General features: G+C 70.6%; 37 protein-coding genes and 1 tRNA gene. 20 read left to right on the plus strand and 18 right to left on the minus strand.

Annotated features, from left to right (window positions below; genetic code table 11):
* The first annotated feature begins 213 nt into the window (after window positions 1-213).
* Together ABFJ78_RS48745 and ABFJ78_RS48750 are read left to right on the plus strand one after the other, a co-directional pair.
* Window positions 214-717 (plus strand): DUF3145 domain-containing protein, encoded by a 504-nt coding sequence (locus tag ABFJ78_RS48745; RefSeq protein ID WP_143168778.1) that lies wholly within the window; start codon window positions 214-216, stop codon window positions 715-717.
* A 31-nt stretch (window positions 718-748) separates the two neighbouring features.
* Entirely contained in the window at window positions 749-1,342 is a 594-nt protein-coding gene (locus ABFJ78_RS48750) for a hypothetical protein (RefSeq protein WP_436394443.1), read from the plus strand.
* Between the two features lie 48 nt (window positions 1,343-1,390).
* On the opposite strand, the gene ABFJ78_RS48755 is transcribed toward ABFJ78_RS48750, so the two are convergent.
* The 6 genes from ABFJ78_RS48755 to ABFJ78_RS48780 all read right to left on the minus strand — a co-directional run bounded on the left by ABFJ78_RS48755 (window position 1,391) and on the right by ABFJ78_RS48780 (window position 6,815).
* The gene (locus ABFJ78_RS48755) at window positions 1,391-2,641 is read right to left on the minus strand and encodes a beta-ketoacyl-[acyl-carrier-protein] synthase family protein (protein WP_436394444.1); all 1,251 of its coding nucleotides are present in this window, start codon (window positions 2,639-2,641) and stop codon (window positions 1,391-1,393) included.
* 28 nt (window positions 2,642-2,669) lie between these two features.
* Window positions 2,670-2,915, minus strand: coding sequence for an acyl carrier protein (locus ABFJ78_RS48760; protein ID WP_004559006.1), 246 nt, complete (start codon window positions 2,913-2,915; stop codon window positions 2,670-2,672).
* A 74-nt stretch (window positions 2,916-2,989) separates the two neighbouring features.
* Window positions 2,990-3,973 carry a beta-ketoacyl-ACP synthase III gene (locus ABFJ78_RS48765; protein WP_436394445.1) on the minus strand — a complete coding sequence of 328 codons (984 nt, stop codon included), beginning with the start codon at window positions 3,971-3,973 and terminating at the stop codon, window positions 2,990-2,992.
* The gene (locus tag ABFJ78_RS48770) at window positions 3,970-4,893 is read right to left on the minus strand and encodes an ACP S-malonyltransferase (RefSeq protein ID WP_436394446.1); all 924 of its coding nucleotides are present in this window, start codon (window positions 4,891-4,893) and stop codon (window positions 3,970-3,972) included. The genes ABFJ78_RS48765 and ABFJ78_RS48770 overlap by 4 nt, the downstream gene beginning before the upstream one ends.
* Before the next feature lie 186 nt (window positions 4,894-5,079).
* Window positions 5,080-5,517, minus strand: coding sequence for a VOC family protein (locus ABFJ78_RS48775; protein ID WP_436394447.1), 438 nt, complete (start codon window positions 5,515-5,517; stop codon window positions 5,080-5,082).
* A gap of 83 nt (window positions 5,518-5,600) precedes the next feature.
* The gene (locus ABFJ78_RS48780; RefSeq protein ID WP_436394448.1) at window positions 5,601-6,815 is read right to left on the minus strand and encodes a PucR family transcriptional regulator; all 1,215 of its coding nucleotides are present in this window, start codon (window positions 6,813-6,815) and stop codon (window positions 5,601-5,603) included.
* Between the two features lie 130 nt (window positions 6,816-6,945).
* Between ABFJ78_RS48780 and ABFJ78_RS48785 the strand changes: the two genes are divergently transcribed.
* From ABFJ78_RS48785 to ABFJ78_RS48805, 5 genes are all read left to right on the plus strand, one after another.
* Complete coding sequence (locus ABFJ78_RS48785) at window positions 6,946-7,854, plus strand: ABC transporter ATP-binding protein (protein ID WP_436394449.1); 909 nt, start codon at window positions 6,946-6,948, stop codon at window positions 7,852-7,854.
* Window positions 7,851-9,071, plus strand: a complete 1,221-nt coding sequence (locus ABFJ78_RS48790; protein WP_436394450.1) for an ABC transporter permease — start codon at window positions 7,851-7,853, stop codon at window positions 9,069-9,071. Before ABFJ78_RS48785 ends, ABFJ78_RS48790 begins: the two co-directional genes overlap by 4 nt.
* Window positions 9,072-9,324: 253 nt before the next feature.
* Window positions 9,325-10,098 carry a mechanosensitive ion channel family protein gene (locus ABFJ78_RS48795; RefSeq protein ID WP_372670849.1) on the plus strand — a complete coding sequence of 258 codons (774 nt, stop codon included), beginning with the start codon at window positions 9,325-9,327 and terminating at the stop codon, window positions 10,096-10,098.
* Between the two features lie 63 nt (window positions 10,099-10,161).
* Entirely contained in the window at window positions 10,162-10,875 is a 714-nt protein-coding gene (locus ABFJ78_RS48800) for an MOSC domain-containing protein (protein WP_436394451.1), read from the plus strand.
* Between the two features lie 54 nt (window positions 10,876-10,929).
* Window positions 10,930-11,565 carry a nicotinamide mononucleotide transporter family protein gene (locus tag ABFJ78_RS48805; protein ID WP_436394452.1) on the plus strand — a complete coding sequence of 212 codons (636 nt, stop codon included), beginning with the start codon at window positions 10,930-10,932 and terminating at the stop codon, window positions 11,563-11,565.
* Here ABFJ78_RS48805 and ABFJ78_RS48810 read toward each other — a convergent pair.
* Both ABFJ78_RS48810 and ABFJ78_RS48815 read right to left on the minus strand, forming a co-directional pair.
* Window positions 11,546-13,162, minus strand: coding sequence for an L-lactate permease (locus ABFJ78_RS48810; RefSeq protein WP_436394453.1), 1,617 nt, complete (start codon window positions 13,160-13,162; stop codon window positions 11,546-11,548). The two genes, ABFJ78_RS48805 and ABFJ78_RS48810, sit on opposite strands and share 20 nt — an antisense overlap.
* Window positions 13,163-13,280: 118 nt before the next feature.
* The gene (locus tag ABFJ78_RS48815) at window positions 13,281-13,871 is read right to left on the minus strand and encodes a TetR/AcrR family transcriptional regulator (RefSeq protein WP_436394454.1); all 591 of its coding nucleotides are present in this window, start codon (window positions 13,869-13,871) and stop codon (window positions 13,281-13,283) included.
* A gap of 79 nt (window positions 13,872-13,950) precedes the next feature.
* Here ABFJ78_RS48815 and ABFJ78_RS48820 point away from each other — a divergent pair, with 79 nt between their 5' ends.
* Window positions 13,951-14,697 (plus strand): SDR family oxidoreductase, encoded by a 747-nt coding sequence (locus ABFJ78_RS48820; protein ID WP_436394475.1) that lies wholly within the window; start codon window positions 13,951-13,953, stop codon window positions 14,695-14,697.
* 4 nt (window positions 14,698-14,701) lie between these two features.
* On the opposite strand, the gene ABFJ78_RS48825 is transcribed toward ABFJ78_RS48820, so the two are convergent.
* Window positions 14,702-15,913 carry an alpha-hydroxy acid oxidase gene (locus ABFJ78_RS48825; RefSeq protein WP_436394476.1) on the minus strand — a complete coding sequence of 404 codons (1,212 nt, stop codon included), beginning with the start codon at window positions 15,911-15,913 and terminating at the stop codon, window positions 14,702-14,704.
* Between the two features lie 84 nt (window positions 15,914-15,997).
* Window positions 15,998-18,793, minus strand: a complete 2,796-nt coding sequence (aceE, locus tag ABFJ78_RS48830; RefSeq protein WP_436394455.1) for a pyruvate dehydrogenase (acetyl-transferring), homodimeric type — start codon at window positions 18,791-18,793, stop codon at window positions 15,998-16,000.
* 417 nt (window positions 18,794-19,210) lie between these two features.
* On the opposite strand from aceE, the gene ABFJ78_RS48835 reads away from it, so the two are divergent.
* From ABFJ78_RS48835 to ABFJ78_RS48850, 4 genes are all read left to right on the plus strand, one after another.
* Window positions 19,211-19,642 (plus strand): DUF3052 domain-containing protein, encoded by a 432-nt coding sequence (locus ABFJ78_RS48835; protein ID WP_086672523.1) that lies wholly within the window; start codon window positions 19,211-19,213, stop codon window positions 19,640-19,642.
* Between the two features lie 72 nt (window positions 19,643-19,714).
* Window positions 19,715-20,176, plus strand: a complete 462-nt coding sequence (locus tag ABFJ78_RS48840) for a peroxiredoxin (RefSeq protein WP_436394456.1) — start codon at window positions 19,715-19,717, stop codon at window positions 20,174-20,176.
* Window positions 20,177-20,216: 40 nt separating this feature from the next.
* Window positions 20,217-20,291, plus strand: a tRNA-Val gene (locus ABFJ78_RS48845).
* A 164-nt stretch (window positions 20,292-20,455) separates the two neighbouring features.
* Window positions 20,456-20,950, plus strand: coding sequence for a hypothetical protein (locus tag ABFJ78_RS48850; RefSeq protein ID WP_436394457.1), 495 nt, complete (start codon window positions 20,456-20,458; stop codon window positions 20,948-20,950).
* Window positions 20,951-21,458: 508 nt separating this feature from the next.
* Here ABFJ78_RS48850 and ABFJ78_RS48855 read toward each other — a convergent pair.
* A complete protein-coding gene (locus tag ABFJ78_RS48855) occupies window positions 21,459-21,959 on the minus strand; it encodes a carboxymuconolactone decarboxylase family protein (protein ID WP_436394477.1) in 501 nt (166 codons plus the stop codon).
* A 125-nt stretch (window positions 21,960-22,084) separates the two neighbouring features.
* On the opposite strand from ABFJ78_RS48855, the gene ABFJ78_RS48860 reads away from it, so the two are divergent.
* A complete protein-coding gene (locus tag ABFJ78_RS48860) occupies window positions 22,085-22,549 on the plus strand; it encodes a MarR family winged helix-turn-helix transcriptional regulator (protein WP_436394458.1) in 465 nt (154 codons plus the stop codon).
* Here the strand turns inward: ABFJ78_RS48860 and ABFJ78_RS48865 are convergent.
* Window positions 22,546-22,962: a cupin domain-containing protein gene (locus tag ABFJ78_RS48865; RefSeq protein ID WP_436394459.1), complete on the minus strand. Its 417-nt coding sequence runs from the start codon at window positions 22,960-22,962 to the stop codon at window positions 22,546-22,548. The two genes, ABFJ78_RS48860 and ABFJ78_RS48865, sit on opposite strands and share 4 nt — an antisense overlap.
* A 61-nt stretch (window positions 22,963-23,023) precedes the next feature.
* Here ABFJ78_RS48865 and ABFJ78_RS48870 point away from each other — a divergent pair, with 61 nt between their 5' ends.
* Window positions 23,024-24,160, plus strand: coding sequence for an acyl-CoA dehydrogenase family protein (locus ABFJ78_RS48870; RefSeq protein ID WP_436394460.1), 1,137 nt, complete (start codon window positions 23,024-23,026; stop codon window positions 24,158-24,160).
* 40 nt (window positions 24,161-24,200) lie between these two features.
* The gene (locus ABFJ78_RS48875) at window positions 24,201-25,148 is read left to right on the plus strand and encodes an SDR family NAD(P)-dependent oxidoreductase (RefSeq protein WP_436394461.1); all 948 of its coding nucleotides are present in this window, start codon (window positions 24,201-24,203) and stop codon (window positions 25,146-25,148) included.
* On the opposite strand, the gene ABFJ78_RS48880 is transcribed toward ABFJ78_RS48875, so the two are convergent.
* Complete coding sequence (locus ABFJ78_RS48880; RefSeq protein WP_436394462.1) at window positions 25,145-26,305, minus strand: aminotransferase class V-fold PLP-dependent enzyme; 1,161 nt, start codon at window positions 26,303-26,305, stop codon at window positions 25,145-25,147. The genes ABFJ78_RS48875 and ABFJ78_RS48880 overlap by 4 nt on opposite strands.
* A gap of 46 nt (window positions 26,306-26,351) precedes the next feature.
* On the opposite strand from ABFJ78_RS48880, the gene ABFJ78_RS48885 reads away from it, so the two are divergent.
* Window positions 26,352-26,984: a GntR family transcriptional regulator gene (locus ABFJ78_RS48885; RefSeq protein WP_372670874.1), complete on the plus strand. Its 633-nt coding sequence runs from the start codon at window positions 26,352-26,354 to the stop codon at window positions 26,982-26,984.
* The gene (locus ABFJ78_RS48890; RefSeq protein ID WP_436394463.1) at window positions 26,981-27,739 is read left to right on the plus strand and encodes a metallophosphoesterase; all 759 of its coding nucleotides are present in this window, start codon (window positions 26,981-26,983) and stop codon (window positions 27,737-27,739) included. The genes ABFJ78_RS48885 and ABFJ78_RS48890 overlap by 4 nt, the downstream gene beginning before the upstream one ends.
* Here the strand turns inward: ABFJ78_RS48890 and ABFJ78_RS48895 are convergent.
* The 5 genes from ABFJ78_RS48895 to ABFJ78_RS48915 are packed head-to-tail and all read right to left on the minus strand — an operon-like array spanning window position 27,729 to window position 33,769.
* Entirely contained in the window at window positions 27,729-29,354 is a 1,626-nt protein-coding gene (locus ABFJ78_RS48895; protein WP_436394464.1) for a CocE/NonD family hydrolase, read from the minus strand. The genes ABFJ78_RS48890 and ABFJ78_RS48895 overlap by 11 nt on opposite strands.
* Window positions 29,355-29,404: 50 nt before the next feature.
* A complete protein-coding gene (aspA, locus tag ABFJ78_RS48900) occupies window positions 29,405-30,796 on the minus strand; it encodes an aspartate ammonia-lyase (RefSeq protein ID WP_436394465.1) in 1,392 nt (463 codons plus the stop codon).
* Window positions 30,793-31,710 carry an asparaginase gene (locus ABFJ78_RS48905; protein ID WP_436394466.1) on the minus strand — a complete coding sequence of 306 codons (918 nt, stop codon included), beginning with the start codon at window positions 31,708-31,710 and terminating at the stop codon, window positions 30,793-30,795. Before ABFJ78_RS48905 ends, aspA begins: the two co-directional genes overlap by 4 nt.
* Window positions 31,707-33,125, minus strand: a complete 1,419-nt coding sequence (locus ABFJ78_RS48910) for an amino acid permease (protein ID WP_436394467.1) — start codon at window positions 33,123-33,125, stop codon at window positions 31,707-31,709. Before ABFJ78_RS48910 ends, ABFJ78_RS48905 begins: the two co-directional genes overlap by 4 nt.
* Window positions 33,122-33,769, minus strand: coding sequence for a FadR/GntR family transcriptional regulator (locus ABFJ78_RS48915; protein ID WP_436394468.1), 648 nt, complete (start codon window positions 33,767-33,769; stop codon window positions 33,122-33,124). The genes ABFJ78_RS48910 and ABFJ78_RS48915 overlap by 4 nt, the downstream gene beginning before the upstream one ends.
* A 622-nt stretch (window positions 33,770-34,391) precedes the next feature.
* On the opposite strand from ABFJ78_RS48915, the gene dnaE reads away from it, so the two are divergent.
* The 3 genes from dnaE (at window position 34,392) to ABFJ78_RS48930 (ending at window position 41,146) form a co-directional block, all read left to right on the plus strand.
* Window positions 34,392-37,976 (plus strand): DNA polymerase III subunit alpha, encoded by a 3,585-nt coding sequence (gene dnaE, locus ABFJ78_RS48920; RefSeq protein ID WP_436394469.1) that lies wholly within the window; start codon window positions 34,392-34,394, stop codon window positions 37,974-37,976.
* A 72-nt stretch (window positions 37,977-38,048) separates the two neighbouring features.
* Window positions 38,049-39,530 (plus strand): MFS transporter, encoded by a 1,482-nt coding sequence (locus ABFJ78_RS48925; protein ID WP_436394470.1) that lies wholly within the window; start codon window positions 38,049-38,051, stop codon window positions 39,528-39,530.
* Between the two features lie 419 nt (window positions 39,531-39,949).
* Window positions 39,950-41,146 (plus strand): low temperature requirement protein A, encoded by a 1,197-nt coding sequence (locus ABFJ78_RS48930; protein ID WP_436394471.1) that lies wholly within the window; start codon window positions 39,950-39,952, stop codon window positions 41,144-41,146.
* Window positions 41,147-41,464 lie beyond the last annotated feature (318 nt).

Consider the following 41,464-nt stretch of genomic DNA (forward strand, 5'->3'; position numbering starts at 1 on the left):
CCGTGCGACACGGGGAAGACGCGGCCGCGTGCCCTCCGAAAGTGGTGCCCCGGGTGACTTGTGGTGTTCATGTGGCCAAACAGCACGGTTGGGGTGCAGAATGTGCTACAACGCATCGGAGGCGGCATTCGGGAGCCGCGCTGAGGCCGCACCGCAGCTCGAGTCAGGGCGTAGGGGAAGACGTCCCTCGTCGAGCAACAAGCGGAGGTAGCAGTGAGCACCCGTGGCAGCACCCGAGGTGTGGTGTACGTCCACTCGTCGCCGTCTGCGGTGTGTCCGCACGTCGAGTGGGCTATTTCGGGCACCCTGGGTGCCCGCGTTGACCTGAAGTGGACGGCGCAGCCGGCCAGTCCGGGTCAGCTTCGCGCCGAATGCGGTTGGCGCGCGCCCGCGGGCACCGGCGCCAAACTGGCGGCCGCGCTCAAGGCGTGGCCGATGATTCGGTTCGAGGTGACCGAAGAGCCCAGCGCGGGCGTCGACGGCGAACGGTTCTGCTTCGCGCCCGGCCTCGGCCTGTGGCACGGGCGGACCAGCGCCAACGGCGACATCGTGGTGGGCGAAGACCAGCTGCGCGCCCTCGTCGCCATGACCCGCGGGGGTGAGTCCCTCGCGCACAAGCTCGACGAACTCCTCGCCGCGAGCTGGGACGAGGCGCTCGAGCCCTACCGCCACGCCGGCGACGGCGCGCCGGTGACCTGGCTGCACCAGGTCGGCTAGCCGCGGGACGGGGGCCGGTACGCTCGTCGGCGTGACCACCCCCGCCCCCAGCTCCCGCCAGCGCTGGCTGGTGCCCGTCGTGGTCGTGGTGCTTTCCGTGACCGTCGGTGCGGGCCTGCTCGCGCGCGAGCTCTACCGCCGGCCCGACCAGGCCGCCGGCGAATCCACCGCCGCCACGACCACGCGTTCGTCGGCGGGCAACGGCGCGCCGGCCGTGACGGGCGTCGTCGGGATGACCGACGACGCGAAGAACCACCCGCAGGCCGACGCCGTGCGCAAGACGCTGGAGACGTACTTCTCGGCCATCAACGACCTCGACTACGCCCAATGGCAAACAGTGGTCAGCGAAGCGCGCAGGCGCAGCAAGACCTTGGCGGACTGGAAGAAGGACTTCCAGTCCACAAAAGACAGCGAGATCGTCGTCTACCGCATCGAGCGCGGTGCGGGACAGTCGCTGCGGGTGCTGGTCGCCTTCACCAGCACGCAGGACCTCCAGCACGCTCCGGACGACATGCGTGCGACGTGCCTGCACTGGCGGCTGGTCCTGCCCATGGTCGTGCAGGAACAAGCGCTCCGGATCGACACCGTGGACCCCGGACCTTCACCCGAGCTCGAAAAGTGCTGAAAAAGGGGCCCGGCCGAAGCCGGGCCCCTTTTTTCACAGCTGCGGAACTCAGGCCGCCGGGGTGAACAGCAGCGCGGTGTTGTGCCCGCCGAAGCCGAACGAGTTGCTGATCGCCGCGGTCAGCTCCACCTTGCGCGCCTCGCCCGACACGACGTCCAGCTGCACTCGCGGGTCCTGGTCGGTCAGGTTGAGCGTGGCCGGCACGATGCCGTGGTACAGCGAGAGGATCGTGATGATCGCCTCGACCGCGCCGGCGCCGCCGACGAGGTGACCGAGCGCGCCCTTCGGGGCCGTCACGACCGGGTGGTCCCCGATCGCGTTGCGGATCGCCGCGGCCTCGCCGATGTCACCGACCACAGTGGACGTCGCGTGGGCGTTCACGTGCCCGACGTCCGCAGCGGTGACGCCGGCCATCTTCATCGCCGCGCGCATCGCGGCGATCTGGCCGAGACCCTCGGGGTGGTTGCCGGTGATGTGGTAGGCGTCCGAGGTGATGCCGTGCCCGGCGATCGTCGCGTAGACGCGCGCCCCGCGGGCCTTCGCCTGGTCGGCGCGCTCCAGGATGACCACGCCGGAGCCCTCGCCGAGGACGAAGCCGTCCCGGCTCGCGTCGAACGGCCGCGACGCGCTCGCCGGGTCGTCGTTGCGGGTGGACACGGTGCGGGCCTGGGCGAAGCCGGCCAGCGTGATCGGGTGGATGCACGCTTCGGCGCCCCCCGCGATCACGACGTCGGCGCGGCCGGAGCGGATCATCTCCACCCCGCTCGCGATGCCCTCGGCACCCGAAGCGCAGGCCGAGGCCGGGGAGTGCACCCCGGCCCGCGCCTTCAGGTCGATGCCCACGTGCGCGGCCGGGCCGTTCGGCATCAGCATCGGCACGGTCAGCGGCGACACCTTGCGGAGACCCTGCTGGTGCAACAGATCGTTCTGGGTGAGCAGGGTGACCGGACCGCCGACGCCCGTCCCGATCGACACGCCGAGGCGGTCGGGGTCCACGTCGGTGTGCTCGTCGGTCGGCTCGGAGTACCCGGCGTCGGCCCACGCCTGGCGGGCGGCGATCAGCGCGACCTGCTCGCAGCGGTCCATCCGGCGGGCCTGGACCCGCGGCAGGACCTCGGCCGGGTCGACGGCCAGCTGACCGCCGATCTTGACCGGCAGCTGCAGCTCCTCGACCCAGTCGGCCTCGATCGTCCGGATCCCGCTCCGACCGGCCAACAGACCGTCCCAGGTGGACGTGACGTCCCCGCCGAGCGGTGTGGTGGCGCCGAGACCGGTGATCACGACGTCGATGTTGCTCATGGGAGTCTCCTCAAGGAGGGAAGAGGACTTACTTCGAGTTGGCGGACACGTAGTTCACCGCGTCGCCCACGGTCTTGAGGTTGGCGAGCTCGTCGTCCGGGATCTTGACGCCGAACTTGTCCTCGGCCTGCACGGCGATCTCGACCATCGACAGCGAGTCGATGTCCAGGTCGTCCACGAACGACTTCTCGGCGGTGACGTCGTCCTGAGCCACACCGGCCACCTCTTCGACGATCTCGGCGAGGCCGGCGAGGATCTCAGCGTTGTCAGCCATGGGGTTGTTCCCTTCTCGGTCTTTCTGGGGGTCTGTTGCCCTCGGGCGAATGCCCGCGGGGAGCGTAACGGTGATCAGGGGCAGACGAACGCCTGCCCGGCGTAGGACAGGCCCGCGCCGAACCCGACCGCCAGCACCACGTCGCCCGGCTTCGCCGTCCCGGCCTTGCGCATGTGGTCCAGCGCGAGGGGGATGGACGCCGACGAGGTGTTGCCGGAGTACTTGATGTCGTCGGCGACGACCATGTCGTCACGGGCGCCGTTGGCCCGCAGCTTCTTCGCGATCGCCTCGACGATGCGCAGGTTCGCCTGGTGCGGGATCAGCACGTCCACATCGGACGGCTTGAGCCCGGCCACCTCCAGCGCGCGCATGGCGATCGGCGCGATCTGGGTCGTCGCCCACCGGAAGACCGACTGGCCCTCCTGGTAGATGAACTTCTCCTCGGTCATGCCGATCAGGTCGACCAGGTCGCCGGCGCTGCCCCAGGAGACCGGGCCGATCTGCGGCTCGTCGGACGCGCCGACGACCGCGGCACCCGCGCCGTCGGCGAAGATGATCGCGTTCGCCCGGTCGGTCGGGTCGACCGAGTCGGTGAGCTTCTCCGCGCCGATCACGAGGACCTTCTTCGCCGAGCCGGCCCGGATCAGGTCGGAGGCGAGGCCGAGGCCGTAGCAGAACCCGGCGCACGCGGCGTTGAGGTCGAACGCGCCGGGGCCCGGGATGCCGATCCGCGCGGCGACCTGGGCGGCGGCGTTCGGGATCAGCGTCGGCATGGTGCAGTTCGGCAGGATCACCGTGTCCACTTCGGACGGGTCGACACCCGCGTCGGCGAGCGCGGCGGTGCCGGCGGCGACGGCGAAGTCGGTGAGCGACTCGTCCTTCTCCGCGAACCGGCGCTCGATGATCCCGACGCGCGTCCGGATCCACTCGTCGTTGGTGTCCATGATCTTCGAGAGGTCGTCGTTGGTGACGATCTTCTCGGGCTGCGCGCTGCCGATGCCCAGCACGCGGCTGCCGCGGGAGCCGGGGTTGAGGCTCAGGGCGGGTCGGTCGGTCACGAGGCGTCCTCCTGGCGCAGCGCGGCCAGCTCGGCCGGCGTCTTCAGCGCGGTGGTAGTGGTGACGACACCCTTGAGCTGCCGCTTGACCAGGCCGGTCAGCGTGCCCGCGGGCGCGAGTTCGACGGTGCGGGTGACGCCGAGGGACACCAGGCCGTCCATCGTCAGGTCCCAGCGGACCGACCGGGTGACCTGCTTGACCAGGCGGTCCAGGTACTCGGCCCCGCTGGTGACGACGGCGCCGTCCGCGTTGGACAGCAGCGGGCGCGTCGGGTCGGCCGGGGTCAGCCCGGCGGCGTGGGCGCGCAGCGCCTCTTCGGCGGGCGCCATGTACTGCGTGTGGAACGCGCCGGCGACCTTGAGGGCGCGGATCTTCGTGCCTTCCAGGGGCTCGGCGACGATCTTCGCGATGGCGTCGGCGGCACCGGAGGCGACGATCTGCCCCGCTCCGTTGCGGTTCGCCGCGGTCAGGCCCTGCTCTTCCAGCCACGCGACGACCTGCTCGGGGTCACCGAGCATGACCGCCGCCATCGACGTCGGCTCCAGCGCGCACGCCTTCGCCATCTCGGCACCCCGGACGGCGGCCAGCGCGACGGCGTCTTCGGGCCGCAGTACCCCCGCGATCGCGGCGGCGGCGAGCTCGCCGACGGAGTGCCCGGCGACCGGCGCGTCCGCGGGGACCGGCGCGGTGGCCTGGAGGTGCTCGAAGGTGAGCAGCGACAGCGCGACGATCAGCGGCTGCGCGACGGCGGTGTCCTGGATCTCGTCGGCGTCCGCCTCGGTGCCGAGGCGGAGCAGGTCGAGGCCCGCGCGCTCGGACCAGTTGGCGACGCGCTCGCGCGCGCCGTCGAGGTCGAGCCAGGGCGTGAACATACCGGGGGCCTGGGACCCCTGACCGGGAGCGAGGACTGCTGCTGTCACCCTTCAAGACAACACGGGTGCGGCGCCGTTTGGGGATGCCGACGTTCACAGTGTCTGTCCGGCGTCTTTGTCGGAACCCTCCAAAGACGCGCCGGAGAAGCTCGCGCGTAACCCGGATGCCTTGTCGGGTTCAATCACCTTTCGCTGTTAAGTCCATCACGTGACGCCCGTCTCGGGAAGGGCCGTTCAGCCCAGCTTCTCCGCGAGCGCGACGATGAGGCCCTCGGGGCCGCGGACGTAGGCGAGGCGGTGGCTCTCGCCGTACCGGACCACTTCGCCCAGGAGCTCCGCGCCGTGCGGGCGCAGCCGGGCGAGGACGTCGTCGAGGTCGTCCACGGCGAACATGATGCGGCGAATCCCGAAGGCGTTGACCGGCCGGCCCGGCCCGGCGGCGGGGGAGGCCGGGCTGTGGAACTTCATCAGCTCGAGCCGGCCGTGGCCGTCCGGGGTGCGCACCACGGTCAGGTCGCACCGGCCGCCGTCGAGGGCGACGAGGCTGTCCACCGACGGCCCGCCCACCGTGGCCTCGCCCTCGAGCTCCAGGCCGAGCTCGACGAAGAAGGCGACGACGGCCGCCAGGTCGTCGACCACGATGCCGACGTTGTCCATCCGCTGGATCGCCATGGTTCACTCCCGTCCCGGGCGGCCCTCGTGGCCGCTTCCGCGCCGGGGACGGAGCCGGTGCCCCGTTCTCGACACGCGCCGGGTCACCAGATCCCGCGGGCCCTCGCGAGCCGCCCGACCGTCAACGCGATCCGCAGCACCAGCACGTCCCGCGGGTCGGTCGGCTGGCAGCCGGTCAGGTCCGCCGCCTTCCGCAGCCGGTACCGGACGGTGTTCGGGTGGACGAACAGCGTCTTCGCGCACGTCTCCAGCACGCCGCCGCTCTCGAGGTAGGCCTCGACCGTGCGCTGCAGCGTCGGGCCCGCCTCCTCCAGCGGCCGTGCGATCTTGTCCACCAGCAGGCGCTCCGCCTCCGCGTCGCCGGACAACGCCCGCTCCGGCAGCAGGTCCGCCGACCGGACCGGCCGGGGCGCGCCCGGCCAGCCGACCACCGCGCGCAGCCCCGACAACGCCTCGATCGCGCTGTGGTGCGCTTCGGCCAGCGTCGGCACCGTCGGGCCGGCCACCACCGGGCCCTCGGCGAACGCCACCGACATCCGGGCGAGGATCTCGCGTTCCTTCACGCCGCCGTCGGTCGGGCCGCCGACCACGACCACCAGCCGGGAGCCCTGGACCGACAGCAGCACCGGGCGGCCGACGCGGGCCGCGCGGCTGCGGACCTCGAACACCACCGTCGGCGGGTCCTCCGACGGCGGGTTGCCCACCAGGACCGTCGCGTTCGCCGACGGCTCCCAGCCCAGGGCCGTCGCCCGCGAAAGGACGGACTCCTCGGCGTCGCCACGGACGATCCCGTCGACGACGAGCGCCTCCAGGCGGGCGTCCCACGCGCCACGCGCTTCGGCCGCCGCCGCGTAGGAGTTGGCCGCCGCGAACGCGATTTCCCGGCCGTAGCGCAGGATTCCCTCGATCAGCGCCGCGCGTTCGGCCTCGTTCGCGGCGAAGTCGGGGAGCTGCTCTTCGAAGACCTCGATGGCCAGGCGCACCATGCCGACCGCCTGGCGCAGGCTGACCCACCGCGACAGCTCGGCCGGCGCGTCGCGGAACGCCTCGGTCGTCAGCTTGAGGGCCTCCTTCGAGTCCCGCAGCCAGTCGACGAAGCCCGCGGCGCCCGCCTGGGTGATCAGCAGCACGCTCGCGCGCTGGTCGGCGGGCAGCCGGGCGAACCACGGCAGCCGCCGCTCCATCACCGCGATGCTCGCGCTCGCCAGGCGGCCGGACGCGTGCTCCAGCCGCCGAAGCGTCTTCGCGGAGAGTCCGTGGTGCTTCGGCACCCGGCGCGGGGAGGTGGTTCCATCCATGGCGGACGCGATCCTACGTCTCCGCAACTTTCGCAGCCGTCGGTGGCAACGTCTGCCGGTAGGCGGGGCGTGTACGGGGTGCCTAGGATCACGGGCGGGGGAAATCAGGGATGGAAACGGGGGAACCGGCATGACCGGTTTAGAGATCGACAGGGTCTCCAAACGCTACGGCGACGTGGTCGCTTTGCGGGAAATGACGTTCGATGTCCGGCCCGGGGAGCTTTTCGGCTTCGTCGGCAGCAACGGCGCCGGAAAGACCACGACCATGCGCATCGCGCTGGGCGTGCTGTCCGCAGACGGCGGCGAAGTCCGCTACGACGGCGAGCCGGTGACGCACGAAACGCGCCGCCACATCGGGTACATGCCCGAAGAACGCGGCCTCTACCCGCGAATGAAGGTCGCCGAGCAGCTGACCTACCTCGCGCGGCTGCACGGCATGCCGGCCGCGGACGCGCGGAAGTCGGCGGAGAAGTGGACCGAACGGCTCGGCGTGGCCGGCCGCCGCGACGACGAGGTGCAGAAGCTGTCGCTCGGCAACCAGCAGCGCGTCCAGCTGGCCGCGGCGCTGGTGCACGAGCCGCGGATCCTGGTGCTCGACGAGCCGTTCTCGGGCCTCGACCCGGTCGCGGTCGACGTGATGAGCCAGGTGCTCAAGGAAAAGGCCGCCGAGGGCGTGCCGGTCGTGTTCTCCAGCCACCAGCTCGACCTGGTGGAGCGGCTGTGCGACCGGGTCGGGATCGTCCGGAGTGGACAGATGGTCGCCAAGGGGACGGTGGACGAGCTGCGGGCCGGCGGCGCGGTGCGGTTGCGCGTCGACGCGCCCGAGGCCGCCGACGGCTGGGCCGACGGCCTGGCCGGGGTGAAGGTGCTCGGCCGGACGGGCCCGGTCACCGAGCTCGAACTGGGTGACCGCGCCGACGACCAGGCGGTCCTCAAGGCCGCGCTGGCCACCGGGCCGGTCCGCGAGTTCGCGCGCGAGCAGCCGTCGCTGACCGAGCTGTTCCGTTCCGTCGTCACGACCGAGGAGGTCCCGGCATGAGCACCCCGGTCCCGGACGTCCGGATGAGCCCCACGGCCGCCGTCGGTCTGGTCGCTTCGCGCGAGATCAGCACCCGCGTCCAGTCGAAGGCGTTCCGCGTCGCCACCGTCGTCATGCTGCTGCTGATCGTGGTCGGCATCGTGCTGCTCAAGCTGATCTCCGGCGGGAGCGACGCCGACGCGAAGGTCGGCTACACCGCGGCCACCGCCGGGTTCTCGGCGCCGCTGAAGGCGTCCGGGCAGGCCGTCGACGAGAACATCGAAACCACGCAGGTCGCCGACGAGGCCGCCGGGCGCGCGAAGCTGGCCGACGGCTCGCTCGACGCGCTGCTCACCGGCGACGGCAAGAGCGTGCACGTCCAGGTCAAGAAGGACCTCGACGGCAAGCTCGCGAACGTCCTGCAGCTGGTGGCCCGCCAGGTCGCGCTCGACCAGCAGATCACGGCGCTGGGCGGCAACCCGGCGCAGTTCGAAAGCGCCGTCGCGAGCGCGAAGTTCGTCCAGGACCCGCCGCTGGAGCAGCCGTACGACTACAACGGCCAGCAGCTCGTGCTGGGCATCATCGCGGGCATCCTGATCTACCTGTCGCTGATGATCAACGGCCAGAGCGTCGCGCAGGGGGTCGTCGAGGAGAAGACGTCCCGGGTGGTGGAGCTGCTGCTCTCGACGATCAAGCCGTGGCAGCTGATGGCCGGGAAGGTGCTCGGCATCGGAGTGGTCGGGCTGATCCAGATGCTGGTGATCGGGGTCGGCGGCGTCGTCACCGGCCTGGCGACCGGCACGCTGACCATCTCCGTTTCGGCGGCCGTGGGCACGGTCGTCTGGCTGGTCGTGTGGTACCTGCTCGGGTTCTTCATGTACTCGATCGTGTTCGCGGCGCTCGGAGCGCTGGTTTCGCGTCAGGAGGACGTCGGCGGGGCGACGATGCCCGCGTTGATGTTCGTGATCGCCGGGTACGTGATCGGCATTTCCGTGCTGCCGTCGGATCCGGGAAACACGTTCGTCGAAGTGCTTTCCGTGATCCCGGTCTTTTCGCCGACGCTGATGCCGATGCGGCTGGCGATGGGCGGGGTGCCGGTGTGGGAGGCCGTGGTGTCGGTGGGGCTCGTGGTGCTGATGATTCCGGGACTGATCTGGCTGGCCGCGCGGATCTACCGGAATGCGGTGATGCGCACCGGCGCGAAGGTGAAACTGCGGGACGCGCTGCGCGCCGCCTGAAGTTCGCCGATCGTTCACCGGCCCCCGGACACCCGGGGGCCGGTTTCTTTGTCCGGACAATGCTCGAGGCCGCCCGGCGCTCGCGGTTTTCGCTGCGCCGGACGGCCTCGTCTCCCCGGTCCCCACCGGTGAAACCAGTATGGCCGCGGGTGATCTTCGCGCGCCAGTCGTCTCACTCGATCGTGGGGCGCACGAGTTGCCGCCCGTGGGTACTTGATCGACGATCCGGTGCAAATCCGTGGAGGGAGTCGGTATGGGCGAGCAACTGAAAGACGGGCTCGGGCAGGCGTGGAACATGGTGGCCACGTTCGTCCCGAAACTCGTGGGATTCCTGATCATCCTGCTGATCGGCTGGTTGATCGCGAAAGCCGTCTCGAAAGGGCTGGCGCTCGTGCTCGGGAAAGCCGGATTCGGGAAACTGGTCGAGCGGACGGGGCTGAGCGGGAAGATCGGGCAGCAGAAGATCGACGCGACGGGGATCCTCGTCAAATTGGTCTACTACTTCATCCTGCTGATCGCGCTGCAGCTGGCGTTCGGGGTGTTCGGGCCGACCAACCCGGTGAGCCAGTTGCTCAACGACATCATCGCGTTCCTGCCGCGGATCGTGGTCGCGCTGGTGCTCGTCGTGGTCGCCGCGGCCATCGCGAAGGTCGTGCGTGACGTCGTCGCGTCGGCGCTGTCCGGCCGGGGTGCGGCGCGGCCGCTGTCGCTGGGTGCCTACTGGCTGATCATGGCGTTCGGCATCATCGCGGCGCTCGGCCAGGTCAACATCGCGACGGCGATCACCGGCCCGGTGCTGATCGCGGTGCTCGCGACGATCGGCGGCGTGATCGTGGTCGGTTTCGGCGGCGGTCTGATCAAGCCGGCCCAGGACCGCTGGCGCGGCTGGATGGCGAACATGGAGCACCAGCTGGAGACGCCGAAGCAGCGCACCGGCGAGATGGGCACCGCCGAGCGGCCCCGGACGCCGGTGGGCGCGGACAACACGCCGACTCCGCCGGCGGGCACCCCGCGTCCCCAGATCTGAGCCGGCGGAAGGGCCCGGCGGACGAGGAAGCCGCCGGGCCCTTCCGCGGTCTACCCTGGGGCGATGGGGGTCGTGGCGGCGCTCTGGCGCTATCCGGTGAAGTCGATGGCGGGCGAACGGCTGGCCGAGGTGGTGGTCGGCGAGCGCGGGCTCGACGGCGACCGCCTGTACGCCGTCCGCGACGCCGACGGCAAGTTCGGCAGCGGCAAGAACTCCCGCCGGTTCCGGCGGATGCCCGGCCTGCACGCGTTCGCCGCGCGGTACGACGGCGACGTCCCGGTGGTGACCCTCCCGGACGGCCGCGAGGTCCGCGGCGCCACCGCGAGCGGGGAGATCGCCGCCGCGCTGGGCCTCCCGGGGGTCGAGCTGGCGAAGGAAGCCGACGTCCCGCACCACGACGAAGCGCCGCTGCACCTGGTCACGACGTCGTCGCTGGCGTGGCTGGCCGAGCGCGCCCCCGGCGTCGCGCTCGACGAGCGGCGGTTCCGGGCCAACGTCCTGCTCGACACCGGTTCGGCGCCGGAGCGCACCGAAGAGGCCTGGGTGGGGGAGCGGATCCGGCTCGGCGAGGTCGAGCTGGAGGTCCTCCGCAAGGCTTTCCGCTGCGTGATGGTCGGGCTGCCGGCCGACGGCCTGCCGGCCGCGCCCGGGTTGCTCAAGACGATCTCCGACGTCAACGACGTCACCTTCGGCGTCCAGACCCGCGTCGTCCGCGGCGGGACGCTCCGCCTCGGCGACGTCCACGAGGTGGGATGTTCCGCGGCTCACAGTCTCTAGGGAATTCACCCCCCGCGGAGCATGTTTGATGCCGTAGGACGAAAGGGGCGTCAGGTGGATTTCCTGCTGCACCACGGAATCACGGTGCTCGGTCAGTGGATCTCGATCGCGGAGCTCGCCGGGCAGGTGTTCGCGCTCGCCGTCGTGTTCCTCGCGCAGCGTCGCACCTTGTGGACGTGGCCCGTGCAGGTCGGGGCCACCGTGCTGCTCTTCGCCGTCTACGCCTCCGCGCACCTCGGCGGGCTCGCCGCCCGCCAGGTCGCCATCCTCGCCATCTCCGTCTACGGCTGGTGGGCCTGGACCCGCCGCCAGGACCCCGTCTTCGGCGTCGTCGTCCGGCAGGGCAGGCTCGTCGAACGGCTGGCCATGCTCGGCGCCTTCGTCGCCGGGACCACCGTGATGGCCCTGGTCCTCGACGCGCTGAACGCCTCCTGGGCGCCCTGGCCGGACGCCGCCATCTTCGTCGGCACGCTCGTCGCCTTCGGGGCGCAGGGTGCCGGGCTGGTCGAGTTCTGGCTGGTCTGGCTGGTCGTCGACGCGATCGGCGTGCCGCTGCAGATCTCGTCCGGGCTGTACTTCTCGGCCGCGATCTACATCGTCTTCGCCGGGCTCGTCGTCCACGGCTGGTGGAGCTGGAACCGCTCCGCCAAGCGCGTGGCCGGCCAGCGGGTCATGGCAGCATCCAGCTGAGCACCGCCGTGCTCTGCCCGAGCACGATGAGGCACATCACCAGCAGCAGCCCCACGCTCCACGGCAGCACCTTCCGCAGCAGCTTGCCCTCTTCGCCGGGCAGGTTCGCCGCCACGCAGGCGATCGTGAGGTTCTGCGGGGAGACCATCTTGCCGAGGACGCCGCCGGAGCTGTTGGCCGCGGCCAGCAGGTCCGCGGCCAGGCCCGTCTTGTTCGCCGCCGTCACCTGCAGCGCGCCGAAGAGCGCGTTCGCCGAGGTGTCCGAGCCCGAGACGGCGACGCCGAACCAGCCCAGCACCGGCGACAGGAACGCCAAACCGGCGCCGGCGGCCGCGATGAACGTGCCGATCGTCGTGGTCTGGCCGGACAGGTTCATCACGTAGGCCAGCGCGAGCACCCCGGTCACGGTGAGGATCGCGTACCGCAGCTCCTTGACCGTGGCGAGCCATTCCTGCACCGTGCCGCTCGCCGAGACGGCCAGGATCGCGGCCGTGATGATCCCGGCCAGCAGCACGAGCGTGCCGCCGGTGTTGAGGAACGGCAGCGAGAACGTGTTGCCGGACACCGGTTTCCCGTTCGGCCCGGCGACGTTCAGGCCCGGCCAGTGGAACTTCCAGGTCGCCTTGTCCAGCAGCTTCTTGATCGGCGGCAGCACGGCGAGGGAAAAGATCACGATGATCAGCGCGTAGGGCAGGTAGGCCTTGACGACGTCGTTGCGGGAGTCTTCCGGCGGCGCTTCTTCGGTCGCCGTCCCGCCGCTGCCGATGCTGATCCGGACGGCTTCGGGCACCGGGCGGCGGCTCTGGGGGAGCGCGACCAGCGCGGCGGCGCCGGCGAGCGCGGCCCCGATGTCGGCCAGCTGCGGCGCCACGTAGTTGGACGCGAGGAACTGCACGAGCCCGAACGCGACGCCGCAGACCAGCGCGGGCAGCCAGGTGTCCTTCAGGCCGCGCTTGCCGTCGACGATGATCACCAGCAGCAGCGGGACGACCAGCGCGAGCAGCGGCGTCTGGCGGCCGACGATCGAGGAGACGTCCTGCAGCGGCAGGCCGGTGACCTGCGCGAGCGTGACGACTGGCGTGCCCATCGCGCCGAACGCGACCGGCGCGGTGTTCGCGACGAGCGCGACGACGGCGGCCTTCACCGGGTGGAAGCCGACGGCGACCAGCATGACGGCGCTGATCGCGACCGGCGCCCCGAAGCCGGCGAGGGCCTCCATGAGGGCGCCGAAGCAGAAGGCGATGATCAGCGCCTGGATCCGCGGGTCGTCGGAGACCCGGCCGAACGAGCGGCGCAGGACGTCGAAGTGCCCGGTCCGCACGGTGAGCCGGTAGATCCACAGCGCGTTGACGACGATCCACATGATCGGCCACAGCCCGAACGCGGCGCCCTGCAGCGCGCCGGAGACGGCTTGGACGATCGGCATGCCGTAGGCGGCGATCCCGACGACGAGCGCGACGAGCAGCCCGATGAGGGCCGCGTGGTGCGCCCGCATCCGGACGGCGCCGAGGAGCACGAGGACGGTGGCCAGCGGCAGCACGGCGACGAGCGCCGACAGGCCGAGCGAACCGAGGGGAGTCAGATCCTGCACGAACACGGGCGACCTCCGTTTTCCACGATGCGAAAACGGCCTTTCGGCGGGTGCCCGAGATCTTCGTCACAAACCGGTCGGTCCGTCAAGAACTTGAGACCGGTTGGCCCAACGGGTCAGCGCTTCACGGCTTCGGCAGCACGGCGAGGGCGGTCTCGGCGATCGCGCGGATGTCGTCCGGTTCGACGCCTCCCTTGCCCAGTGCTTCCAGGCCGCGCAGGACCGCCAGGACGAGGCCGGCCAGGTGGGCGGGGTCGGCGTCGGCGGCGATGTCGCCCGCGCGCTGCGCGCCCGCGATGCACGCCGTCAGGTATTCCTGCAGGTCGCCGAATGCCCGCCGGGTCCGCGTGGCGACGGCCTCGTCGTGTTCGGAGCACTCGGCCGCACCCTTGGCCATCAGGCAGCCGCGGCGCTCCCGGTCGGCGACGACCGACTCGGCGATGGCTCGCACGTGGTCGGCGAGCCGCCGGTGGGCCGTTTCGTCGGGGCCTTCGAGCCGGCGCCGGACGCCGTCGGTCGATTCGGTGCAGTAGTAATCGTAGACCCGCAGGTAGAGCGCGTGCTTGTCGCCGAAGGCGCCGTAGAGGCTGCCCTTGCCGAGGCCGGTCGCGGCGGCGAGGTCGTCGACCTTCGTGCCGGCGTAACCGTGTTCCCAGAACTGGTCCCGCGCCGTGCGCAGGACCGCTGCCTCGTCGAAGCTCCGGGGTCTCGCCATGGGTCCAGGATAAGCGTTCTTGACTATCTCGTCCAGAACGGCGTACGTTCTGGACGAGATAGTCAAGAATTCGGGAGGCATCGTGCAGCTGGAGAACAAGACGGCCGTCGTCACCGGTGGCGGCACCGGCATCGGGCTCGCCGTCGCGAAGCGGTTCGCGGCCGAAGGAGCGCACGTCTTCATCACCGGGCGCCGCAAGGAGGTGCTCGACGACGCCGTGGCGGAGATCGGCGGCAGCGTGACGGCGATCCGGGCGGACTCGGCGAACCTCGCCGACCTCGACGCGGTCTACCGTGCCGTCGCCGAGCGCGGCCGCGGGCTGGACGTCCTGGTCGCCAATTCGGGTGGCGGCAGCTTCGCGCCGCTCGGCGAGATCACCGAGGAGCAGTTCGACGCCACGTTCGGCACGAACGTCAAGGGCGTCCTCTTCGCCGTCCAGAAGGCGTTGCCGCTGCTGAACGAGAACGCGTCGATCATCCTCACCGGCTCGACGACGTCGACGCGGGTCAGCCCGGCCTTCAGCGTCTACGCGGCGACCAAGGCGGCGGTGCGCAACTTCGCCCGCAGCTGGGCGCTCGACCTGAAGGGAACCGGGACGCGGGTCAACGTCCTGAGCCCGGGACCGACGCGCACCCCGGGGCTGCTCGGCCTCGTCCCCGACGAGGGACAGCAGGCGCTGGTCGACGGGCTGGTGGCGGAGGTCCCGCTGGGCCGGCTCGGCGACCCGGCGGAGATCGCGGCCGCCGCGTTGTTCCTGGCCACCGGCGAGTCGAGCTTCGTCAACGGCGTCGAGTTCTTCGTCGACGGTGGCCAGGCGCAGGTTTAACGTTTCAACGCAGGGTCGCGTGGCTCGGCGTCAGGTCCTTCAGCGTCCGGACGCCGAGCAGCTGCATCGTGCGGACCATCTCCGTGCGCAGGATGTCGACGCACCGCTGGACCCCGCGCTCGCCGCCGGCCATCAGGCCGTACAGGAACGCGCGGCCGACGAGCACCGCGTCGGCACCGCGGGCGATCGCCGCGACGATGTCGCCGCCCGACAGGATGCCCGTGTCGATCCAGACCTCGGCGCCGCCCTGGATCTCGTCCAGCACCGCGGGCAGCAGTTCCAGGGGCGTCGGGGCGCGGTCGAGCTGGCGGCCGCCGTGGTTGGACAGCAGGACGGCGTCCGCGCCGTGCTTCACGACGTCGCGGGCGTCGTCGACGTTCTGCACGCCCTTGACGACGAGCTTTCCGGGCCAGGTCTGGCGGACCCAGTCGAGGTCGTCGAAGTTCAGCGTCGGGTCGAAGAGCTTGTTCAGCAGCTCGGCGACGGTGCCGTCGAAGTGGCTGAGCGAGGCGAAGTTCAGCGGCTCGGTGGTGAGCAGGTTGAACCACCACGCCGGGTGCATCGCGCCGTCGAGGAACGTCTTGAGCGTCAGCGCCGGCGGGATCGTCAGGCCGTTGCGGACGTCGCGCAGGCGCGCGCCGCCGACCGGGGTGTCCACGGTCAGCATCAGCGTGTCGAAGCCGTTTTTCCATGCCCGATTCATCAGATCTTCGCCGGCGCCGTGGTCGCGCCAGACGTAGAGCTGGAACCACTTGCGGGCGCCCGGCGCGGCCGCCGCCAGGTCTTCGATCGACGTCGTCGCCATCGTCGAGAGGCCCATCGGGATGCCGTTGCGCTCGGCGACGCGGGCCACCGCGATCTCGCCTTCGTGCTGCATCATCCGCGTGAACCCGGTGGGGGCGAAGGCGAACGGCAGTGCCGACGTCTTGCCCAGGATCTCGCGGGTCGTGTCCACATCGGACACCCCGCGCAGGACGTTCGGGTGGAACTCGACCCGGCGGTACGCCTGCCGCGCGCGGCGCAGGCTGTCCTCGAGCTCGGCCGCGCCGTCGGTGTAGTCGAAGGCCGCCCGCGGGGTGCGCTTGCGCGCGGCCATCCGCAGGTCGGCGATGGTGTGCGCGTTCGCCAGCCGCCGTTCGGTCGGGTTCAGCACGATCGGCTTGGGCCGCAGGATCTGCTTCAGCTCATCCGGTTTGGGCAGCCGGCGCTTCGTCACCTTCATCAACTCCCTTGAACAGCCTGCACAGCGAGCAGGACCCGGCAGACATCAGATGTCTGCCGGGTCCTTTCTAGCACCAGGTCACGCGTTCCCGGCGTCCGACGTCTGCGGCCCGGCGGCCGCGATGTCGTCGAGCCGGTACTTCGTGGCCGCTTCGAGAACCTTCGCCTGGTCGACCTCGCCGCGCTTGGCGAGGATCGACAGGGCGCCGACCGTGATCGACTCGGCGTCGACCAGGAACTTCCGCCGCGCCGCCGGCCGGGTGTCGGAGAAGCCGAAGCCGTCCGTGCCGAGGGTGAGCATGTCGGTCGGGACGTACGGGCGGATCAGGTCCGGCACCGCGCGCATCCAGTCCGACACCGCCACGACCGGCCCGTTCGCGCCCTTGAGCGCCTCGGTGACGTACGGCACGCGCGGCTCGCTGCCCGGGTAGAGCAGGTTGTCGTGGTCGATCTCGACGGCCTCGCGCCGCAGCTCGGTCCACGACGTGGCCGACCACACCGCGGCCCGCACGCCCCACTCGTCGGCCAGCAGCTTCTGCGCCTTGAGCGCGTCCGGCATCGTGACGCCCGAGACCAGGATCTGCACCTCCGGACCGTCGCCCTCCGGGGCGTCGGCGTACTTGTACAGACCCTTCAGCAGGCCGTCGACGTCGAGGTTCTCCGGCTCGGCGGGCTGCTGGTACGGCTCGTTGTAGATCGTCATGTAGTAGAAGACGTTCTCGCCGTTGCCGTCCGGGCCGGTCTCGCCGTACATCCGGCGCAGGCCGTCCTTCACGATGTGCGCGATCTCGAACGACCACGCCGGGTCGTAGGCCACCGCGGCCGGGTTGGTCGCCGCCAGCAGCAGCGAGTGCCCGTCGGCGTGCTGCAGGCCCTCACCGGTCAGCGTGGTGCGACCGGCGGTGGCGCCGAGGACGAACCCGCGGGCCATCTGGTCGGCGGCGGCGTAGAGGCCGTCACCGGTCCGCTGGAACCCGAACATCGAGTAGAAGATGTAGATCGGGATCATCGGCTCGCCGTGCGTCGCGTACGACGTGCCGACGGCGGTGAACGACGCGGTCGAGCCCGCCTCGTTGATGCCCTCGTGCAGCAGCTGGCCCTTCTCGGACTCCTTGTAGGCCAGCATCAGGCTCGCGTCGACCGAGGTGTAGGTCTGGCCGTGCGGGTTGTAGATCTTGGCCGTCGGGAACATCGAGTCGAGGCCGAAGGTGCGGGCCTCGTCCGGGATGATCGGGACGACCCGCTTGCCGATCTCGGAGTCCTTCGCCAGCTCGCGGACCAGCCGGACGAACGCCATCGTCGTGGCGACCTCCTGCTTGCCGGAGCCCTTCCGGATGCCCTCGTAGACCTTGTCGCCGGGCAGCACGAGGGCCTTGGCGGCCTTCGGGCGGCGTTCCGGCAGGAAGCCGCCGAGCGCCTTGCGGCGGCCGATCAGGTACTCGATCTCGGGCGAGTTGGCGCCCGGGTGGTAGTACGGCGGCAGCTTCGGGTCGCGCTCGAGCTCCTCGTCGCTGATCGGGATCCGCTGCGAGTCGCGGAACAGCTTGAGGTCGTCGAGGGTGAGCTTCTTCATCTGGTGCGTGGCGTTGCGGCCCTCGAACGCCGGGCCCAGGCCGTAGCCCTTGATCGTGTGGGCCAGGATGACCGTCGGCTGGCCGTGGTGCTCCAGCGCCGACTTGTAGGCCGCGTACACCTTGCGGTAGTCGTGGCCGCCGCGCTTGAGGTTCCAGATGTCGGCGTCGGAGAGGTCCTTGACCAGGTCCTTCGTCCGCGGGTCGCGGCCGAAGAAGTGCTCGCGGACGAAGGCGCCGTCGTTGGCCTTGTACGTCTGGTAGTCGCCGTCCGGCGTCACGTTCATCAGGTTGACCAGCGCGCCGTCGCGGTCGGCGTGCAGCAGCGAGTCCCACTCGCGGCCCCAGATCACCTTGATGACGTTCCAGCCGGCGCCGCGGAAGTACGACTCCAGCTCCTGGATGATCTTGCCGTTGCCGCGCACCGGGCCGTCGAGCCGCTGCAGGTTGCAGTTGATCACGAAGGTCAGGTTGTCGAGGCCCTCGCCGGCCGCGACGTGGATCAGGCCGCGGGACTCGGCCTCGTCCATCTCGCCGTCGCCGAGGAACGCCCAGACGTGCTGGTCGTCGGTGTTCTTGATGCCGCGGTCGCGCAGGTAGCGGTTGAACCGGGCCTGGTAGATGGCGTTCATCGGGCCGAGGCCCATGGACACCGTCGGGTTCTCCCAGAAGTCCGGCATCAGCCGCGGGTGCGGGTACGACGGCAGGCCGCCGCCCTCGCCGGCGTGGCTGTACTCCTGGCGGAAGCCGTCGAGCTGCTGCTCGCTCAGGCGGCCCTCGAGGAACGCGCGGGCGTAGATGCCGGGGGAGGCGTGGCCCTGGATGTAGATCTGGTCGCCGCCGCCGGAGTGGTCCTTGCCGCGGAAGAAGTGGTTGAAGCCCACTTCGTAGAGCGCGGCGGAGGAGGCGTAGGTCGAGATGTGGCCGCCGACGCCGACGCCGGGGCGCTGCGCGCGGTGCACCATGATCGCCGCGTTCCACCGGATCCACGCGCGGTAGCGGCGCTCGATGTCCTCGTCACCGGGGAACCAGGGTTCGTTCTCGGTGGGGATGGTGTTGACGTAGTCCGTCGAGGTCAGCGCGGGGACGCCGACGTTCCGCTCACGGGCCCGCTCGAGGATGCGCAGCATCAGGTACCTGGCCCGCTGCTGCCCGCCCCTCGCCAGAGCCTCGTCGAAGGAGTCCAGCCACTCGGCGGTCTCCTCCGGGTCGATGTCGGGCAGGTGCGCCGCCAGTCCGTCACGGATGACGCGTACGCGTGCCGGGGTCTCCTTGCCGGAGGCGCCGTCGTTCTGCGGGGCCAAGGGGTCTCCTTGCGAAAAGTTGTAGCCGGTGGTGCTCGTACTCGGGGGTGTACGACTCTCCATCGTCGTCTTCCGTCCCGGCTTCCGCACCGCTACTTGGCGGTAACATAGACCGGCCCGGTCGAGCCGCTCCCCGCGCGCGGTGTATCGCGCGCGCGTTTTCTTCTCCACCACCCTAGGGGACGGCACCCGATGGGGTGGCACGCCGGTCGCGCGAGGCACCCGAAACGCCGTCGCGGACGGCCGGTCGCGGGCCGTATCCTGCGACACGAGTTGTCAAAGATCCGGTGTGGACGGTTGCGCGCGGAGCCCTACCAGTGTTCGCTATCGGCAACCGGGTCGCCGAGTGTGGCGCCGCCGTACCCTCTCCAGGGGTGTCGGACGCCACACTCCGTCGTAGTTGGAGGAGTGAAAGCAGTGGTCGCCGCGGGAGACGCTGATCAGAGCAGCGTCGCCGAGAGGCTCGGCATCAAGCCCGAGATGGTGGTCCAGGAGATCGGCTGGGACGAGGACGTCGACGACGACCTCCGCGCGGCGATCGAGGAGCAGATCGGCGGGGACATCCTCGACGAGGACGCGGACGAGGTCATCGACGTGGTGCTGCTGTGGTGGCGCGAAGACGACGGCGACCTGGGCGACGCGCTCATCGACGCCAGGGGCCCCCTGGAGGAGACCGGCGTCATCTGGGTGCTGACCCCCAAGACGGGGCAGCCGGGACACGTCGAACCGAGCGAGATCGCCGAAGCCGTGCCGGCCGTCGGGCTGGCCCAGACCGCCAACATGAGCGTCGGGGCGAACTGGATCGGGACTCGCCTGGTCTCCCCGAAGTCCAAGTCCAAGCAGCGCTGAACCGGTCCCGCCCGGCTGACACGATAGGGTTGTCGTCGCAGGCACGTGTCCGTACGGGAGAGGAAACGCGGTATGACCGTCGAGGTCGGTTCTGAGGCCCCTGACTTCACGCTCAACGACTACAACAAGCAGCCGGTGCAGCTGTCGTCCTTCCGGGGCGACAAGCCGGTCCTGCTGGTCTTCTACCCGTTCGCGTTCAGCGGCATCTGCACCGGCGAGCTGTGCCAGCTCCGCGACGAGTTCGCGGACTACGACAACAAGGGCGTCCAGGTGCTGGGCGTCTCGGTCGACACGCCGTTTTCGCTGAAGGCGTGGGCCGAGAAGGAGGGCTACCAGTTCCCGCTGCTGTCCGACTTCTGGCCGCACGGCGAGGTGGCCAAGGCGTACGGGGTGTTCAACTCCGACGCCGGCCTGGCCGTGCGCGGGACGTTCTTGATCGACACGTCCGGTGTGGTGCGGTTCGCCGAGGTCAACGCGCCGGGTGAGGCGCGTGACCAGCAGGGCTGGAAGAAGGCCGTGGCCGAACTGGCTTGATTTTTCCCGGGCGGCGGTCCTTCGGGACCGCTGCCCGTGGGGGCGCATAGCTCAGCGGAAGAGCACTCGGCTTACACCCGAGCGGTCGCAGGTTCGAACCCTGCTGCGCCCACCAGCGGTTACTCCGATCGTGTGAGCTTCGGCCGAGACGTCAACCGCTCTCCGGTTCAGGCGTGAGCCACCCGCCGGACGCGGCGGCACGGTGGGAGCGCACGTCGCCGTTCGGCAAGGGCACTGCGTCGGCAGTTGTCCTCGCGCGCGAACGAGAGCGAGAAACGCATGCGATCGACGAGGTTCGGCGGGATCGTCACCGCGGTACTGATGGCGCTGCTCACGCTGGTGCTGACGGCGCAGTCGGCGTCCGCGGCGGTGCGGAGCTGGTCGCCGGATCCCTTTCCGACCCCCTCCAACTGGTACTGCGCGGACAAATCGCGCGAGGTCTACTCGTGTCTGATCAACTCGAGCGACGGCACCCAGTCGGTCTACAAAGCGGTGCTGGTCGTCACCAACTACACCTCGGTCGGCTACCAGATGAGCGCGCCGGTGGCCAACATCTGGAGCACGCCCAGCCCGGCGCAGCTGATCCAGGGCGACTCCTGCTACGCCAGCGCGCTGTCCGCCGGCTACACGGCGGCCTGCTACGGCAGCTGGGTGAAGCGTTCGACCGTCTGCGCGACGCGCCCGAACGCGGCCACCATCACCGCCAACGTCGCCGTTTCCTTCGGTGGGGTCCGGACCACGGTCGTGAGCCCGGCGCTGGCGGTGAACTGCTGACCCCGGCGCGTTCGGCGCTGTCCACGCCCGCCGGTTGGCCGTCCGGACCCGGCCACTCGCGGTTTTCCGGTTGCCGGAGCCACTGACGTCGAGGACGTGAAGATCATCGTCCTCGGCGCCACGGGGCTGGTCGGCCGACCTGACCGACCCCGCCTCCCTCGACGCACTCTTCGAAGAAGGCGGGGTCGACGCCGTGATCTCCTGCGCCGCCCCTTGGCAGAGCTGACCGACGCGCAAGTCCTCGACGACCTGCGCGGCAAGCTGCTCGGCCAGGTCGCCCTGGCGACCAGAGCGGCGACCCGGCTCGTCGACGGCGGCTCGATCACCCTCACGCCGGCACCTTCGACGAGCCCATCCCCGGCAGCGGCCTCGGCGCGCTCGTCAACGCCGGCCTCGAAGGGTTCGTCCGGTCGGCCGCCGCCGAGTTGCCGCGTGGGCTGCGGATCAACGCCGTCAGCCCCGGCTGGATCAAGGAAACCCTGGCGGTGATGGGGCCAACAGCGCCACGTCACACCGCGGTAGCGTGCCACTCGTGCGGCGCGAAGGCCTCGTCCAGCGGTGCGCCCGTCAAGCGGTTCGCGAACGTCGACAGCGTGTACGTCCCGATGCCCAGCACCACCTCCAGCGCGTTCCGGTTCGTGTACCCGGCCTCGGTGAACGCCACCAGTTCCGACGGCGGGACGTCGCCCGTCGTGTCCAGCACCGTCACGACGAACCGCCGCAGCGCCTCCAGGCGCGGCGAAGGCAAGGCCGACTGCGAGCGCAACGCCGAAACCAGCTCCGGTGAAACCGAAAGCCCGTGAAGGGTGGCCGTGTGCATCGCCACGCACAGGTGACACCCGTTGCGGGCGGCCACCGTCATGATCAGCACTTCGCGGTCCAGCGCCGGCAGCGTCGTGGACTCGAAAATCGCATTGAGCTTGAGGAAGCCGTTCAGCAGCTCCGGCGACGTCGCCAGGCGCGCGACGGCGGACGGGACGCGGCCGAACTTCTTCGCCGTGGCCGCCATCGCCGGGCGGGCGGCCGGGGGTGCAGACTCCGGGGTGTGATCGGGGAACAAGACGTCTCCAGACGTAGGATCGACAACATGGTTGTCGAAACCGTAAACCTGGTTGTCGAAAAGGGCAAGAGGCAATGATCGACACGCCCGGCTACGAGCTGCCCTTCCTGCTCTTCGGCGGCTTCCGCACGCTCATCGACCGCTTGCACGCCGAACTCGCGCGCCGCGGGCACCCCGACGTGCGGCCGTCGTACGGCTTCGCCATGCAGGCCATCGGCGTCCGCGGCGCGACGGCGTCGGAGATCGGCCGCCGCCTCGGCGTCTCGAAGCAGGCGGCGGGGAAGACGGTGGAGCGGCTCGAGGCGCTCGGGTACGCCGAACGCGCCGACGACCCGGACGACGCGCGCCGCAAGATCGTGCGGCTCACCGCCCACGGTGTCGACGCGCTGACGAAGTCCGCGGAAATCTTCGACGACCTGCGCAGCGACTGGGCTCGCGCGGTCGGCGCCGAACGGATCAGCGCGCTCGAGGCCGACCTGCGCAAGGTCGTCGGGCCCGCGGCCTACCGGCTGGACGCCGCGGGGTGGTTCTCGAGCTAGAAACCGCAGCCGGGGTCCGGCGCGTCCTCCGACAGCGGGCTGCCCGCGGGGAGCACGTACAGGACTTCGAGCACCAGCGGCGTCGACCCGAGGTTGCGGCCGATGTGCACTTGGTCGGGCTTCTCGGTGAACGCGCGCCCGGTGCCGAAGATGCCGTCGATGCTGCAGTCGGCCAGGTTGTGCGTCAGCGTCCCGGACTTCACGTACGCGTAGAGCGTGCCGTCGTGGAAGTGCCAGCCGGTGTAGCCGCCGGGCTGGATGGTGATCTCCCGCAGCGTGTAGTCGGTGTGGCCGATGGTCTTCTGGGCCAGGATCGTGCCGGTGACCCCGGTGCCGGGCGTCGCGGACGCCGTCGCGGGCACCGCCAGGAGCGCGGCGAAAGCGGCCAGGACAGCAATGAGCGGTCTGCGCATCGGCCCAAGCTACCGCGTCCGGCCGTGCCCGTGGGGGCAGTGATCCGGGTAGCGTGCCCGCATGGACGCGGAGCTTTTCGGGCAGGTTCTCGGCGCGGTGCGGGACTTCGTGCGCAAGGAGGTCGTGCCGCGCGAGGCGGAGATCGACGAGCGCGACGAGATCCCGGCCGAGATCCGGGAAAAAGCCGCCGAACTGGGTCTGTTCGGCTGGGCGCTGCCGGAGGAGTACGGCGGGCTCGGCCTCGGCATGGCCGAAGACGTCCGGCTCGCGATCGAGCTCGGCCACACGACGCCGGCGTTCCGGTCGCTGTTCGGCACCAACAACGGCATCGCCGGCCAGGCGATCGTGCACTACGGGACGTCGGACCAGCGCACCCGCTGGCTGCCCCGGCTGGCGGCCGGGCAGGCGATCGCGTCCTTCGCGCTCACCGAGGCCGAGGCCGGCTCCGACCCGGGCGGGCTGACCAGCCGCGCGGTCCGCGACGGCGACCGCTACCGCCTCTCCGGCACCAAGCGGTTCATCACGAACGCGCCGCTGGCCGAGGTCTTCGTCGCGTTCGCGCGCACCGACCTCGAAAGCACCGGCAGCCGCGGCATTTCGGCGTTCCTGGTGCCCGCGGGCGCGGACGGCGTCACGGTCGGCCCGCACGACGCCAAGATGGGCCAGGCCGGCGCGTGGACGTCCGAAGTGGTCTTCGACGACGTCGAGTTGTCGGCCGACGCGCTGGTCGGCGAGGAAGGCAAGGGCTTCGGCATCGCGATGGCCTCGCTCGCCCGCGGCCGGCTGCACATCGCGGCGCTGTGCGTCGGCATGGCGGAACGCGCGCTCGCCGAAGCCGTCGAGTACGCGCGGACGGCGCGCCAGGGCGGCCGGGTGATCGGCGAGTACCAGCTCGTCCAGGCGCTGCTCGCGGAGTCGCACGCGGAGCTCGCGGCCGGCCGCGCGATGGTCCACGAAGCCGCCGCGAAGTACGACTCGGGCGAGGACCGCAAGCTCGGGCCGTCGTCGGCGAAGCTGTTCTGCACCGAGATGCTCGGCCGGGTCGCCGACCGCGCGGTCCAGGTGCACGGCGGGATGGGGTACGTCCGCGGCGTCACGGTCGAGCGGATCTACCGCGACGCCCGGCTGTTCCGCATCTACGAGGGCACCAGCGAAATCCAGAAGCTCGTCATCGCGCGGCAGCTGCTCAAGGACTGAACTTGCGCTGGAGTCCACTCCAGGACTTAGCGTCGGGTACATGACCACTGCGCAGCACAAGATCGGCTCCGGTTTCGGGGCCGAGACCACCGCGGCCGAGGTCGTCGCCGGGATCGACCTGACCGGCGAGCTCGCCGTCGTCACCGGCGGCTACTCCGGCATCGGCCTGGAGACGACGCGGGTGCTGACCGCGGCCGGCGCACACGTCGTCGTCCCGGCCCGCCGCCGCGCCACGGCCGAAGAAGCCTTGCGCGGCCTCGAAAACGTCGAGGTCGACGAACTGGACCTCGGTGACCTCGACAGCGTCCGCGCGTTCGCCGAGCGGTTCGTCGCCTCCGGTCGCGGGATCGACGTTCTCATCGGCAGCGCCGGGATCATGGCGTTGCCGGAGACGCGCGTCGGGCCCGGTTGGGAAGCGCAGTTCGCGACCAACCACCTCGGCCACTACGCCCTGGTGAACCGGCTCTGGCCCGCGTTCAAGGCGGGTTCCCGCGTGGTTTCGGTGTCCTCGCGCGGCCACCACTACGGCCCGGTGCGGTTCGACGACCTCGAATTCCGGCGGGGCTACGACAAGTGGCTCGCCTACGGCCAGGCGAAGACGGCGAACGTCCTCTTCGCCGTCCACCTCGACGAGCTGGCGCGCGACCACGGCGTCCGCGCGTTCGCCCTGCACCCGGGCCGGATCCTCACCGACCTCGTCCGGTACCTCGACCGCCAGGAGCTGGTCGACGCCGGGATGGTGGACGCCGAAGGCCGGGTCACCGGCGGTGCGAAGACGCCGGAGCAGGGCGCCGCGACGCAGGTCTGGGCCGCGACCTCCCGGCAGGTCGACGGCCTCGGCGGCGTCTACCTCGAGGACTGCGACATCGCCGAGCCCGCGCCCGCCGACGGCACCCGCACCGGCGTCAAGGACTACGCGATCGACCCGGTGCTCGCCGAGCGCCTGTGGACGGTGTCGGCCGAGCTGACCGGGGTGAACGCCTTCTAGAGCTTGCCCACCAGCAGGTCGATCTCGTCCTCGGTGTTGTAGTAGTGCACCGACGCCCGGACCAGGTCCGGCAGGTCGCGGGCGGTAAAGTCGTACTGGGCCGACGTCCGCGACGACACCGACGTGTTGATGTTCGCCTCGGTGAGCCGGGCCTTGACCTCCGCGGCCGGGGTGCCATCGAGGCTGAAGGTGACGATGCCGCACCTGCGGGCGCCGACGTCGTGCACGCGCGCCCCGGCTTCGGCGAGCCGGCCGCGCAGCGTGGCCGCCAGGGAGGCGATGCGCTCTTCGATGGCCGGCAGGCCCCACTCGAGCGCGTAGTCGATCGCCGCGCCGAGGCCGAACACCGCCGCGAAGTCGCGTTCCCACACCTCGAAGCGCTTCGCGGTCGGGTCGACGACGTACTCCGTCGGCGACTCCCAGCTCGCCGAATGCAGGTCGAGCATCGCCGGCTCCAGCCGGTCGCGCAGCCGCGGGTGCACGTAGAGGAACCCGGTGCCGCGCGGGCCGCGCAGGTACTTGCGGCCGGTCGTCGACAGCGCGTCGCACTTCAGGCGCGAGACGTCGAGGTCGAGCTGGCCGGCGGACTGGCACGCGTCGAGCAGGAACGGGATGCCGGCCGCCTCGGCGACCGCGCCGATCTCCTCGGCCGGGTTGACCAGCCCGCCCTGGGTGGGCACGTGGCTGACGGCGATCAGCTTGACGTCGCCGTCGACGCGCCGCTTCAGGTCTTCGACGTCCAGCTGCCCCGACTCGTCGTCGCCGACCACCTCCACGACCGCGCCGGTGCGCTTGGCGACCTGCAGGTACGCGATGGCGTTGCTGGCGTACTCCGCGCGAGAGGTCAGGATCCGGTCGCCGGCCTCGAAGGGCAGCGCGTAGAAGATCGCCTGCCACGACCGGGTCGCGTTGTCGGTGAGCGCGATGTCGTCGGGTTCGCCGCCGACGAGCCGCGCCGCCGACGCGTACACCGCGGCGAGCCGGTCGGAGGCTTCCGCGGCCGCTTCGTAGCCGCCGACCAGCGCTTCGTGGCGCAGGTAGTCGACGACGGTGTCGGTCACGACGGCCGGCGGGAGCGCCGAACCGGCGTTGTTGAAGTGGACCACTTCGGCGCAGCCGGGCGTTTCACGGCGGGCGCGGTCGACGTCGAAGGTCATGTGAACTGAATACAGTAGCTCTCTTCTGTATGCAATACTGCCCGCCATGGCCCGGACCCCGCTGCGCAGCGACCTCATCGAGGAGATCACCACCCGCGTGCTGGACGGGCGGCTCGCCGCCGGCGCCCGCGTCAACGAAGTGCACCTGGCCCGCGAACTGGGCGTCAGCCGGACGCCGCTGCGGGAGGCGCTGATCGGGCTCGCCGATCGCGGCCTGCTCGTGTCCGCGCCGGGCCGGGGATTCCTGGTGCCGCCGTTCGACCCGGACGAGGCCCGCCGCCTCTACCCCCTGATCGCCGAGCTCGAAGCGCTCGCCCTGCGCTGGACGTCGCCGCTGGAGCTGGCCGGGCTGCCGGACGCGCTCGACGCCGTCGCCGACGAAATGGCCGCGGCGCTGGAGTCCGGCGCCGATCTGTCCGATGTGGACGAACGGTGGCACGCCCTGCTGCTGTCGCGCTGCCCCAACCCGCACCTGCTGCGGCTGATCGGGCAGACCAAGCCGCTGCTGAAGCGGTACGAATCGTGCTACTTCGGCGGCGCCGGCCGCGCCGGGGAGAGCATCGGCGAGCACCGCCGGATCGCCGCGGCGCTGCGCGACGGCGACCTGCCGACCGCGTCCGCGGTGCTCGTCCGCAACTGGGTGAAAGCCTTGGCGTACCTGGGGAAGGACGAAAGATGATCATCGCGCACCTGAGCGACCTGCACCTCGACGGCGATCCGCGGGCGGAAGACCGGGTCGCCGCCGTGATGGCCTGGCTCGGCGGGCTGGCCCGCCCGATCGGCGCCGTCGTCGTCACCGGCGACATCGCCGACCACGGCGCGGCGGCCGAGTACGCACGCGCTGCTGAACTCCTGAAGCACCCGTCGCCGGTGCTGATGTGCCCGGGCAACCACGATGTCCGTTCGGAGTTCCGCACGGGACTGCTGGGCTTGCCCGCTTCGGACGGGCCGATCGACGTCGCGCAGGAGGTCGACGGCGTCCTGTTCGCGATGTGCGACTCGACGATTCCGGGCCGCGGCGCGGGTTTCCTGGCGGACTCCACTTTGGCGTGGCTCGACGAGGTGCTCTCGAGTGGCGACGGCCCGGCTTTCGTCGCGTTCCACCACCCGCCGGTCGAGGTGGGGGTGGCCCTGGTCGACGCGATCCGCCAGTCCGGCGAAGACCGGCTGGCGGCGGTGCTGGGCCGGCACCCCCGGGTCAAGGCGCTGCTGGCCGGGCACGTGCACACGGGCGCGTCGACGACGTTCGCCGGCGTGCCGCTGCGCATCGCGCCCGGCGTCGTCTCGCAGTCGCTCCTGCCGGTGGAGCCGGGCGCGGACCGCGGTTGGGACGAAGGCGGCCCGTTGGACTACGAGCGGCCGCCTTCGCTGCTGCTGCACGTCCTGCACGACGACGGCCGGGTGACCAGCCACCACCGCGTGATCAGCCGCTGAACACCGGCAGCGTGATCTTCGACGGCCGGGCCGCGTCGTGGAACACCTCGAAGCGGTTGGGCTTCCCGGTCACCGCCGACGTGACCGGCTCGCCGGTCCCGTGGTTGCGCGCGAACCGCGGGAACGCCCCGCCCGCCACCTGGACGCGCAGCCGGTGGCCGCGGCGGAAGCGGTAGGCCGTCGGGTCGAGTGTCACCTCCGCCGTCACGATCCCGTCCTCGTCGGCCGCCGGGAAACCGGGGCGCAGCCGCAGGATCCCGTCGGTGACGTTGCGGGACACGCCGTTCGTGTCGACGTCGCAGAGCCGCACGTAGACGTCGGCGTGGCCGAGCTCGGTCCGCACGTGCACGGTCGCCGACACCTCGCCGATGACGTCCAGCTCCGCCGGCAGCGGCTCGCCGGTGAACACGAGCACGTCCGGCCGGGCCTCGACGGCCTGGTTGTCGCGCTGCTTCCACTCGCCGGTCAGCAGCGGCCCGCCGACCGCCGGCGTCGGGTCCGCCGGGTCGTAGGTGAACGTCGTCGGCCGCGCCTCGCCGGCGACGGTCTCGCCGAGCCCGCCGATCGGCCGCAGGTGCGACGCGGTCGCCGTCGACGGCGGCGGCCAGGACTCGAAGTCGAGCCACGTGCCGGCGCCCTGCAGGAACAGCCGGACCGGCGCGCGCTGCAGGAAGGTGCGGTCGCCGAGCAGGTGCGCGCGCAGGAACCCGAGCTGGTCCCGGATCATCGGGCCCATGCTCCCCGGCTCGCCGTGCGCCCACGGCCCGATCGTGAGCCGCGGCGCCTTGCCGGCCTCGGCGAGGATCCGGAAGTCGCGCAGCTGCGAGCCGATGAACAGGTCGTACCAGCCGGTCACCATCGACACCGGGACGTCGAGCTTCGCGACCTCGGCGCTGTGGTCGGACATCGCCCAGTAGTCGTCGTCGGGGACGAAGTGCTCGGTGATGTCCTGGAGGAACTGCACCGGCTTCCCGATCGCGGCGACGTCGGCGCGGCTCAGCGGCAGGAACGACATCGCCTTCCGCGTCTTGCGCTTCTGCAGCGGGTTCGGCAGCGCGGCGAAGCGCTCTTCCTGGCGGCCGATCATCGCCGACCACGACACCATGTTGTCCGCCGCGAGCACGCCGCCGGGGTAGAACGTCGAGACGAACTCCGACGCCGTCACGCCGAGGCACATCGCCTTCAGGGGCGGGTCGAGGTACGGCCCGACCGCCCACTGCGTGTGGCCGAGGTAGCTGGCGCCCGCCATGGCGATGTCGCCGTCGCACCACGGCTGCGCGCGCAGCCACTCGGCGGTCGCGACGCCGTCCTCGCGCTCGAGGTGGAACGGCCGGAACTCGCCGCCGGAGCCGAACGAGCCGCGCGTGCTCTGGATGACCGTCTGCAGGCCGTGCCGGGCGAAGGTGTCGCCGAAGAGCTTCGAAAGGATGCCCTTGCGCCCGTACGGCGTGCGGATCAGCACCACCGGCGCCGACGTCGTCCCGGCCGGCGCGTACCGGTCGGCGAGCAGCGTGACGCCGTCGGGCATCGGCACGGTGAGGTCGCGCGTCACGACCGGCTTCGGTCCTTCGACGCGGGGGAGTCCGAGCAGCTTGTCGACAAGTCGGTCCAGCACGGGCGCCCGCCTTCCGAAGTGGAGTAGACCCTTCCGGATCCGACCGTACCTCAGTCCGCGCGGGCGAGCGTTTCCGGACGCAGCAGCCTGGCCAGCTCCTCGGCGGGGATCAGGCCCTTCTCGACGACGAGCTCGGCGACGCCCCGCCCGGTCGCCAGGGCCTCCTTGGCGATCTCCGTCGCGGCCGCGTAGCCGATGCTCGGGTTGAGCGCGGTGACCAGTCCGATCGAGTTCTCGACGTAGGCGCGCAGGACGTCGACGTTGGCCGTGATACCGGAAACGCACTTCGACGCCAGCGTCCGGCAGGCCGCCCCGAGGTGGGTGATGCTCTCCGACAGCGCGTGCAGGATGATCGGCTCGAAGGCGTTGAGCTGCAGCTGGCCGGCCTCGGCGGCCATCGTCACGGTGACGTCGTTGCCGATGACCTCGAACGCGACCTGGTTGACCACCTCGGGGATCACCGGGTTGATCTTGCCGGGCATGATCGACGACCCGGCCTGCACCGGCGGCAGGTTGATCTCGTTGAGCCCGGCGCGCGGACCGGAGGACAGCAGCCGCAGGTCGTTGCAGCTCTTCGAGAGTTTCACCGCGATCCGCTTCAGCACGCCCGAGAGGTGCACGAACGCGCCGCAGTCCTGGGTCGCTTCGACCAGGTCGGCCGCGGTGACGACGGGCAGCCCGGTGATCTCGCGCAGGTGCCGGCACGCGGCTTCGGCGTAGCCGGGCGCGGCGTTGAGGCCGGTGCCGATCGCGGTCGCGCCGAGGTTGATCTCGTGCAGCAGCGCGACGGCCTCGTTCAGCCGCAGCCGGTCCTCGCCGAGCATCACCGCGTAGGTGCCGAACTCCTGGCCGAGCGTCATCGGGACCGCGTCCTGCAGCTGCGTGCGGCCCATCTTGAGGACGTCGTGGAACTCGACGGCCTTGGCGGCGAACGCCTGCTCCAGCACGATCATCGCTTCGGACAGCTCGCGCACGGCGATGATCGTCGCGACGTTGACCGCGGTCGGGTACGCGTCGTTCGTCGACTGCCCGAGGTTGACGTGCTCGTTGGGGTGCACGACGTGGTAGTCGCCCTTGGCGTGCCCGAGCAGCTCGAGGGCGCGGTTGGCGATCACCTCGTTGGCGTTCATGTTGGTCGACGTCCCGGCGCCGCCCTGGATGACGTCGACGACGAACTCGCCGTGCAGCGCGCCTTCGCGGATCTCCCGGCAGGCCTCGCAGATGGCGTCGGCGATTTCGGGCTTCAGCAGGCCCAGCTCGGCGTTGGCGCGCGCGGCGGCTTCCTTCACCGCGGCCAGCGCCTCGATCAGGTGCGGGTAGGCGGCGATCGTCGTGCCGGTGATGGGGAAGTTCTCGCGGGCACGGGCGGTGTGCACGCCCCAGTACGCGTCGGCGGGGACGTCCTTGTCGCCGAGCAGGTCGTGTTCGCGGCGGGTGGTCATCGCTGGCTCTCCACGTGAAGTTTTCCGGTGACGCGCAGGTTGTCCGGTCCGGGCGGCACGTCGACGCCGCACAGCTTCAGCGCGGCGGCCAGCACGGGATAACGCGCGCGGTCGCCGCCGTCGGCGATCTTGAACGCGATCGCCGTGCCGTCGGGCAGCGCGGCGACCTGGACGGCCTCGAAGCCGTCCTTCGCGATCAGTCCGGGCACCGCGCGCATGACGGCGGTGACGTCCCGGCGGCTGCCGCCGACCAGCTCCGGGTGCCGGCGGATCCCGTCGGCGACCAGGTGTTCCGGCGTGCCGGGTGCGGCCGTGGCGATCCTCGAGACGGCCGTAGCGAGGCCGCGCAGCGTCGTCGCGAAGAGCGGGGCGCCGCAGCCGTCGACCGCCACGCGCTCGATGCCGCGTCCGGTGAGGTCCTCGACGGTGGCGGCGATCGCGCGCTGCAGCGGGTGCGCCGGGTCGAGGTAGCCGTCCGTGCTCCAGCCGTGCAGGTCGCACGTCGCGAGCATCGCCGCGTGCTTGCCGGAGCAGTTGTGCCCCAGCCGGCTCGGCGCCCGGCCGGCGGCGACCCAGCGGTCCCGCTCGACCGGGTCGTACGGGTAGTCCGCGGGGTTGCCGAGCGCGTCGGGGGAACGGCCGTCGAGCACGTCGAGGGCGGCGTCGAGGTGCATCGGCTCGCCGGAGTGGCTGGCCGCCGCAATGGCGAAGCCGGCGGGGGACAGGCGGAGCCCGAGCCGCGCCATCGCCGTGGCCTGCAGCGGTTTCGCCGTCGACCGCGGGTACATCGCGGCGTCGGGGTCGCCCGCGGCGAACAGCGTCGTGCCGTCCGGGGCGAGCACGATCGCGGCGCCGTGGTGGCCGCCCTCGACCATGCCGTCGCGGACCAGCTCGACCAGGGGTTCGGTGGTCACAGGCCCTCCTCGTCGAACGCGCGCATGTCGATCCGCCTGCGCGCGGCGAACCAGCCCGCGACCAGCGCGACGGCGATCGCGGGCAGCGCGAGCAGGGTGATCCGGCCGGTCTCGTCGAAGCCCATCAGCACGACGACGGCGGCGAGGAACACCAGCGTCGCGATCTCCGTGTACGGGGAGAACGGCAGCCGGAACGCGGGCCGCTCGAGCCCGTCGCGCTTCGCCTTCCGGACGAAGAGCAGGTGGCAGAGCACGATGATCGCCCAGGTGGCGAGGATGCCGATCGCGGCGAAGTTCAGCACGATGTCGAAGGCTTCCTTCGGCACCAGGTAGTTCAGCCCGACGCCCAGCACGCAGACCGACGCCGTGAGCAGGATGCCGCCGTAGGGCACCTGGTTGCGGTTCATCACGCCGGTGAACTTCGGCGCCGAGCCCGCCTTGGCCATCGACCGCAGGATCCGGCCGGTCGAGTAGAGCCCGGAGTTGAGGCTCGACAGCGCCGCGGTGAGCACGACCAGGTTCATCACGCTGTCCGCCGCGGGCACGCCCAGGTGCGAGAGGACGGTGACGAACGGGCTCTGGTCCTTCGAGTAGGCGCTCCAGGGCAGCAGCATCGCCAGCAGCACGACCGAGCCGACGTAGAAGACGAGGATCCGCCACATGATGGAGTTGATCGCCTTCGGCATGATCTTTTCGGGGTGCTCGGTCTCGCCGGCGGCGACGCCGACCAGCTCGACCGAGGCGTAGGCGAACACGACGCCCTGCACGATCAGCACCATCGGCAGCAGCCCGGTGGGGAAGATCCCGCCGTGGTCGGTGATCAGCTGCGGCCCGGGGGCGGCGCCGTCGATCGGCGTCCGCGTCACCAGCAGGAAGATCCCGATCACCATGAACAGCACGAGCGCGGCGACCTTGACGATGGCGAACCAGAACTCCATCTCGCCGAACAGCTTCACCGAGACGAGGTTGAGCGTCAGGACGACGGCCAGCGCGATCAGCGCGAGCACCCACTGCGGGACCGGCGAGAAGAACGACCAGAAGTGCGCGTAGAGCGCGATGGCCGTGATGTCGGCGATGCCGGTGGTCGACCAGTTGAGGAAGTGCATCCAGCCGGCGACGTACGCGCCCTTCTCGCCCATGAACTCGCGGGCGTAGGAGACGAAGGCGCCGCTGGAGGGCCGGTGGAGGATGAGCTCGCCGAGCGCGCGGACGACGAAGAAGGCGAAGAGGCCGCAGACGGCGTAGACGATGGCGAGCGCGGGTCCGGCCTGGGCGAGCCGGCCGCCGGCGCCGAGGAAGAGCCCGGTGCCGATCGCGCCGCCGATGGCGATCATGTTCACGTGCCGGGGCTTGAGGGCCTTGCGGTAGCCGGCGTCGCCCGCGTCCGCGGGGGCCGTGAGGGTCTGCTCGGTCACTGGTCCCCGTTCACGATGCTGGTGAGAGTGGCTTCGACGTGCGTGAGGTGCGCGGTCATGGCTTCGACGGCTTGCTTTTCGGAACCGCTCTCGATGGCCGTGACGATCGCGCGGTGTTCGATGTTCGACTGCCCGCGCCGGTCGCCGAGCTGGTTCAGGAAGGCGGACTGGCGGGCCAGCGCGTCCCGGATCTCTTCGATCACCTTCCCGAAGACGGGGTTGCCCGAGGCCTGGGCGATGGTGATGTGGAAGAGCGAGTCGAGCGCGACCCAGGCGGTGTTGTCGGTCTCGGCGTCCATCCGGTCGAGGAGGTGGCCGAGCAGGTCGAGGTCGTCCTGGCTGCGTCTCGTGGCGGCGTAGCCGGCGACGGGGATCTCGACGTGCCGGCGGACTTCGATGAGGTCGCGGGCGGAGTAGGGCCCGAAGGTGGGGTTGTCTGCGGGCCCGGTGGCGGTGACGAAGGTGCCCTTGCCGGTCTTGGACTCGGTCATGCCGAGGGCTTGCAGGCCGCGGAGGGCTTCCCGGATGACCGAGCGGCTGACCTCGAACTCCCTGCTCAGGGCCGCTTCGGACGGGAGCTTGGCGCCGACGGGGTAGTCACCGCGTTCGATCAGCTGCCGCAGGTGCGCCAGGACGGCTTCCATGGCGCTGACCCGCCGGGGACCACCTTGTCCGGCTGTCTGGCTGTCAGACAGGTTCATGAGGGGAATGCTCGGTGGCGGTGCCGCCGGTGTCAACGCGGAGGTCGGGAGCTGTGGCTCACCTCACCGCTCGGCCCCGCTACACGACGTGAATGACTCATTCATGTCGTGTGGCGACATGAATGAGTCATTCACGTCGTCCGGTGACCCGCGCCAAGCCGTCACCGCACCCGTCGCAGGCCCCCGTCCACCGCCGCCCGTGACCGCCCGGCAGCACCGCGTGCCCGGTGCTCACCACCGCCCGAAAAGGGGGGCGCGTCGCAGCGGCGGAACACCTCCCGCGAGGAGCAGAATCGACCCGGCGAGCACGTGTCAGGACTGTCGGTGCCACGGGTTAGGGTGAGGGACCGGGCGCGCCGGTCCGNACCGCCGCCCGTGACCGCCCGGCAGCACCGCGTGCCCGGTGCTCACCACCGCCCGAAAAGGGGGGCGCGTCGCAGCGGCGGAACACCTCCCGCGAGGAGCAGAATCGACCCGGCGAGCACGTGTCAGGACTGTCGGTGCCACGGGTTAGGGTGAGGGACCGGGCGCGCCGGTCCGACCAACCAAGGGGAGGTTTTCGCTGGTGTCGAACGATTCCTTCGTCCACCTGCACGTCCACACCGAGTACTCGATGCTCGACGGTGCGGCGAAGATCGCTCCTCTCTTCGCGGAGGCGGCGCGCCTCGGCATGCCCGCGGTCGGCATGACCGACCACGGCAACATGTACGGCGGCGACGAGTTCTACCAGCAGTCGAAGAAGCACGGCCTCAAGCCGATCATCGGCATCGAGGCCTACATCGCGCCGGAGAGCCGCTTCCACAAGAAGCCCGTCTTCTGGGGACAGTCGAACCAGCGCGGCTCCGACGAGCTGGGCGAGGGCGGCGACGTCTCGGGCGCCGGCGCGTACACCCACATGACGATGCTCGCGCAGAACGCCACCGGCCTGCGGAACCTCTTCAAGCTGTCCTCGCTGGCCAGCATGCAGGGCTACTACCGCAAGCCGCGGATGGACCGCGAGCTGATCGCGGACAACCACACCGGCATCATCGCCACCACCGGCTGCCCGTCCGGCGAGGTGCAGACCCGGCTGCGGCTCGGCCAGAAGGAAGCGGCGATCCAGGCCGCGTCCGACTACAAGGACATCTTCGGCGCCGACAACTTCTTCCTCGAGCTGATGGACCACGGCCTGCCGATCGAGCGGTCGGTCCGCGAAGGCCTCCTCGAGATCGGCCGGCTGCTCGACCTCAAGCCGCTCGCCACGAACGACTCGCACTACGTCACCAAGGACCAGGCCGACACGCACTCGGCGCTGCTGTGCGTCCAGGCCGGCAAGACCCTCAACGACCCGACCCGGTTCAAGTTCGACGGCGACGGCTACTACCTCAAGTCCGCCGCCGAGATGCGCGAGTACTGGGACAAGGAGGTTCCCGGCGCCGCCGACACGACGCTGATGATCGCCGAGCGCATCGAGTCGTACGAAGACGTCTACGCGCACAAGGACCGGCTGCCGTTCTTCGAGGTGCCGGAGGGCTACGACCAGGGCGGCTGGCTGCGCGAAGAGGTCGCGAAGGGCCTGAAGTGGCGCTTCCCGGACGGCCCGCCCGAAGGCTACGACGAGCGCATCGAGAAGGAGCTCGACGTCATCATCGGGAAGGGCTTCCCGGCTTACTTCCTGATCGTCGCCGACCTCATCAGCTACGCGCGCCGCGTCGGCATCCGGGTCGGCCCGGGCCGTGGTTCGGCCGCCGGGTCGCTCGTCGCGTACGTCCTCGGCATCACGAACCTGGACCCGATCCCGCAGAAGCTGCTGTTCGAGCGGTTCCTGAACCCCGAGCGCGTCTCGATGCCCGACATCGACATCGACTTCGACGACCGCCGGCGCGGCGAGATGATCCGGTACGCGACCGACAAGTACGGCTCGGACAAGGTCGCCCAGGTCATCACCTTCGGCACCATCAAGACCAAGGCCGCGATCAAGGACTCCGCGCGCGTCCACTTCGGCCAGCCGGGCTACGCGATCGCCGACAAGATCTCCAAGGCCCTGCCCCCGCCGATCATGGCGAAGGACATCCCGCTCTCGGGCATCGTCGACAGCAAGCACGAGCGCTACGGCGAGGCCGCCGAGGTCCGCGCGCTGGTCGAGACCGACGAAGAGTGCAAGACGATCTTCGAGACCGCCCGCGGCCTCGAAGGCCTGATCCGCAACGCGGGCGTGCACGCCTGCGCGGTCATCATGTCCTGCGACCCGCTGACCGACGCGATCCCGCTCTGGCAGCGTGACGACGGCTCGATCATCACCGGCTGGGACTACCCGTCGTGCGAGGCCATCGGCCTGCTGAAGATGGACTTCCTGGGCCTGCGGAACCTCACGGTCATCGGGGACGCGATCGACAACATCAAGGCCAACCGCGGGATCGACATCGACCTCGACACGCTTGGTGTCGATGACCCGGAGACCTACAAGCTGCTCGCCCGCGGCGACACGCTCGGCGTGTTCCAGCTGGACGGCGGGCCCATGCGCGACCTGCTCCGCCGCATGGAGCCCACGGTGTTCGACGACATCGTCGCGGTCGGCGCATTGTACCGCCCCGGCCCGATGGGCATGAACGCGCACAACGACTACGCGGACCGGAAGAACAACCGGCAGAAGGTCAAGCCGATCCACCCGGAGCTCGACGAGCCGCTGCGCGAGATCCTGGCCGACACCTACGGCCTGATCGTGTACCAAGAGCAGATCATGCACATCGGCCAGAAGGTGGCCGGCTACACGATGGGGCGCGCGGACGTGCTCCGCCGCGCGATGGGCAAGAAGAAGAAGGAAGTCCTCGACAAGGAGTACGAGGGCTTCGAAGCCGGCATGCGGGCCAGCGAGCTGGTCCCCGGCGGATTCTCGAAAGAGGCGATCAAGGCCCTCTGGGACACGATCCTGCCGTTCGCCGGGTACGCGTTCAACAAGAGCCACGCGGCCGCGTACGGCCTGGTCTCCTACTGGACCGCGTACCTCAAGGCGAACTTCACCGCCGAGTACATGGCCGCCCTGCTCACGTCCGTCGGCGACAACAAGGACAAGTCTGCGGTCTACCTGTCCGAGTGCCGCCGCCTCGGCATCAAGGTGCTGCCGCCGGACGTCAACGAGTCGGCCCTGCGGTTCGCGGCCGTCGGGGACGACATCCGCTTCGGCATGGGTGCCGTCCGCAACGTCGGCGCGAACGTCGTCGAGTCGATCATCAAGACCCGCGAGGAGAAGGGCAAGTACGCGTCCTTCACCGATTTCCTCGACAAGTCCGAGCTCGTGGCCTGCAACAAGCGGGTCATCGAGTCGCTGATCAAGGCGGGCGGGTTCGACTCGCTCGGCCACACGCGGCTGTCGATGATCCAGGTCCACGAGGACGCGGTCGAAGCCGTCGTCCCGCTCAAGCGCCAGGAGGCGATGGGCCAGTTCGACCTCTTCGGCTTCGGTGGTGACGAGGGCGAGGCGGCTCCGTCGTCGTCGCCGCTCGCGCATCTGAAGTTCGGCGAGGAGGAGTACCCGCGCAAGCAGCTGCTCGCCTACGAGCGCGAGATGCTCGGCCTGTACGTCTCGGCCCACCCGCTGGACGGCGCCGAGCGGATCCTGCGCAAGCACGCCCCGAAGCCGATCGCCGGCATCCTCGCCGATCCGCCCAAGGAAGGCGAAATCGTCATTTCCGGGCTGATCACGTCGCTGGAGCGGCGGGTCAACAAGAAGGGCGAGCCCTGGGCGATCTGCACGGTCGAGGACATGGACGCCTCCCTCGAGGTGCTGTTCTTCCCGAAGTCGTACGCGCTCTTCTCGAGTGAACTGATCGAAGACAACGCGGTGCTGGTCAAGGGCCGGGTCAACTGGCGCGAAGACAAGATGTCGGTCTTCGGCGGCGGCCTCGCGACGCTGGACCTGTCCGAGGTCGGCACCGGCAACGGCGACGACGAGCCCCCGCTGGTCCTGCTCGCCGCGGCGGAGAAGATCGACCAGTCGGTGGTCAGCGAGCTGCGGTCGACGCTGCTCGCCCACAAGGGGGAAACCCCGGTGCACCTCAAGCTGGTCGGGCGGAACCAGACGGTCTTCGCGCTCTACGACTACCCGGTCAAGGTCAGCTCCATGCTGATCGGCGAGCTCAAGGGCATCCGGGGCATCACTGCAAGTACGTAAGTTCGGCACGAAACGGGCGGGACCGCGGCGGACAGCGCGCGCGGATCCCGCCTTTCGTGTTTGCTGGACAGGATGACTTACGAACCCGATCCCCGTCGCTGGAAAGCGCTTGCCGTTTCGCTGACGGCCGGGTTCATGGGCCTGCTCGACGTCAGCATCGTCAACGTCGCGCTCCCGTCGATGCAGTCCGGGCTGCACGCGACCAGCGGCGGCATCCGCTGGGTCGTCTCCGGCTACGCGCTGGCGTTCGGCCTGGTCCTGGTCACCGGCGGCCGGCTAGGCGACGCGTTCGGCCGCCGGAACATGTTCCTCGGCGCCCTCGCCGCGTTCGTCATCACCAGCGCATTGGCCGGCGCGGCGCCGAACGAGACGACGCTGGTGATCGCCCGGCTCGCCCAGGGCGTCGCGGCGGGCATGCTCACCCCGCAGAACACCGGCCTGATCCAGGACCTCTTCCGCGGCGCCGAGCGCGGCCGCGCGTTCGGGATGTTCGGCGCCGTCGTCGGGATCTCGACGGCGGTCGGCCCGATCCTCGGCGGCGCGATCCTCGCCGTGTTCGGTGCCCAGGACGGCTGGCGCTGGGTGTTCTACGTCAACGTCCCGATCGGCGTCCTCGCGTTCGCGCTGGCCCTGCGGCTGTTGCCGCGCAGCGACAGGAAGAAGATCAAGGTCGGGCAGGAGATCGACTTCGCCGGCATCGTGCTGCTCGCGGTCGCCGTGCTCGGTGTGCTGCTGCCCGTGATCGACTCGGACAACGGCGGCCTGGCGCGGCTGTGGTGGCTCTTCCTCGTCGCGCTGGTGTTCGGGGTCGCGTTCGTGCGCTGGGAGCGTTCGGTCGTCCGGCGCGGCCGGTCGCCGCTGCTGGACACCCGGCTGTTCACCGGCACGCCGGGCTACGCCGCCGGTGCCGCCGTCGGCGCGCTCTACTTCTGCGGGTTCGCTGGGATCTGGCTGGTCTTCGCGATGTTCTTCCAGCAGGGCCTCGGCTACACGCCGCTGCAGTCGGGCCTGTCGGTGACGCCGTTCGCGCTGGGCTCGGCGGTGTCCGCGGCGGTCGCGGGCCGGCTCGTGCCGACCTTCGGCAGGCGGCTGACCGTCACCGGCCTGGCCATGGTCGCGCTGGGCCTGCTCGCGGTGGCGTTGCTCGCCGAGTTCGTCCCGCCGTCGGCGTCCGGGTGGGCGTTCGCGCTGCCGCTGCTGTTCGCGGGGGTGGGTGGCGGCATGGTGATCTCGCCGAACACGACGTTGACGCTCGAGTGCGTGCCGGTCCGGATGGCGGGCGTCGCCGGCGGCGCCCTGCAGACCGGGCAGCGGATCGGCACGGCCATCGGTACCGCCGTGCTCGCGTCGGTGTTCGGCACGGTCGTCGGCTCCGCGGCGGACTACCCGCTCGCGCTCACCGTCGCGCTGTGCTGCGCGGCCGGCCTGACGTGCGCCGCGCTGGCGCTCGCGATCGCCGAACTGCGGGCGCGGCGCCACCGTGCGCAGACTTCCGACCGGGAGAGCGACGACCGGCGGGCCGAGACGTCGGCCGCGGACGTGCAGCGGGGCTGAGACACTACTTTCCGCAGATTCGCGATGCTCCAAACGAGTGACGAGCACGGAAAGACACTGGTGCTACGCAGAGCGACCGGGTAGATCTTATGGAGCCTTCACTGCGCGGCTTCGGCTACCGACAGTGGCAATCGGTCGGCCACCCGGGGATGGGGTGACCGGCCCGAGCGATCGAGGCGTCCGGAGTTCGAGGGAATGGACACACTCGGTCACCTTCCGTCCAGTGAGTGTCGGCGTCCGCGGGGGACCGTCCGGCAGTCGCGGAAGGGATGCCCATCGGCAGCCGCCGGCGCGTGACGGCAGCGGGTGGGCCCGGGTGAGGGGGAACCGGGCCCGCCCGTTCTACGTGTCGTGCTTCCACCTCGCTCGTGATCATGTTGGGATGACCGCGTCCGACAGGCACGACACCGGGAGCTTCGATGACCCAGCAGCCGTCGCGGCCGGAGAGCCGGCTGCGGGTGTGGTACCGCCCGATGCGCTCGCGCGACAGCGGTGAGCACCACCGTGTCGCGACCCCCCTGGAACTGCTGTTCGACCTCTGTTTCGTGGTCGCCGTCGGCCAGGCCGCGGCTTCGCTGCACCACGCGCTGGCCGAGGGCCACGCCGCCCACGGCGTCTCGTCGTTCGCGATGGTGTTCTTCGCGATCTGGTGGGGCTGGCTGAACTTCAGTTGGTTCGCCTCGGCGTTCGACACCGACGACGTCCCGTACCGGCTGGCCACGCTCGTGCAGATCGCCGGCGGGCTGACCGTCGCGGCGGCCGTGTCGAGCGCGTTCGAAGGCGACTTCCGGCTGATGGTCGTCGGTTACGTGCTCATGCGGCTGGCGATGGTGTTCCAGTGGCTGCGGGCCGCGCGGGCGGACCCGGGCTGCCGGCCGGCGGCGCTGCGGTACGCGACCGGGATCGCGGTGGTCCAGGTGCTGTGGGTGTCCTACCTGTGGCTGCCGCAGGCGGTGCGGGTCATCGCCTTCGTCGTGTTCGCGGTGCTGGAGATGGCCGTGCCGATCTGGGCGGAGAGCCGCCACCGCACGACGTGGCACCCGCACCACATCGCCGAGCGGTACGGCCTGTTCACCCTGATCGTGCTCGGCGAGGTCATCCTCAGCGCGACGAACGCGATCAAGGAGGGCACCGCGGAGCCGGGGCACACCGGCGCACTGGTGTCGCTGGCCGCGGCCGGGCTGGTGCTCGTGTTCTCCATGTGGTGGCTGTACTTCGACCGGCCGGGGCACGCGCGGCTCATCCGTCGCCCCATCATGTTCACGTCGATGAGCTGGGGTTACGGCCACTACCTCATCTTCGCCTCCGTCGCGGCCGTCGGAGCCGGGCTCGAGGTGGCGGTCGCCTACGACACGGGGACGCTGCACGGGCTCGGCGGAGTGGCCGCCGCGTTCCCGACCACGGCGCCGGTCGCGGTCTTCCTGCTGAGCGTGTGGCTGCTGCACATCGGGCCGACCAACGAGTGCCGGCCGATCGCCATCGGCTTCCCGGTGACGGCGGTGCTCGTCCTGGCGGCGTCGTTCACGCCGGCGCCGATCCACGTCGCCGCGGTGCTGACGGCCGCGCTCGTCGCGTTGACGGTCGTCGCGACCCACGGGGAGCCCCAGCCGGCCTGAGCGCGAATCGGTGCAGGTCAGCGGCCCGGCGCGCTAAAAGGGACCCCCCGGTGCGAGGGGGTTTCGGGGGCATGTAAAGTTCTCCAAGTCGCCAGGGAAACCGGGCGGCCGCCGGGAACACGAACCAAGCTCCCACGATCGTGGTAGAGTGGGTGGTCCCGAACCAGGGTGGTATCCCTGGAACAAAGCTTGAAACAAAAGCCGAAGACCAAGGCGCTTCGCGGCGCGGCGGTCCGAAGTGTGTTGCTTGAGAACTCAACAGTGTGCTAGTGAACTAAGCCAGTAGAGCTTATGTATTGAACCTCGTATGAGGTTCCT

It is taken from the genome of Amycolatopsis sp. MEPSY49 (genome assembly GCF_051337345.1).
Taxonomy (GTDB): Bacteria; Actinomycetota; Actinomycetes; order Mycobacteriales; family Pseudonocardiaceae; genus Amycolatopsis.

Bases quoted from the DNA above. Each gene is read 5' to 3' on its own strand.
- ABFJ78_RS48755 (WP_436394444.1), bottom strand. From the start codon at position 2,641: ATGAGCAACATCGACGTCGTGATCACCGGTCTCGGCGCCACCACACCG.
- ABFJ78_RS48760 (WP_004559006.1), bottom strand. From the start codon at position 2,915: ATGGCTGACAACGCTGAGATCCTCGCCGGCCTCGCCGAGATCGTCGAA.
- ABFJ78_RS48775 (WP_436394447.1), bottom strand. From the start codon at position 5,517: ATGGCGATCCAGCGGATGGACAACGTCGGCATCGTGGTCGACGACCTG.
- ABFJ78_RS48780 (WP_436394448.1), bottom strand. From the start codon at position 6,815: ATGGATGGAACCACCTCCCCGCGCCGGGTGCCGAAGCACCACGGACTC.
- ABFJ78_RS48785 (WP_436394449.1), top strand. From the start codon at position 6,946: ATGACCGGTTTAGAGATCGACAGGGTCTCCAAACGCTACGGCGACGTG.
- ABFJ78_RS48790 (WP_436394450.1), top strand. From the start codon at position 7,851: ATGAGCACCCCGGTCCCGGACGTCCGGATGAGCCCCACGGCCGCCGTC.
- ABFJ78_RS48795 (WP_372670849.1), top strand. From the start codon at position 9,325: ATGGGCGAGCAACTGAAAGACGGGCTCGGGCAGGCGTGGAACATGGTG.
- ABFJ78_RS48800 (WP_436394451.1), top strand. From the start codon at position 10,162: ATGGGGGTCGTGGCGGCGCTCTGGCGCTATCCGGTGAAGTCGATGGCG.
- ABFJ78_RS48815 (WP_436394454.1), bottom strand. From the start codon at position 13,871: ATGGCGAGACCCCGGAGCTTCGACGAGGCAGCGGTCCTGCGCACGGCG.
- ABFJ78_RS48840 (WP_436394456.1), top strand. From the start codon at position 19,715: ATGACCGTCGAGGTCGGTTCTGAGGCCCCTGACTTCACGCTCAACGAC.
- ABFJ78_RS48850 (WP_436394457.1), top strand. From the start codon at position 20,456: ATGCGATCGACGAGGTTCGGCGGGATCGTCACCGCGGTACTGATGGCG.
- ABFJ78_RS48855 (WP_436394477.1), bottom strand. From the start codon at position 21,959: ATGGCGGCCACGGCGAAGAAGTTCGGCCGCGTCCCGTCCGCCGTCGCG.
- ABFJ78_RS48860 (WP_436394458.1), top strand. From the start codon at position 22,085: ATGATCGACACGCCCGGCTACGAGCTGCCCTTCCTGCTCTTCGGCGGC.
- ABFJ78_RS48865 (WP_436394459.1), bottom strand. From the start codon at position 22,962: ATGCGCAGACCGCTCATTGCTGTCCTGGCCGCTTTCGCCGCGCTCCTG.
- ABFJ78_RS48870 (WP_436394460.1), top strand. From the start codon at position 23,024: ATGGACGCGGAGCTTTTCGGGCAGGTTCTCGGCGCGGTGCGGGACTTC.
- ABFJ78_RS48875 (WP_436394461.1), top strand. From the start codon at position 24,201: ATGACCACTGCGCAGCACAAGATCGGCTCCGGTTTCGGGGCCGAGACC.
- ABFJ78_RS48880 (WP_436394462.1), bottom strand. From the start codon at position 26,305: ATGACCTTCGACGTCGACCGCGCCCGCCGTGAAACGCCCGGCTGCGCC.
- ABFJ78_RS48885 (WP_372670874.1), top strand. From the start codon at position 26,352: ATGGCCCGGACCCCGCTGCGCAGCGACCTCATCGAGGAGATCACCACC.
- ABFJ78_RS48890 (WP_436394463.1), top strand. From the start codon at position 26,981: ATGATCATCGCGCACCTGAGCGACCTGCACCTCGACGGCGATCCGCGG.
- aspA (WP_436394465.1), bottom strand. From the start codon at position 30,796: ATGACCACCCGCCGCGAACACGACCTGCTCGGCGACAAGGACGTCCCC.
- ABFJ78_RS48915 (WP_436394468.1), bottom strand. From the start codon at position 33,769: ATGGAAGCCGTCCTGGCGCACCTGCGGCAGCTGATCGAACGCGGTGAC.
- ABFJ78_RS48925 (WP_436394470.1), top strand. From the start codon at position 38,049: ATGACTTACGAACCCGATCCCCGTCGCTGGAAAGCGCTTGCCGTTTCG.
- ABFJ78_RS48930 (WP_436394471.1), top strand. From the start codon at position 39,950: ATGACCCAGCAGCCGTCGCGGCCGGAGAGCCGGCTGCGGGTGTGGTAC.